At 63.7% G+C, this 57096-nt stretch carries 50 protein-coding genes and 1 pseudogene; 23 read left to right on the plus strand and 28 right to left on the minus strand.

The annotated features are described in order from the left end of the window. Both RTP54_RS22155 and RTP54_RS22160 read left to right on the plus strand, forming a co-directional pair. Nucleotides 1-354 (plus strand): annotated as a pseudogene (locus RTP54_RS22155) (hypothetical protein); the annotation flags it as partial. A gap of 144 nt (nucleotides 355-498) precedes the next feature. After that, nucleotides 499-981: a pyridoxamine 5'-phosphate oxidase family protein gene (locus tag RTP54_RS22160; RefSeq protein WP_112810719.1), complete on the plus strand. Its 483-nt coding sequence runs from the start codon at nucleotides 499-501 to the stop codon at nucleotides 979-981. 109 nt (nucleotides 982-1090) lie between these two features. Here the strand turns inward: RTP54_RS22160 and RTP54_RS22165 are convergent, their stop codons facing one another. After that, complete coding sequence (locus RTP54_RS22165; protein ID WP_112810720.1) at nucleotides 1091-1453, minus strand: hypothetical protein; 363 nt, start codon at nucleotides 1451-1453, stop codon at nucleotides 1091-1093. 166 nt (nucleotides 1454-1619) lie between these two features. Beyond that, a complete protein-coding gene (locus RTP54_RS22170; RefSeq protein WP_312365807.1) occupies nucleotides 1620-2639 on the minus strand; it encodes a Gfo/Idh/MocA family oxidoreductase in 1020 nt (339 codons plus the stop codon). 341 nt (nucleotides 2640-2980) lie between these two features. On the opposite strand from RTP54_RS22170, the gene RTP54_RS22175 reads away from it, so the two are divergent. The 5 genes from RTP54_RS22175 (at nucleotide 2981) to RTP54_RS22195 (ending at nucleotide 8650) form a co-directional block, all read left to right on the plus strand. Further along, on the plus strand, nucleotides 2981-3931 hold the full coding sequence (locus tag RTP54_RS22175; RefSeq protein WP_312365808.1) for a diguanylate cyclase: 951 nt from the start codon (nucleotides 2981-2983) through the stop codon (nucleotides 3929-3931). 200 nt (nucleotides 3932-4131) lie between these two features. After that, nucleotides 4132-4419 carry a hypothetical protein gene (locus RTP54_RS22180; protein ID WP_112810723.1) on the plus strand — a complete coding sequence of 96 codons (288 nt, stop codon included), beginning with the start codon at nucleotides 4132-4134 and terminating at the stop codon, nucleotides 4417-4419. 199 nt (nucleotides 4420-4618) lie between these two features. Beyond that, the gene (locus RTP54_RS22185) at nucleotides 4619-5140 is read left to right on the plus strand and encodes an RNA polymerase sigma factor (protein ID WP_312365809.1); all 522 of its coding nucleotides are present in this window, start codon (nucleotides 4619-4621) and stop codon (nucleotides 5138-5140) included. Between the two features lie 149 nt (nucleotides 5141-5289). Then, complete coding sequence (locus RTP54_RS22190; RefSeq protein ID WP_312365810.1) at nucleotides 5290-6228, plus strand: FecR domain-containing protein; 939 nt, start codon at nucleotides 5290-5292, stop codon at nucleotides 6226-6228. A gap of 106 nt (nucleotides 6229-6334) precedes the next feature. Continuing rightward, nucleotides 6335-8650: a TonB-dependent receptor gene (locus RTP54_RS22195; RefSeq protein WP_312365811.1), complete on the plus strand. Its 2316-nt coding sequence runs from the start codon at nucleotides 6335-6337 to the stop codon at nucleotides 8648-8650. A 120-nt stretch (nucleotides 8651-8770) separates the two neighbouring features. Here RTP54_RS22195 and RTP54_RS22200 read toward each other — a convergent pair whose 3' ends face one another. From RTP54_RS22200 to RTP54_RS22210, 3 genes are all read right to left on the minus strand, one after another. After that, nucleotides 8771-9067: a DUF6894 family protein gene (locus RTP54_RS22200; protein WP_162703598.1), complete on the minus strand. Its 297-nt coding sequence runs from the start codon at nucleotides 9065-9067 to the stop codon at nucleotides 8771-8773. 156 nt (nucleotides 9068-9223) lie between these two features. Then, complete coding sequence (locus RTP54_RS22205) at nucleotides 9224-9532, minus strand: putative quinol monooxygenase (RefSeq protein ID WP_112815163.1); 309 nt, start codon at nucleotides 9530-9532, stop codon at nucleotides 9224-9226. 206 nt (nucleotides 9533-9738) lie between these two features. Next, nucleotides 9739-10752 carry a zinc-binding alcohol dehydrogenase family protein gene (locus tag RTP54_RS22210; protein WP_112832401.1) on the minus strand — a complete coding sequence of 338 codons (1014 nt, stop codon included), beginning with the start codon at nucleotides 10750-10752 and terminating at the stop codon, nucleotides 9739-9741. Between the two features lie 100 nt (nucleotides 10753-10852). Between RTP54_RS22210 and RTP54_RS22215 the strand changes: the two genes are divergently transcribed. After that, the gene (locus RTP54_RS22215; RefSeq protein ID WP_312365812.1) at nucleotides 10853-11206 is read left to right on the plus strand and encodes a winged helix-turn-helix transcriptional regulator; all 354 of its coding nucleotides are present in this window, start codon (nucleotides 10853-10855) and stop codon (nucleotides 11204-11206) included. Nucleotides 11207-11217: 11 nt separating this feature from the next. On the opposite strand, the gene chrA is transcribed toward RTP54_RS22215, so the two are convergent. The 9 genes from chrA to RTP54_RS22260 all read right to left on the minus strand — a co-directional run bounded on the left by chrA (nucleotide 11218) and on the right by RTP54_RS22260 (nucleotide 23905). Further along, the gene (chrA, locus tag RTP54_RS22220; protein ID WP_112832402.1) at nucleotides 11218-12624 is read right to left on the minus strand and encodes a chromate efflux transporter; all 1407 of its coding nucleotides are present in this window, start codon (nucleotides 12622-12624) and stop codon (nucleotides 11218-11220) included. Nucleotide 12625: 1 nt separating this feature from the next. Then, nucleotides 12626-13447: a sulfurtransferase/chromate resistance protein gene (locus RTP54_RS22225; RefSeq protein WP_312365813.1), complete on the minus strand. Its 822-nt coding sequence runs from the start codon at nucleotides 13445-13447 to the stop codon at nucleotides 12626-12628. Between the two features lie 208 nt (nucleotides 13448-13655). Next, on the minus strand, nucleotides 13656-16889 hold the full coding sequence (locus RTP54_RS22230; RefSeq protein WP_312365814.1) for a multidrug efflux RND transporter permease subunit: 3234 nt from the start codon (nucleotides 16887-16889) through the stop codon (nucleotides 13656-13658). A gap of 2 nt (nucleotides 16890-16891) precedes the next feature. Further along, nucleotides 16892-17998: an efflux RND transporter periplasmic adaptor subunit gene (locus RTP54_RS22235; protein ID WP_112810733.1), complete on the minus strand. Its 1107-nt coding sequence runs from the start codon at nucleotides 17996-17998 to the stop codon at nucleotides 16892-16894. 136 nt (nucleotides 17999-18134) lie between these two features. Continuing rightward, nucleotides 18135-20018 (minus strand): TIM barrel protein, encoded by a 1884-nt coding sequence (locus RTP54_RS22240; protein WP_312365815.1) that lies wholly within the window; start codon nucleotides 20016-20018, stop codon nucleotides 18135-18137. Between the two features lie 25 nt (nucleotides 20019-20043). After that, complete coding sequence (locus RTP54_RS22245) at nucleotides 20044-20904, minus strand: shikimate dehydrogenase (protein ID WP_312365816.1); 861 nt, start codon at nucleotides 20902-20904, stop codon at nucleotides 20044-20046. A 62-nt stretch (nucleotides 20905-20966) separates the two neighbouring features. Beyond that, complete coding sequence (locus RTP54_RS22250; RefSeq protein ID WP_312365817.1) at nucleotides 20967-21983, minus strand: TRAP transporter substrate-binding protein; 1017 nt, start codon at nucleotides 21981-21983, stop codon at nucleotides 20967-20969. Between the two features lie 67 nt (nucleotides 21984-22050). After that, nucleotides 22051-23331, minus strand: coding sequence for a TRAP transporter large permease subunit (locus tag RTP54_RS22255; protein WP_112810737.1), 1281 nt, complete (start codon nucleotides 23329-23331; stop codon nucleotides 22051-22053). A gap of 10 nt (nucleotides 23332-23341) precedes the next feature. Beyond that, entirely contained in the window at nucleotides 23342-23905 is a 564-nt protein-coding gene (locus RTP54_RS22260; RefSeq protein WP_312365818.1) for a TRAP transporter small permease, read from the minus strand. A 279-nt stretch (nucleotides 23906-24184) separates the two neighbouring features. Here RTP54_RS22260 and RTP54_RS22265 point away from each other — a divergent pair, with 279 nt between their 5' ends. Next, nucleotides 24185-24823 carry a TetR/AcrR family transcriptional regulator gene (locus RTP54_RS22265; protein WP_112810739.1) on the plus strand — a complete coding sequence of 213 codons (639 nt, stop codon included), beginning with the start codon at nucleotides 24185-24187 and terminating at the stop codon, nucleotides 24821-24823. A gap of 22 nt (nucleotides 24824-24845) precedes the next feature. Here the strand turns inward: RTP54_RS22265 and RTP54_RS22270 are convergent, their stop codons facing one another. Beyond that, nucleotides 24846-25337: an Lrp/AsnC family transcriptional regulator gene (locus RTP54_RS22270; protein WP_112810740.1), complete on the minus strand. Its 492-nt coding sequence runs from the start codon at nucleotides 25335-25337 to the stop codon at nucleotides 24846-24848. A 123-nt stretch (nucleotides 25338-25460) separates the two neighbouring features. On the opposite strand from RTP54_RS22270, the gene RTP54_RS22275 reads away from it, so the two are divergent. Continuing rightward, nucleotides 25461-27860 carry a transketolase-like TK C-terminal-containing protein gene (locus RTP54_RS22275; RefSeq protein ID WP_312365819.1) on the plus strand — a complete coding sequence of 800 codons (2400 nt, stop codon included), beginning with the start codon at nucleotides 25461-25463 and terminating at the stop codon, nucleotides 27858-27860. 150 nt (nucleotides 27861-28010) lie between these two features. After that, nucleotides 28011-29783 (plus strand): caspase family protein, encoded by a 1773-nt coding sequence (locus RTP54_RS22280; RefSeq protein ID WP_312365820.1) that lies wholly within the window; start codon nucleotides 28011-28013, stop codon nucleotides 29781-29783. Nucleotides 29784-29790: 7 nt separating this feature from the next. On the opposite strand, the gene RTP54_RS22285 is transcribed toward RTP54_RS22280, so the two are convergent. The 7 genes from RTP54_RS22285 to RTP54_RS22315 form a co-directional block, all read right to left on the minus strand. Then, entirely contained in the window at nucleotides 29791-31752 is a 1962-nt protein-coding gene (locus RTP54_RS22285; RefSeq protein WP_312365821.1) for a glycosyltransferase family 2 protein, read from the minus strand. An 8-nt stretch (nucleotides 31753-31760) separates the two neighbouring features. Next, on the minus strand, nucleotides 31761-33005 hold the full coding sequence (locus RTP54_RS22290) for a hypothetical protein (RefSeq protein WP_312365822.1): 1245 nt from the start codon (nucleotides 33003-33005) through the stop codon (nucleotides 31761-31763). Nucleotides 33006-33026: 21 nt separating this feature from the next. Continuing rightward, nucleotides 33027-34364 carry an HlyD family efflux transporter periplasmic adaptor subunit gene (locus RTP54_RS22295; RefSeq protein WP_312365823.1) on the minus strand — a complete coding sequence of 446 codons (1338 nt, stop codon included), beginning with the start codon at nucleotides 34362-34364 and terminating at the stop codon, nucleotides 33027-33029. A gap of 381 nt (nucleotides 34365-34745) precedes the next feature. Then, nucleotides 34746-35870 carry a P1 family peptidase gene (locus RTP54_RS22300; protein ID WP_312365824.1) on the minus strand — a complete coding sequence of 375 codons (1125 nt, stop codon included), beginning with the start codon at nucleotides 35868-35870 and terminating at the stop codon, nucleotides 34746-34748. Nucleotides 35871-35872: 2 nt separating this feature from the next. Further along, a complete protein-coding gene (locus RTP54_RS22305; RefSeq protein WP_312365825.1) occupies nucleotides 35873-36703 on the minus strand; it encodes an ABC transporter permease in 831 nt (276 codons plus the stop codon). A gap of 9 nt (nucleotides 36704-36712) precedes the next feature. Then, nucleotides 36713-37612, minus strand: a complete 900-nt coding sequence (locus RTP54_RS22310; RefSeq protein ID WP_312365826.1) for an ABC transporter permease — start codon at nucleotides 37610-37612, stop codon at nucleotides 36713-36715. A gap of 1 nt (nucleotide 37613) precedes the next feature. After that, a complete protein-coding gene (locus RTP54_RS22315; protein ID WP_112815149.1) occupies nucleotides 37614-38705 on the minus strand; it encodes an ABC transporter ATP-binding protein in 1092 nt (363 codons plus the stop codon). Between the two features lie 165 nt (nucleotides 38706-38870). Between RTP54_RS22315 and RTP54_RS22320 the strand changes: the two genes are divergently transcribed. Further along, the gene (locus RTP54_RS22320) at nucleotides 38871-39950 is read left to right on the plus strand and encodes a spermidine/putrescine ABC transporter substrate-binding protein (protein ID WP_312365827.1); all 1080 of its coding nucleotides are present in this window, start codon (nucleotides 38871-38873) and stop codon (nucleotides 39948-39950) included. Nucleotides 39951-40051: 101 nt separating this feature from the next. Further along, on the plus strand, nucleotides 40052-40906 hold the full coding sequence (locus RTP54_RS22325) for a MurR/RpiR family transcriptional regulator (protein ID WP_312365828.1): 855 nt from the start codon (nucleotides 40052-40054) through the stop codon (nucleotides 40904-40906). 111 nt (nucleotides 40907-41017) lie between these two features. On the opposite strand, the gene RTP54_RS22330 is transcribed toward RTP54_RS22325, so the two are convergent. The 3 genes from RTP54_RS22330 to RTP54_RS22340 all read right to left on the minus strand — a co-directional run bounded on the left by RTP54_RS22330 (nucleotide 41018) and on the right by RTP54_RS22340 (nucleotide 44143). Then, nucleotides 41018-42541, minus strand: coding sequence for a tripartite tricarboxylate transporter permease (locus tag RTP54_RS22330; RefSeq protein ID WP_112815147.1), 1524 nt, complete (start codon nucleotides 42539-42541; stop codon nucleotides 41018-41020). Nucleotides 42542-42565: 24 nt separating this feature from the next. Then, nucleotides 42566-43024, minus strand: coding sequence for a tripartite tricarboxylate transporter TctB family protein (locus RTP54_RS22335; RefSeq protein ID WP_312365829.1), 459 nt, complete (start codon nucleotides 43022-43024; stop codon nucleotides 42566-42568). A 147-nt stretch (nucleotides 43025-43171) separates the two neighbouring features. Continuing rightward, nucleotides 43172-44143, minus strand: coding sequence for a Bug family tripartite tricarboxylate transporter substrate binding protein (locus tag RTP54_RS22340; protein ID WP_112810752.1), 972 nt, complete (start codon nucleotides 44141-44143; stop codon nucleotides 43172-43174). 254 nt (nucleotides 44144-44397) lie between these two features. Between RTP54_RS22340 and RTP54_RS22345 the strand changes: the two genes are divergently transcribed. From RTP54_RS22345 to RTP54_RS22380, 8 genes are all read left to right on the plus strand, one after another. Next, complete coding sequence (locus RTP54_RS22345; protein ID WP_312365830.1) at nucleotides 44398-45072, plus strand: response regulator transcription factor; 675 nt, start codon at nucleotides 44398-44400, stop codon at nucleotides 45070-45072. Continuing rightward, nucleotides 45062-46447, plus strand: coding sequence for a sensor histidine kinase (locus tag RTP54_RS22350; protein WP_112810754.1), 1386 nt, complete (start codon nucleotides 45062-45064; stop codon nucleotides 46445-46447). The genes RTP54_RS22345 and RTP54_RS22350 overlap by 11 nt, the downstream gene beginning before the upstream one ends. Next, the gene (locus tag RTP54_RS22355) at nucleotides 46444-47544 is read left to right on the plus strand and encodes an ABC transporter substrate-binding protein (RefSeq protein WP_312365831.1); all 1101 of its coding nucleotides are present in this window, start codon (nucleotides 46444-46446) and stop codon (nucleotides 47542-47544) included. Before RTP54_RS22350 ends, RTP54_RS22355 begins: the two co-directional genes overlap by 4 nt. 299 nt (nucleotides 47545-47843) lie before the next feature. Beyond that, on the plus strand, nucleotides 47844-48680 hold the full coding sequence (locus RTP54_RS22360) for a MurR/RpiR family transcriptional regulator (protein WP_312365832.1): 837 nt from the start codon (nucleotides 47844-47846) through the stop codon (nucleotides 48678-48680). Nucleotides 48681-48708: 28 nt separating this feature from the next. After that, nucleotides 48709-49827 (plus strand): extracellular solute-binding protein, encoded by a 1119-nt coding sequence (locus RTP54_RS22365; RefSeq protein ID WP_409517192.1) that lies wholly within the window; start codon nucleotides 48709-48711, stop codon nucleotides 49825-49827. Between the two features lie 117 nt (nucleotides 49828-49944). Further along, the gene (locus RTP54_RS22370; RefSeq protein ID WP_112810778.1) at nucleotides 49945-51630 is read left to right on the plus strand and encodes an ABC transporter permease; all 1686 of its coding nucleotides are present in this window, start codon (nucleotides 49945-49947) and stop codon (nucleotides 51628-51630) included. Continuing rightward, nucleotides 51627-52727 carry an ABC transporter ATP-binding protein gene (locus RTP54_RS22375; RefSeq protein ID WP_312365834.1) on the plus strand — a complete coding sequence of 367 codons (1101 nt, stop codon included), beginning with the start codon at nucleotides 51627-51629 and terminating at the stop codon, nucleotides 52725-52727. The genes RTP54_RS22370 and RTP54_RS22375 overlap by 4 nt, the downstream gene beginning before the upstream one ends. Next, nucleotides 52724-53329: a histidine phosphatase family protein gene (locus RTP54_RS22380; protein ID WP_112810758.1), complete on the plus strand. Its 606-nt coding sequence runs from the start codon at nucleotides 52724-52726 to the stop codon at nucleotides 53327-53329. Before RTP54_RS22375 ends, RTP54_RS22380 begins: the two co-directional genes overlap by 4 nt. Nucleotides 53330-53409: 80 nt before the next feature. On the opposite strand, the gene RTP54_RS22385 is transcribed toward RTP54_RS22380, so the two are convergent. Continuing rightward, on the minus strand, nucleotides 53410-54024 hold the full coding sequence (locus RTP54_RS22385) for a DUF6506 family protein (protein WP_312365835.1): 615 nt from the start codon (nucleotides 54022-54024) through the stop codon (nucleotides 53410-53412). Between the two features lie 236 nt (nucleotides 54025-54260). Continuing rightward, the gene (locus tag RTP54_RS22390; RefSeq protein ID WP_112815140.1) at nucleotides 54261-54512 is read right to left on the minus strand and encodes a hypothetical protein; all 252 of its coding nucleotides are present in this window, start codon (nucleotides 54510-54512) and stop codon (nucleotides 54261-54263) included. Between the two features lie 363 nt (nucleotides 54513-54875). Between RTP54_RS22390 and RTP54_RS22395 the strand changes: the two genes are divergently transcribed. Continuing rightward, entirely contained in the window at nucleotides 54876-55298 is a 423-nt protein-coding gene (locus RTP54_RS22395; protein WP_312365836.1) for a RidA family protein, read from the plus strand. Between the two features lie 43 nt (nucleotides 55299-55341). On the opposite strand, the gene RTP54_RS22400 is transcribed toward RTP54_RS22395, so the two are convergent. Continuing rightward, nucleotides 55342-56355 (minus strand): helix-turn-helix domain-containing protein, encoded by a 1014-nt coding sequence (locus tag RTP54_RS22400; protein ID WP_312365837.1) that lies wholly within the window; start codon nucleotides 56353-56355, stop codon nucleotides 55342-55344. Between the two features lie 118 nt (nucleotides 56356-56473). Between RTP54_RS22400 and RTP54_RS22405 the strand changes: the two genes are divergently transcribed. Next, nucleotides 56474-56950, plus strand: coding sequence for an SRPBCC domain-containing protein (locus RTP54_RS22405; RefSeq protein WP_312365838.1), 477 nt, complete (start codon nucleotides 56474-56476; stop codon nucleotides 56948-56950). Nucleotides 56951-57096 lie beyond the last annotated feature (146 nt).

Raw genomic sequence — 57096 nt, forward strand, 5'->3', positions numbered from 1 at the left:
CCGGTCGTGGCGGCCGGCTGGCTGGCAGCGACCGCCGCAGGTGCGGCCGCGGGCGCGGTGGCCGGCGGCGCGGTCGGTGGCATTATCGGCGCGCTGACCGATTCCGGCGTGTCGGAAGAAGACGCGCATGTCTACGCCGAGGGCGTTCGCCGCGGCGGAACGCTGGTGACGGCGCGGGTCGCCGACAGCGACGTCGCGCAGGCCGAGGCCATCCTGCAGCGTTCCAACTGGGTCGATCTCGAAGATCGTCGCTCCGCCTACCACAAGGAAGGCTGGAGCAGGTTCGACGAGACACTCGATCCCTACAGCCCGACCCAGATCGAGGAGCAGCGGTCGCGCTACGTCAACCGCTAGCCGCACGTCGATCAGGACATGCCAGGTGGCCGAACGTGATGTCGGCCCCTGGTCTCTGATTTCACCGGCCCGCGCGTCCGACCGCTTACGTCGCAGTTGGATGTGAGCCACGTCGGCGCGCGCGATCGTCAAGGAGATAGGACATTGGCAAGCCCCGAAGAGCTCAAGAGCAAATTCTGGAAGACATTGAAATCCGACATGACCGTGATGCTCGGCCTGGCGGACGCAGAGCATGGTCACACGCGCCCGATGACGGCACAGGTGGAGGACGAGCACGGCCCGATCTGGTTCTTCACGGTGCGGACGGCCGTCGTCGCGCAGAAAGCGAGCGCAGACACGCCGGCCATGTTCGCCTTCGCATCGAAGGATCACGAATTGTTCGCAACGGTCCACGGCACAATTCGCCTCGACAACGATCGCGCAGTGATCGAGCGGTTGTGGAACCAGTACATCGCGGCCTGGTACGAGGGTGGAAAGGACGATCCACAACTCGCTCTTCTGCGTTTCGAGCCGAGCGAGGCGGAAATCTGGTTGAACGAGACCAGCCTGTTTGCTGGCATCAAGCTGCTTCTCGGCAGCGACCCGAAGGAAGCCTACAAGGAAAAGACCGCCAAGGTGGCGCTCTAGGCCTGCTTTCCTCGAAGCCACACCCGCAACGGCAGGTCGCCGTTACAGGTGTTGCTTGGCCAAGTGACCGCGCGGCGATGCCCGCCGCTCGGTCGCGGCTTGGCGACGGCTATTTCGCTTCAGTGAGTGTCTCGGTGCCGCTGCCATCCTTGCCGGTGATCGTCCAGGTGCCCTCCAGCGAACCGTCGCCGTTGACCTTGTAGACGATGAGGCCAAGGGCATCGCCGAGCACGTAGGCTGCGGCAAAGGCATCGCCGTTGAGCATGCACACACCGGTCGACTTCACGCCGGCGGTATCCCATTCGATGACGCAGGTCGTTTCGCTGGCCAGCGTGATTTCCGCCGTGCCGGAATAGCTGGATCCGTCGAGGTTCGTGCCTTCTACGGTGTATTTTCCGGCATTGACGGTCTGGGCATGTCCGACTGCGGCTGCGCCGAGAAACAGCGCAGCGGTGAGCAACAATCTCTTCATAATTCCCCCAAGAAAGCCGCGCGCCCCTCGCGCGGTGTTCCAGTGTTACGCACAAACCGCACGGTTTGGAACGTTGTCCTACGCCGCGCCGACAATCATTTTTGGTGACCCGGTTCGCCGGCTGCCGCATGGCCGCAAACGGGCGGCCTCCGCCACGCGAGGTCGATCAGCCGGAGCGCCCGGAGACGCTTGCGCCGACGGACAATCGCGCCTGCTGATCCCAGGCCGACAGCAGCGACATGATTTCGAGCGAATCGGCGAGCCGCGGCGCCGGGCGCGGCGCTTCCTTCCGGCCGGCCTTCAGGCACGTCTCCACGAGCCGCACCTGATGGCCGAAGGCGTCGTGATCGGAAAGAACGACGATCTCCTCGGGCGCCTCGCCATAAGCGGAGATCTCCAGCCGGTTTTCGCCCGCGATCGGCAGCCACGGGTTGCTCACGAACCGCAGCGATCCGCGTTCCCCGTGGACGGAAAAGGCATGCGCCATGCCGAAGCTGTCGGTCGATTGCAGCGTGGCGAGTACGCCGTTGTCGAAGCGAACCGAAAGGCTTGCATCGCAGATATTGCCGTCATGCGTCGAGGGGTTTCCAAACGCACTGACGGTGCGTTTGGCAAAGGCGTCCGGGCCGCAGCCGGTCTGGATCACGAAATGCAGCAGCGAGGCGGGGTAACAGCCGAGATTGAAGATCGTACCGCCGCCGTGCGGATTGACGAACTTCCAGATATCGGCGGCGTAGAGGCCCGAGACCGAACGGATCGCGCCGAGCCGGCCGGAGCGCAGGATGTCACCGACCTTGGCCATCAGCGGATGGCAGAGATACATCAGGCCCTCGAGAAAGAAGATGTCGTTGTCGCGCACTGCCTGGGCCAGGGCGTCTGCATCGGCCATCGTCGTCGTCAGCGATTTCTCCGACAGAATCGCCTTGCCCTTTTCCGCTGCCCGGATGACCGCCTGATGGTGCATGTTGTTGGGCAGGCCGACATAGACGACATCGATCTCAGGGTCGTCGAGCAGCGCGTCGAAACCGGAGTAGTGCTTGGCAACGCCGTATCTCGCCGCGAAACCCGACAGGCGCTGCGGATCGCGCCCGGCGACTGCTTCGATGCGCGAACCATCGCTTCCGACAATGGCTTCGGCCATGGTGTCGGAGATGAAGCTCGTCCCAAGAATTCCCCAGCGTAGCATGTGTCGGTTCCCTCCGCAGTGCAGTTCGCGTTCGTCAGCGCCACCGTCGATGTCGCCGCGCGCGCCTGCCCATCGGGATCTACGGATTCGACCGGATTGCCAAGTGCCCCCGACCCTATGGTTCGCTGTCCTTGCCGGCGAACGTGAATATTGGTTCGATCAGGCACGTTTTCTGGTGTCGCCTGGGTCGACTGTTGCCGGCGGGGCGGTTAACTTAGAAATATTGAATATTTGGAAGGGTTTTTGCGACAGCATCACCTCGAGTGAATTGGATGCCGTTTCTCCCTCAGTCCCGCGTCGGCGAGACGGAAGGACGACGGAAATGCCTGGATGCCATCGTCATGAGCGTATTGCCTAGTCCTGTCTGCGCAGATCCACCATCGATGAACGAGGCGCGCTTCTCACGCGCTCAGCTTAGTCTCATCCTCGCAGCGCTGCCCGACCCAGCTTTCATTTTGACGCGCAGCGGACGCTATGCGGCGCTGTTCGGTGGGTCCGATCACCGCTACTACCACGACGGCAGCAATCTGGTCGGCCAGAACGTCTTTGACGTGCTTGCGCAGGACAAGGCGCAATGGTTCGTCCGCGAGATCGGGAAGGCGCTCTCTTCAGGCGCGCTTCACATTGTCGAGTACAGCCTCGCCGGCAGCGATGTCAAAGGCCTGGAAAAGACGGGCCCCGACCACCCGATCTGGTTCGAAGGGCGGGTGCAGGCGCTCGACTTTCCGGTCGACGACGAAGACGCCGTCGTCTGGGTCGCCAGCAATATCACCGAAAAGAATGCCATCGAACATCAACTGCGCCTTCAAAGCGAGACCGACCCGCTAACCGGGATCTACAACCGGCGAAAGCTGCTCGACGTGCTTGCGGTCGAGTTCGGCCTTTCGGCTGGCAGCCGCGTTCCAACGTCCCTGCTGATGTTCGACGTCGACAACTTCAAGGCAGCCAATGACGAATTCGGACACTCCGTCGGTGATGAACTGCTGGCGACGATTGCCAGCGTGTGCCGGCGCGCACTGCGCTCTGGCGACGTTCTGGCGCGTCTCGGCGGCGACGAATTCGTCGTGCTGATGCCCGGAACGACCCGTTTGGAAGGCGAAGGAATCGCAAACCGGCTCCGCCAGAAGATCACAGCGGAGCTGCGGAGAACCTTGGCGTTTGCCGCGACGATCAGCGGCGGTCTGACTGAAATCCTGCATTCGGATACGTCGATTGGTGACGTGCTGCGCCGTGCGGATGATGGCCTTTATCAATCCAAGCGCACGGGCCGCGACCGGATCACCCTGGTGTGACGCGACGACCCTTACGGCGGCACCGCGCAATGAGCAGTGTCGCCCGCTCCAGGGATCAGTAAGGCGAACCGGCTCCCGAGCGACCGATGTTTCGCGGTGCGGGTGTCGGCTCTGCCTGATGGGCTGTTGTGGGGCGGGAGCCGATCCTGCCATGTGCGAGCGTGTGGGGGGCGTATATGTGCGAAGCGTGGCAGCGATCGTTGATCGAAGAAGACGAGCGCGTGAAAATGGCGGCGACGACAGTTCCAAAGCTGCTCGGGCATCCGGCCATGACCCTCGATCAGGCGTCGCGACTGCACGTCAACATCGCCGCTTGCGTCGAACGGCTGGACGCGCTGATCGCCGCCCTCGAGTTGAATGGCGTCGATCGGGCCTGGGTGCAGATGGCGACGACGATCAGAAACCATTGGGCGGCGTTGGCGGAAGACGCAGCCAGGAAAGTCCTCCTCGTCAGCGGCGATACCCTCAAGACGGCGCTGCGGAGCTGATCGTTCGCCGTTCGAACGGATAACACCGGCATTTCCGGCTCTTAATTACTGGCGGCGCGCGGGACACACTCGCGGCTTCAATGGGAAAAGTTGGCATCGGGCTGAATTTTAAACTTGACTATTATAGGCATGTTTTCAATTTTACGGCCGTCCGCGCAAAGCAATGCGCGTGGACGAACCCGCTCCCGGCCAGGATCCCATGACGACCGAGACCCAATCCGAAACGCGCGTCGATATCTTTATTGCCCACCGTCCGGCGCTTGTTGCCTATGCGGTGCGCCTGCTCGGGTCCCGCGACGCGGCCGAAGACATCGTCCAGGATGCTTTCGTCCGTTTTCTGCCCTCAAGCACCCGATCGATCACGAAGGGGCAACTCCTTGCCTACCTCTATCGGACCGTGAGGAACCTGTCGCTCGACGTCTTGCGGCGGCGGAAGGTCACGGCGGTCGGTCACCAGGACGATGTCCCGTTCTGGTCGGTGCCGGCCGACACGCCGACCCCTGAACAGCAGACGTTGCTGTGCGATGACGTTCGCCGGATCTCGCAGATCCTCTCCGAACTGCCGGTCGAGGCGCGTGTCGCGGTCGAAATGCACCGCTTCGGTGGGTACACGCTCGAGGAAGTGGCATCGCACCTGAACATCTCGACGGCCAGCGCACATCGTTACGTTGCGGCGGCGATGACGAAGATTGCTACGGCGCTTCTGGTCAATCCGACCTAAGTCGTTGCGCGCTGAAAAAAAACGGCGCGCTAATCGTCTTTGTCAAAAGAGGGATTGTTCGGGTAGAAGTGCCTCGCAAGAGGCCAGACCGGCGTAGGAAGTCATTGACCCAAGATCAGGAAATCGCAACCGCTACCCTGGAAGATGCCATGGCCTGGTTTCTGCGGCTGAAGGCTGAACCCAGCTGTCCCGAGCTTGCCGCCGACTTCGAGCGCTGGTTGCGTCAGTCCGGCGACCACCGGCGGGCCTGGCAATACGCGCTGCGCACCTGGCAGCTCATGGGCGAAACGGTGCCCGCCTATGAGCATCTGTGGGCCGACGCGCCACGTGGCAATGTCGTTGCCATCCGCAGGCGGAGCTGGCGTCGCCCGGCCATGGCCGCCGTCGCCGCGATGGCCGCAACCCTGCTTCTCTTTCTGGCCGGTCCCTCGCTCCTGATCCGCCTTCAGGCGGATCACATCACCGCGGCGGGCCAGAATGCGAGGGTAGCGCTGGACGATGGAACGGTTATCGAACTGGGTGGCGACAGCGCGATCAAGACCGAGATGACGGCGTCGGGGCGGCACGTCACCCTGCTCTCCGGTGAAGCGTTCTTCGATGTCGCACACGATGCTGCGCGCCCGTTCACCGTCGAGGCGGGCGGTGTCAGGGTGGTTGTCGTCGGCACGGCCTTCGATATCAGGCTTGCGCATGAGGAAACCACCGTCGAGCTGGAAAGAGGCGTTGTCCAGGTATCGGTCGGCGAGGCAAGGCGCACGCCGGATTTCAGGCTGCTGCCCGGCGAGATGGCGGTGGTGAATACGAACGATGGTGGCGTGATCCGCAACACCATCCAGCCGGATCAGGTCGCGGCCTGGCGCAGCGGGCGGATCTTCGTCAAGGACGCCTCGATCGGCACGGTCGCCGAACAACTCCAGCGCTATCATTCGGCATGGATCGCAGTTCCGGATCGCAAGCTCGCCGGCCTGAAGGTCACCGGCCTCTACGATCTCACCGATCCAGACAATGCATTGAAAGCCCTGGTCGAGCCCTACGGTGGTCGCGTCAGGGAGTTTTCAACCTACGGGCGTATTCTTTCGCAATACTGAAAAGCCCGGGAATTATATTCAATATTTCTGAGAAAAAATATCGAGACCCTCGTCTTTGTTGAAAAGCGCTCGGCAACGGAGTGCTGTTCAAGGAGACGAGAATACAATGTGCATATCGCAGGGCCGCAAGGAATTTCGTCGTTTGAAATGGGACAGCGACGGCGGGCGTCCGGCAAGGCGGCTGATGGCAACGACGGCAATGACGATCTGCCTCGCATCGACGGTGCATTGGCCGAGCCCGGCACTGGCGCAGGCCACGGCCTCCAAGGCGAGCGCCGCGCGCAGCTTCAACGTGCCGGCCCAACCGCTGGCCGACGCGCTCAATCTCTTCGGGCGTCAATCGGGCCTGCAGGTGACGCTGGCCGCGTCCGCCTCGCGCGGGGTCATGTCCAGGGCCGTCGTCGGCACCTACGCGCCGGAAGAGGCGCTGGCGCGGATGCTTGCGGGGACGGGCATCGACTACCGTATCATCGGCGGCCGCACGGCGGTGATCGGGGCTGCGGGCGGCGGCGCGGCCGTCACGCCGGCGGACGGCTCCACGTCGCTCGATCCGATATCGGTCTTCGGCGATGCGCTGGGTGTCGGGGAAATCGTCATTGGCGAGAAGGAGCTTCAACAGCGAAACCCCGCCAACATCGCCGACGTCTTTCGCGGCGAGCCGGGCATCGCGGTCGGCAGCTCGCTGCCGATGTCGCAGAAGGTCTATGTCCACGGCATCGAAGAGAACAATCTCGCCGTGACCATGGATGGCGGTCGGCAGAACAACAAGGTCTTCCATCACAACGCGACCAACCTGATCGATCCGAGCCTGCTCAAGGCCGTGCGCGTCGATGCGGGCATTGCGCCTGCCGATGCGGGGCCTGGCGCGCTCGGCGGCGCCATTGCCTACCAGACCAAGGATGCCCGCGACCTGCTCGACGGCGATGGTTATGGCGGCTTCGTCAGCTCCAACTACAATTTCAACAGCAAGACGTTCCAGACCGGCCTTTCCGCCTATGGCATGCAAGAAGGGTTCGAATTTCTCGGCTACTTCAACTTCGCCAAGGGTGACGAGTTCAAGTCGGGAACCGGCAGCATCGTCGAAGGCACGCGAACCGACCTTTTGAGCGGGCTCGGCAAGGTGGCATACGAATTCGAGAGCGGCGACCGTTTCGAGCTCAGCCATGAGCGTGTCTACGACGACGCTCCCCGGCCGTTCCGCGCCAATACCGGCTTCATCAGCGGCCGTCCGCCGTGGGAGCCGCGCGTGCGCGACTACACGCTCGACCGGCAGAACACGGTGTTTTCCTACACCGACAGCACGCCCGAGGGCTGGTGGGATCCGACCGTGGTTCTGGCTTACAGCTCGACGCGGCTCGAAATCCCGATCTTCCCGCGACCTGTGGCGCCGAGCACGGTATCGGTTCCCTATCCCGGTGCCGGCGAGACCGGCAGCTTCAACGGCAAGGTCGAGAACAAGTTCAGCTTCGACATCGGCAGCATCACCGCCGGTTTCGACTTCTACAACGACAAGGCCGAGCTTGAAGATCCATACGATGCCTCGACGGAGCGGGCGCGCAACGTCGGCATCTATGCGCAGGCGCGGCTCGATCCATGGGAGCGCACGCGTCTATCCTTCGGCGTGCGCGGCGACCAGCAATGGTTTACCGGGACCAGAAACGAGAAGTGGGACAATGCCGGCTTCAGCGGCAACGTCTCGGGCGAATATGACCTGATCGAGGACCTGTTGATCGCCAAAGCCGGCTATTCCCGTGTCTGGGCCGGTGTGCCGCTGGCCGAAAACTTCATCATGAACCCGAACTGGAACTACGGAACGGGTCCGGAGCCGGTCACGGCGGACAATTACGCCTTCGGCCTTGTCGCCAAACACGATGGCTTCACGCTCGAAGGCAGTCTCTTCCGCACCGATATCGACGATGCGCGAACCGCCAAATACGCGGCCGCGAGGGCGACCGAGAACCATGACGTCCGCTCGAAAGGCTTCGAAGTCGGTGCCGGATATGAATGGGGCGATGGCTACTTCAAGGCCAAATATGCCAATGTCGACGTGTCGATCGACGGGAAGCCGGCTGACTCCGATACCGGCATCTATCTTGCGGCCCCTGCCGGCCAGTTCATCACGCTGCTGGCCGCCCACACATTTATGGATTGGGGTGTGACTGTCGGCGGCGACGTGGAGATTGCGCTCGACAATGATGATGTCGCGGCCGGGACGCCGACGCTCGAAGGCTACAAGGTGTTCAACACCTTCGTCGAGTACCAGCCGCCGAGCCACAGCAATCTGACGCTGCGCGCGGAGATCAAGAACATCTTCGACGAGACCTATTCGGCGCGCGCCACCTATGGTCAGGAATTTGGCACCGTCACGCCGCTCTATGAGCCGGGCCGTGCCTTCATCCTGAGTGCAAAGGCGACCTTCTGACAGAACGACAAGACAAGACTGACAAAATAACAGAGGAAGAGGCATCGCCGATGCCTCTTCCTCTGGGGCAGGCTGATCGCCCGGCCGGATGCTCAAAGTGTTCGTACTGAAAAATTCAGATTACAATTTACTGAAATCAATTCTCATTTCTGCCCAGGCATGCTCGAACTTCGATGTCGCGATCAGCCAGGGCGGCATGGTCCTGGAAGCCGTCAGCCTTGCCAGCAGACGGCCATCGGCGTTTTCCACCGCGACGATAACGCCGCGATAGTCGTCGTCTTCGGCGATTTCGTCGGCAACCAGACGGCCATGTTCGACCGCCTGGTTATCGCTGGCCAGCAGCGTGCCGATCTTGTCGCGGCTTGTGCTGCCTGCCAGTTGGATGTGAAAAAGATATCGTTGCATGATCTTACTCAAACCCTGCGGCGATTGACGAAAAACCCTCGGGCCGCTGCGAGTGGAGTGTACGTAACATACCTGTGCTCGCTTTGCGCGTGACGGAGGCGTGACATGCCCGGGCGCGCGATTGAGTTCACCGGGCACGACCCGGCGAAAGGCAGGCTCGATCCGTGCTCAGGATGAAATCTGGTCGAGGAAGACCAGTTGCAACGGACGGGCGAGCAGATCATCCACGGTCGCGGCAAAAGCCTGGAAATGCGGCGTCTGAAAGTGCGCGTCGAGGGCGGCCCGGCTGGTGAAGGCCTCGCGCATGTAGAAGGTTCCGGGCTCGTCCTTCATCTCGAACAGGACGTAGTCCAGGCAACCGGGCTCGTTGCGGGTCGGCTCGATCAGGGCCATCAGCCCGTCACGCAGGGCATCGCGTTTACCCGGCCGGGCGGCAAGGATCGCCAGTGAGATCAGCTTTTCGGATGGATGTGTCATCACGGTATCTTTCGGTCGACGTGAAATGGGGGAGACGTGAGTGGCATGCCGGCATCGGCCAGAGCCGTGGTCGTTACGACCGCGTCCGTGCCTCGGTTTTCATTGGAATGCCTGGCAGATGCCGGCCGCTGCCGACCCGGTGGAACGGTGCGGCGGCAGGCTTGGTGGGTGCAGGAGGGGAGGGGGCGGAAGCGCCCCCTGCCTGTCTAGAAGCCTGAAAGGACGATCTTGCCCTTGGCCCTGCCCGATTCGATTAGCGCGTGCGCGCGCTTGAGGTTTTCCGCATTGATCGTCCCGAAGTCGTCGTTGAGGGTGGACCTGATCTTGCCGGCATCGACCAGCTCCGACACGCTGTTGAGCAAGGCGTGCTGTTTCTCGATGTCTGCCGTCGCAAACAGCGAGCGGGTGAACATCAGCTCCCAATGGAGCGAGAGGCTCTTGCGCTTGAGCGGCAGAGCATCGAGCTGCTTGGGGTCGTCGATCAGGCCGAAACGGCCCTGGGGCGCCAACAGCTCGACGATCTCGCCGATATGATCGTCGGTGTTGGTGGTGGAAAAGACGAAGCCGGGCTGGCCAATTGCAAGCGCCTCGATCTGTTCGGCGAGCGGCTGGCGGTGGTCGATGACATGGTGGGCGCCGAGCGACTTCACCCATTCGACGGTTTCAGGACGTGAGGCGGTCGCGATCACGGTGAGGTCCGTCAGCGCACGCGCGATCTGGATGGCGATCGAGCCGACGCCGCCGGCGCCACCGATGATGACGATGGCGTTGGCGGCGCCCGGAACCGGCCTGTTGACGTCAAGCCGATCGAACAGCATTTCCCACGCGGTGATCGATGTCAGCGGCAGGGCCGCCGCGGCGGAAAAATCCAGCGACTTTGGCTTGCTGCCGACGATCCGCTCGTCGACCAGATGAAATTCGGCGTTGGTGCCCTGGCGGTTGATCGCGCCGGCATAAAAGACCGCGTCGCCCGGTTTGAAGATCGTGGCCTCGGGTCCAACGGCGCTGACAATGCCGGCGGCATCCCAGCCGAGAACCTTCCACTGTCCGGCTTCGGGCTTTGCGCCACGGCGGATCTTGGTGTCGACCGGGTTGACCGAGATCGCCTTGACCTCGACGAGAATGTCCCGGCCGGTCGGCTCTGGGCGCGGCAAGTCGACATCGACCAGCGACATCTCGGCTTCGATCGGTTGGGGGACCTGGTAGGCTACGGCTCGCATTGAATTCTCCATCGGTTGAACACAACCAAGATGCGCACTATGATAGGATATCGCAAGAACGCACATTTAATGCCCATAGTGTCGAAAAGGATACCATTGGATGGGACGCACGCGCCGCGACCGTTTCGATTGCAGCCCGGGATGCGCCGTGGAGGCGACCCTCAGCCTGATCGACGGCAAGTGGAAGGGCGTGGTGCTCTACCACCTGATGTCCGGCACCCTGCGCTTCAACGAAATCCGCCGGAAACTTCCGAACGTGACGCAGCGCATGCTGACGAACCAGTTGCGCGAGCTCGAGGCCGACGGCCTGATCACGCGCACGGTTTTTGCCCAGGTCCCGCCGAGGGTCGACTACGATCTCTCGGAGCGAGGCCGTACGCTCGAGCCGGTCATCCTTGCGCTGAAGAACTGGGGCGACGTCAACATGCCCTCTGCCGGCAGTTTTGCCGCCTGATCATTGCAATCCTACGCGCCGATCAGCCTCCACGCCATTCCAGCCAGCGCCGAGGCGAGCAGCGTCGCGATCACCGAGGTCTTGAAGCGGAAGATCGCCATTGCAGCCGCAAGTGTGAGCAGCAGTGACGGCCAGACCAGCGAGCCGGGAACGGGCATATCGAGCGTCATGCCGCCGACATCCCACGCAACGACCTGCGAGAACAGGGTGTGAAGGCCGAACCAGACCGCAAGGTTGAGGATGACCCCGACGACGGCGGCTGTGATGGCCGACATGGCGCCGGTCAGTGCGACATTGCCCCGGAGCCTTTCGATGAAGGGCGCTCCGAGAAAGATCCAGAGAAAGCAGGGCACGAAGGTCACCCAGGTCGTCAGCAACGCTGCAAGCGTCGCCGCCGTCATGGGCGAGAGCAGACCTGGATCGCGATAGGCGCCCATGAACCCGACGAACTGCACGACCATGATCAAGGGGCCAGGCGTCGTTTCCGCCATGCCGAGGCCGTCGAGCATTTCGCCGGGCCTTAGCCAGCCGTAATGCTGCACGGCTTCCTGAGCGACATAGGCGAGCACCGCATAGGCGCCACCGAAGGTGACGACAGCCATTTTGCTGAAGAACCAGCCGATCTCGGTAAACACATTCCCCGATCCGAGCAGCGTGAACAGCAGTGCGAGTGGCGCGAGCCAGAGAGCGAGAAATGCCGCAGAAACCTTGAGCGACCAGGCGAGGTTGGGACGGGCATGCGCCGGTGTTTCCTCCCCGAGCGCCGATTCCGCGTCGTCGAGCACGGCTCCGCTGGCCTTGCCATGTCCGCCGCCGATGCGAAAGAGCGGCGAGCCCAGGCGTCCGCCGATATAGCCGACAATGCCAGCCGCAAGGATGATCAGCGGGAAGGGAACGCGCAAGAAGAAGATCGCGACGAAGGCTGCGGCCGCAATGCCGATCATCAGCCTGTTCTTGAGCGCCCGGCTGCCGATCCGGAAAACCGCCTGGATCACGACGGCAAGCACGGCCGCCTTCAGCCCGAAGAACAGCCCCTCGATCAGGGCGACGTCGCCGAAGGCGACATAGACGTAGCTCAAGCCCAGGATGGCGACAAAACCTGGCAGCACGAACAGGATGCCGGCAACCAGCCCGCCCGCGGTGCGATGCAGCAGCCAGCCGATATAGATCGCCAACTGTTGCGCCTCGGGGCCTGGCAACAGCATGCAATAGTTGAGCGCATGCAGAAACCGGTGCTCGCCGATCCAGCGCTTTTCGTCGACGAGGACGCGGTGCATCACCGCGATCTGGCCCGCCGGGCCGCCGAAGCTCAAGGCGGCGATCCGCATCCACACCAGTAGCGCTTCCGCAAAAGGAATGCCGTGATCGTGGGGTGCCGACGCCCTGCCGGCGTCGGGCGTGTGGACGACGTCAGTCATGTCATGCCCCCTTTTTTGCCGAGGGCCAGTTGTGCGTTTCGCCGGTGGCATCGCGGCACCAGCGATAGAAGGCGTCATAGAGCAGCATGCCCGCCTGCAACTGCTCGTGGTCGTCCGCATACATTCGCGATAGCCCGAGCGAAGCCGCGAGCAGTCCAGCGACTTCGGGGGCAAGGTCGGGGCGCGCCGTGTCTGCGCCGCGCACGATGGTCGCCAGCTGCAGCATCGGCCCGGTTTCAAGCCCGAAGTCCTCGACCATCACATCGAAGGTGCAGCGCTCGCCGCGATGGCTCCAGCGGATCGGGGCGTCGACGTCGAAAGGCGTCGCGTCGAAGCGGTCGGCCACCGCTTCGACTTCGGACGGAGCCACGAACAGGAAGACCGCATCGGGATCGACGAAGCGCCTGATGAGCCAGGGGCAGGCGATCCGGTCGATTTTCGGGCGCGCACGCGTGACCCAGAGCGTGTGTCCGTTCGGCTGGCGCTTCGGCAGGGCGGAGGCGGGAACCGTTGAAAGCCCGGCTTCCGCCCAGGCCTCGAAGCCGCCCTCGAGCACATCGGCGGGAATGCGCGCGTGGCGCAGCCAGGCAGCGACCCCGTGGCTCAGCTTCCGGCCGCGCTGGCAAATGACGACGGCGGACCGCCCGGCAAATTCGCCGGTCCAGTCCTCGACAAGCCTATGGTCGCGTCTGAGAGATCCCGGGATAAACCGCGGATCCGCATCGAAATCCTCGTCGGTCCTGACGTCGATCAGCGAAGGGCATTTCGGCGTACCGATGAGGCGCACTAGCTTTTCAGGGGAAATTTCGAGAGGTGACGGCATCACGCGTCCTCCGTCTGAGCGGTTGATTGGACGCGATACTTCGGCTGTCGCCTCGTGGGGTGATCGCGACCCCATGCCGGAACTTTGCCGCCGTTTCGCACTGGCTGTCAAGTTGCGGTCTGGCGCCTGCGGAACTGCAGGCGCCGTGCCACAGATGGGCAAACCGCATAGCGGCCTTTCTTGAAGCGCGTGTGACAGCGGGCCCGCGTCAGGGACCGCTTGGTTCGACGGCGGGGCGCCGGGCCTCCTCTTGACTATCGGCGGCAACATGCGCTTCGGCATCAACCTTCGCGGCCGATGGGTGAACGCCGCCCGTGGTCGAAAGTCCGGCGAGCTTGTGGCCGCGCTCGCGCAGCCACTGGAAGACGACATAGAGCGCCGGGATGATGAAGATGCCGATGAGCGAAGCGGCAAGCATGCCGCCCGCCACGCCGGTGCCGACGGCACGACGGCTCAGCATGCCGGCCCCTTGCGCCGTCACCAGCGGAACGAGGCCAACGATGAAGGCGAAGCTCGTCATCATCACGGCACGGAAGCGGGCGCGGGCGCCTTCCATCGCCGCCTCGACGATGCCTGCACCCTTCTCCCGGTGGAACTTGGCGAATTCGACGATCAGGATCGCATTCTTGGAGGCGAGCGCGATCAGCACGACGAGGCCGATCTGGGCGTAGATGTCGAAGGAGAGGCCCGCGATCAGGACCGAGACGAGGGCGCCTGCGACGCCGACCGCCACCGACAACAGCACGGGAACCGGGATCGTCCAGCTTTCATAGAGTGCGACGAGGAACAGGTAGGCAAACAGCACCGCGAGCGCGAGGATCACCGTTGTCTGCCCGGCAGCTTCAAGCTCCTGCAAAGCGGTGCCCGTCCATTCGTAGCTGTAGCCGGGCGGTAGCGTGGTGGCCGACAGCGCTTCCATCGCGGCCAGCGCCTCGCCGGACGACACGCCGGCTGCGGGCTGACCGTTGAGCGTGATCGAGCGATAATTGTTGTAGCGGACGATCGATTGCGGCCCGATGACATATTCGACGCGGGCGACGGAGGCGACCGGCACCATGCCGCCGGAGGCGTTGCGCACGTGCAGCCGGGAAATGTCGTCGACCGAGGCGCGGTCGGCCTGTGCCGCCTGCATGTTGACCTTCCAGCTGCGTCCGAACAGGTTGAAGTCGTTGACGTAGAACGACCCGAGCGTGCCCTGGAGCGTGGTGAAGAGGTCGCTAACCGAGACGCCGAGTGCCTGCAGGCGGTCCCGGTCGAGATCGAGATAAAGCTGCGGCGCGCTCGCGGAATAGGTGGTGAAGGTCGGCCCGAGCAGCGGGTTCTGGTTGGCTGCGACGATCAGGCCCCCGGCCGTTGCCGCAAGGTCCGCCGGCGATCGGCCCTGAAGATCGAGCAACTGGTACTCGAAGCCGGAACCGGTGCCGAGACCCATGATCGGCGGCAGGTTGAAGGCGAAGATCTGTGCGCCGCGCACGGTGGCGCCCTTGGCCATGGTCGTGGCAACCGCGGCATCGACGGAGCTCGCCTTGCCGGGCCGCTCGGCGAACGGCTTCATGGTGACGATGGCAAAGGCGCTGTTCGATTTGGAAAGGCCATCGAGGAAGCTGTAGCCGGTGACGGTAATGACGTCGGCTACGCCATCGATGCCTGCGAGCATCTTTTCGACGTCGCGCACGACCGCGTCGGTGCGGTTGTAGGACGCTCCCTCCGGCAATCTGATTTCGGTGAAGTAGGCGCCCTGGTCTTCGCTCGGCAGAAAGCCTGTTGGGACGATACGGAAGAGCCAGCCGCTCGCCGCGATCGCAACGGCCAGAAGCACGAGCCCGAGAACCGCACGGCGGGCGATATGCCCGGCCACATGGACATAACCGTCGCGGCCGTTGTCGATCCGCCGCGAGATCCAGCCGAGGATGCCGCGTTTGGGTCCGTGATGCGGCTTCAGCAGGATCGAGCAGAGCGCCGGGCTTAAAGTGAGCGCGTTGATCGCCGAGATCACCATCGACACGGACACCGCGACGGCGAACTGCTGGAACAGTTGCCCGCTCAATCCGGGAATGAATGCGACCGGCACGAACACCGACAGCAGCACCAGCGTGATGGCGACGATCGCCCCGGTGATCTCGCCCATGGCAAGCCGGGCTGCCTCGGGAGCCAGCATGCCGGGGTTTTCCTCCATCACCCGCTCGATGTTTTCGACGACGACGATCGCGTCGTCGACGACGATGCCGATCGCCAGAACCATCGCCAGCAGCGAGATGGTGTTCAGCGAGAAGCCCATGGCCAGGATGACCGCGAAGGTACCGATCAGCGCGACCGGCACGGCGATCAGAGGGATCAACGTCGCCCTGACATTGCCCAGGAACAGAAAGACGACGATGATGACCAGAACGAAGGCTTCGAGCAGCGTATGCACGACGTTGTCGACGCTCGCCTCGACGAACTGAGTGGTGTCATAGGAGATGGAGTAGGTCAGGCCGTCGGGAAACGACCGGGACAATCGCTCCAGAGCCTGATTGACGCCCTCGGCGGCGGCAAGCGCGTTGGCGCCCGGTGCCTGGTAGGTGCCGATCATCGCCACCGGTTTACCATTGAAGCGGGCGTTGCTGTCGGAACTCGCGGCCCCCAGTTCGACCCGGGCGATATCGCGGATGCGCACGAACGAGCCGTCCGGCTCAGCCCTCAACACCACGTCTTCGAATTGTGCGGGATCGGTGAGGCGGCCCTGGGTCTGCAGGTTGAGCTGAAACAGCGGGTCGTCGGTCATCGGCTGCGCGCCGATCCGGCCGATCGCCGCCTGAACGTTCTGCGCTTTCAGTGCGTTGATCACATCGGTCGGCGTCAGGCCCAGATTGGTCAGCCTGTCGATGTCGAGAACGATGCGCATGGCGTAGTCCTGCGCGCCGAACAGCGAGGCATCGCCGACACCCGGCGTCCGCTTGACCGTGTCGAGCAGGTTGATCGTCGCGTAGTTCGACAGGAACAACGAATCGAAGTCGCTGCCTTCCTTGCCGTAGATGGTGATCACCTGCATCAGCGCCGACGATTTCTTGCGCACGCTGACGCCGGTCTGCTTGACCTCCGCCGGCAGCCCCGCCTCGGCCAGCGACACGCGGTTCTGCACGTTGACGGTGGCGATGTCGGGGTCGGTGCCGACCGCGAAGGTCACGGTCAATGTGTAGGAGCCGTCGGCGCCGCTCGTCGATTTCATGTAGAGCATGTCGTCGACGCCGACGATCTTGCTCTCGATCGGCTGGGCGACGGTGGTTTCGACCACCTCGGCGCCAGCGCCGGGATAGCTCGCGGTGACGCTTACCTGCGGCGGAACGATGTCGGGAAACTGGGCGATCGGCAGCCGGGTCAGCGCGATCAGGCCGGCGAGCGTCAGAACGATCGAGATGACGGCGGCAAAGCGCGGGCGATCGATGAAGATTTCAGAGATCATGTTCAGCCACCCGCAGCCGGTGCCGCGTCAACCGTGATGCCCGGCCTCACCTTGCCGACACCTTCGGTGATGACGTTCTCGCCCTCCTTCAGCCCTTTGCTGACGACTGACAGGCCGCGAGCAGAACGGTCGACGTCGATACGACGCAGTTCGACCTTGGACGCGGCATCGACAACCATGACGAAGGCGCCCTGCTGGTCGCGCTGCACCGCCTGCTGCGGAACGGCCAACACGTCCTGCTTGTCGGATTGTTCAAGCATGACCCGCACCAGCGTCCCGTCGAGCAGAAGCGCGTTCGGGTTGTCGAACACGGCGCGCACGGTGACCGTGTCCGTCCCTTGCGCGACCGTGCTGGAGATGAAATCGATCGTGCCTTTCAGCGGATATTCCGTTCCGTTCGGCAAGGTCAGGCCGACATTCGCGCCACCATGCGTCACGCCCTTCTGCACGCGCTCACGGTAGGTCAGGAGCAGTGCGGTCGAGACGGGAAACTCCACATAGATCGGGTCGAGTTTCGTCAAGGTGACGAGCGGGCCGGCATCCGGGCCGACCAGCGCGCCGACATCGGCAGAGGTCAGGCCCAGCACGCCTTCGAAGGGTGCGATGATCTTGGTGTAGGAGAGGTTGAGGTCGGCACTCTCCTTGCTGCCCTTCAACCTGACGAGCTCGGCCTCAGCCTTCTTGACTTCGGCATTGGCGGTATCGACCTTGGCCTGCGAGATCGTATTGGTCGCGATCAGCTGTTTGGCACGCTCCTGCTCGAGCACTGCCAGATCCCGCTGCGCCTCGGCGGCTTCGATCGAACCGACGATCTCCTGCACCGCCGCGCGGTAGGCGCCGTCCTCGACCTGATAGAGCTGGGTGCCTGCCGTTACCTTCTGCCCTTCCTTGAAGTTGACCGCCTCGAGGAAGCCGGCAACGCGGGCGCGGATGTCGACTTTCTGGGTGGCCGCCACCCGGCCGGTCAGGTCGACGCTTTCGCGCAGATCGACGATCTTTGCTGGCGCCACGACCACGGCCGGCGCCTGTTGCGCGCCGGCATTCGAGACGCTGAGCGCGACCGCCACAAGAAACGAAAAGGCAGAGAAAGCGGCTTTCGGCACGGTCATGCGACACCCTTTCAGCAACAAGGCCAGGTTCAGTCCCACGGAGTCTGCTTAAGGGCACAGTAGTCACGAATACTCTGTCTTAGAAGAGTAAATCTCCTTTTCGTAACTGTTACGTCCGGCGCGTGGCGATCGATGCTCAGGCGCGGGGCATGCCCGCCGGCTCGAGCAACTTGCGAAGGGCCGCGATCCGGAAGATGGCGTTGGCCGCGCCATAACCGCGATAGCCGCGGCGCTCGACGATCTCGAAGAAGAAGCCGCCGGAAAAGGTCGGACTGTAGAGCTGGAAATATTCGCCGTGATCGTCCCGGTCGTAGAGGATGTTCTTCGCCTTCAATCGCTCGGTGAAATCAGGATCGAGCCCGAAGCGGGCTTCCAGATCATCGTAATAGTTCGGCGAGATCGCCAGCGAGACAAAGCCACCGGCGGCAAGCTGGTCGGCCGTTTTGAAGATGTCGTCGGTGTTGAAGGCGAGATGCTGGATGCCGGAGCCGAAGGTTTCGGCGATGAAGCGCCCGGCGAGCGTGTTGCGGTTCTCGGCCCCGTTCATGGTGATGCGCAGCGATCCGGATGCGTTTTCCACTACCTGGCTGCGAACGATGCCCGATGGGTCGATGATATCGACGACTGGCGTCTTATGCGCCTTGAGCAGGGAGGTGTAGAACAGGAGCCACGTCAACAGTTCGTCATAGTGCATTGTCTGGGCGATGTGGTCGATCGCCGAGAGGCCCGCCGCGGTCACCGGGTCGTGCACCGGTTCGAATTCGACGTCCCATATCCTGCCGAGATCGCTGTCGCGATCGAGGAAGTAGACGATGCCGCCGCCGACGCCGTGCACCGCTGGCATTTCGATCTCTCCCTCGTCGAGCGGCTGGGAAAATCCCTCGGCGCCGAGCGCCAGCGCGCGGCGGTGTGTCGCCCGGGCATCGTCGACCAGAAGCCCCATCGCATAGGCCGAAGCGCCGTGCACGAGGTAGGAGGAATTGGCAAAGCCGCGGCTTTCGGTGTTGATCACCAGACGAATGTCGCCTTGCTGGAAGACCGTGACGCTCTTGCTCCTGTGGCGTGCGGCGCGGCGAAAGCCGAGTGTGCCGAAGAGCGCTTCGAGTGGCGCCGCTTCCTCGGCGTCGATGGTGAACTCGATGAAGGCGATGCCGTCGACGTCGGAGCGGTCGGGCATGTCAGGCACGCGCTGCGCGGTATCGGGCTCGGCACGCTGCACCCGGTCGGCGAGATAGACCAGCGAGCGCTGGCCGTCGACGGAGATGGCCGTCGCCGAGCCGCCGCGAAACTGGTCGTTGAAGATTTCCAGCGACAGATAATCGTCGTAGCCGGTTGCGGCCACTGCCCGCATGAAGTCGAGTATCGGCAGGTCGCCTTCACCGGGCATGTTGCGGAAATGCCGGCTCCAGTAGAGCAGGTCCATATCGATCAGCGGCGCGTCGGCCAGCTGGATGATGAAGATCTTCTCCTTCGGTATCGAGCGGATGGAATTGACGTCGATCTTGCGCGCCAGCGTGTGAAAGCTGTCGAGGATCAGGCCGACATTCTCGTGGTCTGCGCGGCGCACCACTTCCCAGGCATCGCGGTGGTCGTTGATATGGCGTCCCCAGGCGAGCGCCTCGTATCCGACCCTGAGGCCGCGCCTGGCGGCGCGCTCGCCTAACTCGCGGAAATCGGCCGCCGCCCGGTCGAGCCCGCCGAGCGCGGCGGGCGACACGTTGGAACAGACGAGCACCAGGTCGGTGCCCATTTCCTGCATCAGGTCGAACTTGCGCTCCGCCCGGTCGAATGTCCGGGCCCTCAGCGGTTCCGGCATGCCCTCGAAATCGCGAAATGGCTGGAAGAGCGAGATCGCAAGGCCATGGTCGCGCACGATCCGGCCGACCTCGCGCGGGCTCTCGTCGAACACCAGAAAGTCGTTCTCGAAGATCTCGACACCGTCGAAGCCGGCCTTTGCGATCGCCTCCAGCTTGCTGCGCAGGTCGCCGCTCAAGGAGACGGTGGCAATCGAGGTTTTCATGCGTGTCTCCTTCGTTGCGCAGTCGTCAGGCGGTCAGGGCCTTGAAATGGGCAAGCATCCGGGCGGCATCCGGTTCGCGGCCGGTGAAATGACGAAACGCGCCGACGGCCTGAAACACCGCCATGCCGCCACCGTCGAGCGTTCTGCAGCCACGCCGGCGGGCCTCTGTCAGAAGCGCGGTCTGCAACGGGAAATAGACGACTTCGGCCACCCAGTGGCGCGCCTCGAGCAGATCGGCCGGCAGCGGCAGCCCCGGATATTTCGCCATGCCGGTCGGTGTCGCGTGGATGAGCCCGTCGGCCACGTGCATCGCCCGGGCAAGGTCGGTGCCGGCGACGATGGTTGCCTGCGGAAACAGTGCCGACATGCCGGCCGCCAGCGTTTCGGCACGCTCTGCTTCGCGGTCGAAGACCGTCAGCGCGATCAGCCCCATCGAAAGCAGCGCGTAGGCGGTGGCAACGCCCGCGCCTCCGGCGCCAAGCTGTACCGCGTGCGACAGGCCGGCATCGGGCAGCCCGCGCCGAAAGCTCTCGGCAAAGCCCCACCAGTCGGTGTTGTGGCCGATCCGCCGGCCCGCTTTGAGCACCACCGTGTTGACCGCGCCGAGCGCTCGCGCCTCGTCCGACAGTTCGTCGAGGAACGGCATGACCAGTTGCTTGCACGGATGGGTGATGTTCAACCCGCAAAGGCCCCGCCGTTCGGCTTCGCCAAGCAAGTGCGGCAGGCCTTCGGGGCCGATGCCGCGCTGGTTGAGGTCGATCAGCTCGTATTCATAGGCAAGCCCCTGTGCCGCACCTTCGCGCATATGCATGGCCGGCGTGAGCGAGGCCTGGATGCCGGCGCCGATCAATCCGGCTTTCAACGGTTTGAGAAGGGTCTCGGTCATCTCGACGGCTTTCCTGATGGGAAGGGGTGCCGGCCCACGCCGATCGCGGGCCGGCGGCAGGCTTACTGGCCGCGAAGGGCCTGGAGCTCCTTGAACAGCGCCCCGACCGTGTCGGGACCGATCTCGGCGCTGAACTTTTCGATCATCGGCTTGACGGCGTCGCGCAGCTTCTGGGTTTCTTCCGGCGACAGTTCGCTGACCTCCATGCCGGTCGCCTTGATGTCGGCGATCGCCTTGGCGTCGAACTCGCGCGAGACCTGGCGCTGGTAATCACGGGCTTCGGTCGCAGATGTCTGGAGCACCGCCTTTTCCTCGTCGTTGAGGCCGTCCCAGAACTTCTTGCTGATGAGCACGATCTGCGGGTTGTACTGGTGACGGGTCACCGTCATGTACTTCTGCACTTCATAGAACTTGGCGTTGAGAATGTTTGCGGCCGGGTTTTCCTGCCCGTCGACCGTGCCGGTTTCGAGCGCGGTGTAGAGCTCGGTATAGGGCAGCGGTACGGCATTGGCGCCGAGATTGTTGAACAGCTCGATCGGGATCGGCGACTGGATGGTGCGGATCTTCAGCCCCTTGATGTCCTCGAGCTTGGTGACCGGATGGCGGTTGTTGGTGAGATTGCGGAAACCCAGCTCCCAATAGCCAAGCCCGACGAGCCCGGTCGCGGGCAGCAGTTCGGAAAGGCCGGTGCCGAAGGGGCCGTCCATGACCTTGTCGGCCTCTTCGCCGTTGTTGAACAGGAAGGGCAGGTCGACGGCGCCGAACTGCTTGACGTTGCCGGCGAGGATGCCGGCGTTCAACACGGTCATTTCGATGACGCCGCCCTGCAGCGCCGAGACGGTCTGGACGTCGCCGCCGAGCACGCCGCCCGGAAACAGCTTGACCTCGATCTTGCCGCCGCTCTTCTCCTTCACCAACTCGGCGAATTTCTCCATGCCCATCACCTGGGGATGGCCCTTGTTGTTGGCGGCGGCGAATTTGAGTTGCTGCTCGCGGATCTCTGCGAGCGCCGGGCTCGCCGCCATCAGCGCCACCGGCAACGCAACGCCGAGTGCCATTTTCATCAGTCTGTCGAACATAATTCCCTCCCAGGTTTGGCCGGTTTCTCCCTCCAGCCGGTTGAATGTTGCACGCGTCTTTCAGCGCCTATCGCGCAAACCAGGTGACCGGCACGGTCACCAGTTGCGGAAACAGCACGAGCAGGAAAAGCACGATCAGCTCGGCGATCAGGAAGGGCATGACGCCCTTCATCAGCTCTTCCATCTTGAGCTTGGAAACGCCGCAGATGACGTTGAGCACCGTGCCGACAGGCGGGGTGATCAAGCCGATCGAGTTGTTGATGATGAACAGCACGCCGAAATAGACCGGATCGATACCCGCCTGCTTGATGATCGGCATCAGCACCGGCGTCATGATCAGGATGGTCGGCGTCATGTCCATGGCGGTGCCGACGACGACGACGAGCGCCATGATTGCCAGCAGCAGCAGCGTCTGGTTGTCCATCAGCGGTTCGAGAAGGGCGACGAGATCGCCGGGCACGTCGGCGACGGTGATCAGCCAGGCCGAAACGGCGGCACAGGCGACGAGGAACATCACGATCGACGTGATCTTCGCAGCCGCGACGAAGACGTGGAACAGCTTGGCCGGCGGCAGCTCACGGTAGATCACCATCGACACGAACAGCGAATAGACGGCGGCAACCACGCCGGCTTCCGTCGGCGTGAACACGCCGAACTTGAGGCCGACGATGATGATGACAGGCAGGAACAGCGCCCAGAGGCTGTCGATGAAGGCCTTCATCCTGACGGTGCCGCTTTGGCGCGGCGGCAGCTGGTGCTGCTCCTTGCGCGACACGATCATCCAGGTGACGCAGAGGGCGGCAGCAATCATCAGGCCGGGGAAGATGCCGGCCAGGAACAGCTTGGTGATCGAGACGCCACCGACGACGCCATAGAGGATGAAGCCGATCGAAGGCGGAATGATCGGGCCGATGATCGAGGCGGAGGCAAGAAGGCCGCCGGCGCGGGCCGGGTCGTGGCCGGATTTCAGCATCATCGGCAGCAGAAGCGCGCCGAGCGCCGCCGCGTCGGCGACGGCCGAGCCGGAGAGGCTCGCCATGATGCAGGCGGCGAAGATGGCGACGAAGCCGAGCCCGCCGCGGATATGGCCGACCATCGCCATGGCGAGGTTGACGATGCGCCGCGACAGGCCGCCGGTGTTCATCACCTCGCCGGCAAGCATGAAGAAGGGCACGGCCATCAGCGGAAAGCTGTCGGCGCCGTTCAGCACGTTCTGGGCGACGATCTGGGCATCGTAGAGGCCGAGATACATCATCAGCGCGACGCCGGTGATGATGAGCGCGAAGGCGATCGGCACGCCAAGTGCCATCGGACCAAGCAGGGCGCCGAGGAAAATCGTGACGGTCATCTGTCTCTCCTCAGGGCTTGGCGACGGGGTGGGCGAGCGATGGCGTCGGATGGTCGTCAAGGACGGCCTGGTCCTCGCTGTCACGCACCAATTCCGCGGTCGTGACATCGATGCGGCCGGTGACAATGGCGAACATGTCCCAGAGGATGATCAGGAAGGCGGGAATGCCGAAGGCGAGGCCCGCGCCGTAGAAGAAGCCCATGGAAATGCCGGTCGCGGGTGCGGCCACATGCAGGTTGATCATTGTCTGTGACCAGCTGCCGCTGATCATCAGCCAGGTCGCGCCCAGCATCAGCGCCTGGCCCGAGAGGATCGCCACCTTCGCGGCGTTCGGCGGCAGCCGGCGTAGAAGCGAATCAACGCCGAGATGGGCATGTTCGCGCATGGCGACGACGGCGCCGAGGAAGGTCAGCCAGATGAAGAAGATGCGCGACAGCTCTTCGGAATAGGTAATGCCGGTGTTGAAAGCATAGCGCAGCACCACATTGCCGAAGACCAGCACCACCATGCCTGCAAGCAGAAGTGCTATGGCGACCTTCAGCAGCAGGAAGCAGAATTCGATTATCCTCAACATTTCGCTCCTCCCAGGCGATCAACCGCGCCTTGCGGTTCCAGACATCCGTCATCGGTCAGGACATCCAAGTTCGCAAGGCTGGCATGCCGATCTCTCCTCCAAGCGACCGAATGCCATTTCAAAATGTACTAACTAGTTCGAATGTCAAGCGGCATGTCTTGAAAGAACCGGGCAAGCCCAATAAGAGTTGGGGAAGGGGTGCGGAGTGGAGCCGCGGCCAAGGCGCGGCGGCTACGGGCATTTCGCGTTGATAATCAAGGGCGGAGGAAGCGACGGGGCATGGCGGCGCGAGCAGAGAACGGACGCAAGAACGATCCACAGCGCACGAGGGAGGACATCCTCATCGTCGCGACGGACGAGTTCGCGACCCATGGTCTCGCCGGCGCCCGGGTCGATGCGATCGCCGAGAAGACCCGAACCTCCAAGCGGATGATCTACTACTATTTCGAGAGCAAGGAGGGGCTCTATCTCTCGGTGCTTGAGCGGTCCTATCGCAAGATCCGCACTTTGGAAGCCGATTTGCAGCTGTCGAGCCTTGCCCCCGAGGCGGCGCTGCGAACTCTCATTTCGACCACGTTCGATCACGACGAGGCCAATCCGGAATTCGTGCGCCTGGTCAGCATCGAGAACATCCACCATGCCGCACACATGATGCGCTCGGAGGCGATCCGCGATCTCAACGTCTCAGTCATCGAGACCATCGCCGGCATTCTGGAGCGCGGCACCGCCGAGGGCGTCTTCCGGCGCAAGGCGGATGCGATCGACGTGCACATGCTGATCAGCGCCTTCTGCTTCTTCCGCGTCTCCAACCGCTATACCTTCGGCACGATCTTTCGCCGCGACTTGTCGGAGCCCGACACGATGCAGCGGCACAAGGGCATGATCGCGGACGCCGTGGTGAGCTATCTCAAGGGCTAGAAAGCAGCCTGCAACACCATGTTCAGCCGTTGCGAAGATGCTCGGTCGGCAGCGCGGTCGTATATTTGATCTGGCTGAGCGCGAAGCTCGAGCGGATGCTGGAGACGCCCGGGATCGTCGTCAGGAAGTCCACGACCAGCGCCTGGTACTTCATCAGGTCCTCGACGACGACGCGCAGCATGTAGTCCGATTCTCCCGTCATCAGGTAGCATTCGACGATCTCGGGCTTGGTCCTGATCGCGGCGCTGAAGACATCGAGCGAGGCCCGGTCCTGCTGCTTCAGCGACACGTGCACGAAGACGTTGACGGCAAGGCCAAGGGCGAAGGCGTCGACGAGCGCGACCGAGCCCTTGATGACGCCCGTCTCCTTCAACTCGTTGACGCGCCGCCAGCAGGGAGAGGCCGATAGCCCCGTCGCCTCGGCAAGGTCTGCCGTGCTGATCTCGGCATTCTGCTGCAGGAGGTCGAGAATGCGGATGGTCGCGGCATCAAAGCTCGGCTGCTTCTTCGGCATGATATTTCCTGAAATGGCATCTCGGCGGTCAGTATTGCCGGAAATGGCAAAATTGCCAACGAAGATAGACCGGATATTTCGCGGCGTCGGGTGTAGCGTTTCCCTGTTCTGGGAGGAGCCGACATGGACGAGCCGTTACTTTCGACCGCCGCGCTGAAATGCCTGAAGGATCTGGAGCGTCAGGTGCTGTGGCACGCGTGCTGGATGATCCACAACGCCAACCACATCCGGGAAAAGGGCGAGGTGAAGGTCGGCGGGCACCAGGCGTCGTCCGCCTCGATTACGTCGATCATGACGGCGCTCTATTTTCATATCCTGCGGCCGCAGGATCGGGTCGCGGTCAAGCCGCATGCAGCGCCGGTGTTCCATGCGATCCAGTATCTGATGGGCAACCAGACGCGCGAGAAGCTGCAGAATTTTCGCGGCTTCGGCGGCGCGCAATCCTATCCGAGCCGAACCAAGGATATCGACGACGTGGATTTTTCGACCGGTTCGGTCGGGCTCGGCGTCGGCATCACCGCCTTCGCCTCGATCATCCAGGATTACATCGCGTCGAAACCCTGGGCGCAGAAGAAGAGCGACGGCCGCATGATCGCGCTCGTCGGCGACGCCGAGCTCGACGAAGGCAATATCTACGAGTGCCTGCAGGAGGGCTGGAAACACGATCTGCGCAACACCTGGTGGGTGATCGACTACAACCGCCAGAGCCTTGACGGCGTCGTGCGCGAAGGTCTTTGGCAGCGGATCGAGGCGATCTTCACCGCTTTCGGGTGGGACGTGAAGGTCGTCAAATATGGAGCCTTGCAGGAGGCGGCGTTCAAGGAGCGCGGCGGCGCTGCCCTGCGCGCCTGGATCGACCGCTGCCCGAACCAGCTCTATTCGGCGCTGACCTTCCAGGGCGGCGCTGCCTGGCGCAAACGGCTTCAGGACGAGATCGGCGATCAGGGCGATGTCAGCAGGCTGTTGGCATCGCGCGACGACGACGAACTATCGGAGCTTATGAGCAATCTCGGCGGCCATTGCATAAAGACGCTGGCCGACACCTTTGCCAGTATCGACCATGATCGCCCGACGGTCTTTCTCGCCTATACGATCAAGGGCTGGGGAACGCCGCTTGCCGGCCACAAGGACAACCATGCCGGCCTGATGACCAAGGCGCAGATGCAGGATTTCCAGCAGAAGACCGGCGTTCGCGCCGGGGAGGAATGGGAGGAGTTCGCGGCGGTCGCCGACGCCCAGGCGGCCAAGGAATTCCTGAAGGGCGTGCCGTTCTTTGCCGAGGGCACAAGGCGCTTCCAATCGCAGCCCGTGAAATCGGCAGGCCCGGTCCTGCTCGACGATCGCGAGCTTTCCACCCAGGCGGGCTTCGGCAAGATCCTCGATGCGCTGGCGCAGCGCGACGATGCGTTCGCCGCCCGTATCGTGACCATGGCGCCCGACGTCACCGTCTCGACCAATCTCGGCCCCTGGGTCAACCGGCGTGGGCTCTTTGCCCGCGAGATGCAGGCCGACACGTTCCGCGACGAGAAGGTGCCTTCGGCGCAAAAATGGGCCTTCGGCCCCGGCGGGCAGCATATCGAGCTGGGGATCGCCGAGATGAACCTGTTCCTGCTCCTGGGCGCTGCCGGGCTTTCGCACTCCGTTTTCGGCGAACGGCTGCTGCCGATCGGCACGGTTTATGATCCTTTCGTGGCGCGCGGCCTCGATGCGCTGAATTACGCCTGCTACCAGGATGCCCGCTTCATGATCGTCGGCACACCCTCGGGCGTGACGCTGGCGCCGGAGGGCGGGGCGCATCAGTCGATCGGCTCGCAGCTGATCGGCATGAGCCAGGACGGCCTTGCCAGTTTCGAGCCCGCCTATCTCGATGAACTCTCCGTCATCATGGACTGGGCGTTCGACTACATGCAGCGCGACGGCGATGCGGTGCACGACGAACGCACATGGCTGCGCGATATGACCGGCGGCTCCGTCTATCTGCGGCTGACGACCCGTCCGCTCGAGCAGACGCAGCGCCGCGAGGATGCGGCTTTCCGCCAGGGGGTGATCGACGGCGCCTACTGGCTGCGCGAGCCACGCCCCAACACGCAGCTCGTGCTGGCCTATCAGGGCTGTGTGGCGCCCGAAGTGCTGATGGCGGCCGGGCGGCTGGCCGAGCGTCACCGCGATGTCGCGGTGCTGGCGGTCACCTCTGCCGATCGGCTGAATGCCGGCTGGGCGGCAGCCCAGCGGGCGCGCAGGCACGGCCATCATACGGCGGAAAGCCACGTCGAAGCGTTGCTGGCGCCGCTCTCCGATGCCTGCGACATCATCACCGTGACCGATGGCCATCCGGCCACGCTCGGTTGGTTCGGCTCCGTCCATGGCCACCGCACCGTTTCGCTCGGCGTCGAGCATTTCGGCCAGACCGGCACGATCGCCGACCTCTACGCCCATTTCGGTATCGATACGGAATCGATCATCGAAGCGGCAGAAGCGATTGCCCTTGGTCGCAACCGCCGCCGGTTCCGCCAGGCGGGATAGGGCCGCCCTGTCAGCGGAGGCCTGACCCGTCCTTTTGGGTATGTTGTCGCGTTGTTTAACTCGACCTAATATTCTTCTCCGGGTGGGGCGAGGTCCGAATAGGCAGCGATGCCAAACCGTCTTAGTCCTGAAGCCTCGGAGGACAGGGTCATGCGATGGCGGGCAATGGTGCGCTTCATGCTTCCGGCAATGCTGGCCGCCATGCTTGCAACCATGCCGGCGCTTGCCGAAGAGAGCGGAAAGCGGCTGGCGCTGATCGTCGGCATGAGCGACTACATCGTCGCCGGCGCCTTGCCGAACGCGGCGCGCGACGCCATCGCGTTCAATGGTTTCCTGAAGAAGCAGGGTTTCGAGGCCGATCTCGTGCTGAACGCGGATCGGCGCGGTCTTGCCGAGGCGCTTGCGAAGTTCTCGCGCAAGGTCGGTGCCGACGACGTGGCGCTGTTCTATTATGCCGGCCACGGCATGCAGCTTCATGGTGAAAACTATCTGGTCGGCACCGATGCGAGGCTCGCAAGCGAATTCGATATCCCGGCCGAGACGGTGCCCTTGTCGGAGATCGTCAACGCCCTTGAGAAGCGGGCGCGCATATCGCTGATCTTTCTCGACGCCTGCCGCGACAACCCGCTCGCCAATCGGCTGAACGTCGAGGTCGAGGGCGCGAGCCGCGGCGGCGCGACACGCGGGCTGGCGCCGATCGAAACCCATGGCGCCGGCACCATGGTCGCCTTCGCCGCGGCGCCGGGACAGGTGGCGGCCGACGGCACCGACGGCCATTCGCCCTTCACCCGGGCGCTGATCGCCAACCTGTCGGGTGCGGGCCTTGAGGTCGGCACCGCCTTCAAGCGCGTCGTGCGCGACGTGCGCAAGGAGACGGGCGGCAGGCAATCGCCGCAACTGCTGTCGTCGCTGGCGCTCGAGTTCTATTTCGGAAGTGAGGGCGCCCGTCCGGTCGAGGAGAAGGCGGATCCAGCGGATGCTCGCACCGCCGTGGACCTCGTCGCGCTCGATTTCGGCAAGGCGATGCGGCTCGATACGCCGAGAGGCTGGAAGTGGTTTCTCGGCAAACACGGCGACAGCGCCTATGCCGAGGCCGCGCGGCAGTCGATCGGCCGTCTCGTCGCCCGTGAGGAGCTGCGCTCGCCCTTGGCCGCGATGGCGCAGGAGCAGCGGGACTTCGCCGACCGGCAGCGCCGGGCCGCGGCCCAGGCGTCATTGATCGGCGCCGGTTTCGACACCGGTACGGTCGACGGCAATTTCGGCAGCCAGACCCGCGTGGCGATCACATCCTTCCAGCGCGCCCGCGGCCTGGCGCAGACCGGCTTCGTCAATCAGGAGACGGCGGCAGCGCTTGGCATGGCGACCACGGCGCCAAACCAGGAGATCCTTTCGCTTGCGACGGCGCGCCGATATGATGCCGACGATCTTGATGGTCTGGAAGACGCGCGCGTGGTGGACATGGTGCGCTGCCTTTCGGCTTTCCCCCTGACCTATGGCCGCTTCGACGGCCACCTTTATGCCGCGGCCGCCGGGGTCGTCGCCTGGCAGGAGGCTTCCGCCGCGGCCGCGCGCTGCGGTGGCCATCTGGCGACGATCGGCTCGGCCGAAGAAAACGCCTTCGTCGCATCGCTCGTCAACGGCGACGGGCACTTCTTCGACAGCGCGTTCGAGCGTGGCGAGCACCGGCGCGTCGGTCCGTGGCTGGGGCTGGTCGCGGATGGCGCTTCGGGCGCCTGGCGATGGGGGAGCGGTGCGCCGCTTAGCTACACCAGATGGTTTCGACAGGTCCCGAAGGCCGGTGGCGCCGGAATTCTCTATGTCGCCTACCGCGCAAACCAGGTGCCGCAGGCGGAAACGATCGAGACATGGGGCGCGCGCGATCCGACACTGACGACGCCAGGCTTCATCGTCGAGTTCGACTAGGGCAAACTCAGCCGACGAAGGCACGCCGCAGGAGACCGGTCATTGACGAGCGCAGGCGGCCGCGATCGGCGATCTGGGTGGGCGCGACGCCAAACAGCAGCCGCAGAATACCATTGCGCTGTTCCATGCTCGGCAGGATCGCCATGCCTTTGCCGGTTGCATCGGAGCCGGCAATGCGGACCCAGCCGACGTCGGGCAGACAGACCGCCTGGTCTTCCGTGCTCGCCGGTACCAGGCCGGGGATACGGACACAATCCGCCGAGAGCCCACAGATGACCACATCGGTCGTCTGCCCGGCCCGCCGGTACTGGCCGTGGAGAGTCACGTCGATCACCTCTTCCTGTCCGTATCGCGGCAGTTCAATGCACACGAGCAGGCTGACGAAGGCAATCGTCATGGAGACGAGCGACCAGACGAGATTGAGGATCTCCCGTTCGGAGAAATCCGTGGGCGCGCTCCAGGCAAGCACGGTCTGCAGGACCGAAAGTGCCGAGAGCACGGTCACCAGGCCGAAGAACAGCGCGGTCGGCACGTGGACGCGCATGCGGGAGCGGTCGCCGCCTTTTTCCGTCACCTTGAACGGCCGGCCGAAGGGGCTGCGGATCGCCTGCAACAGCGTCAACGTCGCCGGCAGCGCCGTCAGCGCGTGGGTCACCTCCGTAAACAGCGGCAAGGTCCGCTTGCCCGAGATCCAGGATCCGTAGATCCAGAACACCAGCAGCGACGAGATGCCGTATTTCATGAACAGAAGCTCGTCGGCCTGAAGCGCGGAGACATCGAACAGCCAGTAGATCGACGGCGCAAAGAGCAGGCAGAGAATGAAGGGCTTCGACAGCCAGCACAGGAGACCGTGCAGGTAATGGAAGCGTTGCCGCAGGCTGAACCGGCCGCGCCACAAGGGGCCATCCTTCAGCAGGCCGATCTGGATCGTGCCGAGGCACCAGCGCGTTCGCTGGGTGATGTATTCGGGAATGCCCTCGGCCGACAGGCCGACGCTGAGCTTCTCGTTCAGCCATCGGGTTATGTATCCGCGTTCCATCAGCCGGTAGCTGAGCAGCATGTCCTCCGACAGGGCCTCATGCGGGAAGCCGCCGATCTCGTTGACCGTGGACCGGCGCACCACGAAGCTCGTGCCGACGCAAAACGCGCACTCGACGGCGTCCTTGGCCGGTTGGAACGTGTCGAAAAACACCCGCTGATCGTCGACGAAGCTTGAAGCGATATGCAGGTTGTGCTGGATCGGATCGGCGTTGAAGTAGAATTGCGGCGTCTGGACGACGCCGATGCGCGGGTTTCGAAAAAGGCCGACGACGCGTTTGAGGAAGTTGGCCTGCGGCGCGAAATCAGCGTCGAGCACCATGATCAGGTCGGATGGCCGCTCGCTGTTCGTCAACTGGAGCGCGTTGTTGAGGTTGCCGGCCTTGGCGTGCCGGTTGTCCGGACGGGTGATGTAGTTGACGCCGATCGTTTCGCAATATGCGCGCACGTCCGCACGGCGCGTGTCGTCGCAGACGTAGACCTGGAAATCCGGGTAATCCATCGCCCTGGCACAGACGGCGGATTTTTCAAGGATGTGGATCGGCTCGTTGTAGGTGCAGATGAAGACGGCGACCGAAGGGTAGCAGCCGCTTTCTTCAAGCTCGCTTTCCGCCGCGTCCGCTTCAGTGGTCCAGTCCGTGGTGCGGCAGAGAATGAGTATCGAGGCGATCGCATAGACGATCGAGATCGCCTCGAAGGAGAAGTAGACATAGGGCCAAAGGCTCTCGGCGGTCGGTTCCAGTTCAGGCAAGGTGTCGAGCACCCGCCAGCCGAGATAGAGCGCAAGCGAGGCTGCCGCCACGATGCTGAAGGCGATCCGTTCCAGCGGGTTGCGCGGGTCGGTGAGGGCCGCCAACGCCAGGAAGGCAAGCCCGACGCCGAGGTCGAACAGAAGCACGCTCGTGAGGTCTGTATCGAGGCGGAAGAACATGGATGCTCTCAATTGGGTTGGAAGGGATTGAAGCCGGTTGCGGCAAGAACGGCCCAGGCAGTGGCACCCAGATGCGGCCGTCGGTAGTAGCGGAATTCTCCGCCCGCCCCGGCGGCGTCGATCGTGAGGCCGGTCGATATTTCCTTTTCGCGTGTGGCAAACAGCCAGCCGGACACCGCGTCGCGATTTTCGAGCACGCTTCCCATCAGGCTTCCGGCGCGCTTGCCGTCGCCTTCCAGGCGAAACATCAAGGCGGCCTGAGCGGTGCCTTCGACCCACAGTCCATCGCGATCGCCGTTGAAATCGTAGCCGCCGGGTACAGCCAGGGTGGCGTCGATGCGCGCTGCCGCCCCGTTCCACGCCGCAGGCCGTTCGCCCGCAGGCACGACCATCAGCGGCCAGATCTGGGCATCGAGAACCATGACGCCGTTGCGCACCGGCCTGCCCAAGGGGTCGGTGCCGATCAGGAAACCCTGTTTTTCGTCGAGCATGGTTCCAAGGAACAGCATCGTCGAGCGGGCGAGGCGATCCCACTGCCCATCCTCGGTCTCGGATTTGAGCCAGCGCGCGACGGCCAGCGCATCGATATTGTGCTCGGTGGATTTCCAGGGGATGGGTTTTGCAACCGGATCGAAACCGTAATATCCGCCGGTCAGGCCCGGGCTGTCGTTTCGCAGGCTGCTCCCAAGCCACAGGCCGAGATCGACGGCGCCCTGGAGATAGGCAGGCTCGTGCGTGCGGGCGTGAAGCTGGAGCAGGGCGAGGGCTGCCCAGGCGACGTTGCCTGCGGCGGTTGAGACCTGGTACTCATCTTCAGCCCAGAAGCCGCCAGCGCCATCCCACCATCCAGGAAGGGCTGCCGGCTCGACAAGTCCGCCGGTTCGGTACGCATTGCGCAACCGCCCGTCGCGAAAGCTCCGATCCGATTTCGACACGGCGAGCAGGGCTTCGCCGATCGACCGGGCCGCTGAAACCCTGCCGCAAGCAAGGAACGCCATGGCGGCGAGCGCATTGTCGTAGGTAAACGCAGCCGTCGCCAGCGGCGGCGGCAGGGATGTTTCATCCGGTCCGGGACGATAGCTTGGCATGAACCCGGCGGTGGGGGGCGGCCCGACTGCGGCGCGCTGGACGGTCTCCAGCGCATCGCAAAGGGCCTGCGCTTCGTCCTGGGCGGCGAGCGCCGGCGAGGTCGCGAGCGCAAGGTAGGTCAGCACGATCGCCTGCCAAGCCAGCGCAAGAGGGGAGCGGAACACGGGCTGGATCCTCGCGAGGGTTCAGAGCGCGTTGTCGCTGATCTCGATGATGTCGGGTGTCGCTGCCGCAGCGAGCGTCGTCCCGGCGGGCAGGCGGCCACTGCGTGGAGAGGTCCGCGCGACGGCGGGTGGCGTGGTCGACACGGCAACGGGTGCGCCAGCCAGTCCCTCCAGTTGCTGTTGAAGGTGACCGGCATAGGTCGCAAGCGCGCTCGACGTGGTGTCGAGCTGCCGGCGCGTCCAGATCACCCAGGTCTTCGGCATGCTGACGGTCACCCAGGTGCCGACGCTGCAGAACTTGTCCGTGGTCGCCTGGTCCGGATGCACTGTATCCGGCGCGATGAAAGCGTAAAGCTCGCGCCGCTCGGTCGGCGGGAATGGCACGGCGTAGTCGAGATCGACCCGGTCCGTCGTTCTCGGCACCAGCCGTTCGATGCGGCCGGCAACCGGGCCGTCCCAGCCATCGGCCTCGACGGCCACCGGCGATCCTATCGACAGGCTTTGCGCCTGCCGCTCCGAGAAGATGGCGACGACGAAGGCATCGGCGCAACTGACGGATTCGGCCAACGTGTCGCCGCCGCTGACCTGTTTTCCCACCTGGGCCACGGTCTTGAAGAGCTTGGCCTGGCCGGAAATCGCCACGTCGGCACGGACCAGCTTGGCGACGCGCTCTTCCTCCATGTCCATCAGGGCTTTCAACTGGTCGATACGAACCTTTATCGTCGCAGCCTGGATGGCGACCTGAGAGCGGTCCGCCTTCACGTTGCGGATTTCGCGTTGCAGGTCCTGCAGCGATTGCTGATCGCCGCCCACGAACACGCCGGACCGGGCGTTGCCGAGATCGGCGCTGAGCATCTCGACCCGCAATCGGGCCGCGACGATCTTGGTGTCCTCGAGCTTCAGCGTATTGGCAAGATCATCCCTGTTGCCGGCCAGGACGCCCTTTTCGACCAGGCCGAGTTTCCGCGCGGCGGCGTTCTTCTCGTTGGCCGATGACAGGCTGACGATTTCGAGATGGGTCTCGGCATTGCGCAGGTCGTTGTCGGACTTGATCACGATCGCGGCCTGCTGGCGGTTCAGGTCCTGTTCGAGATCGGCGATCCGGCGAATGTAGTCTTCGAGAATGGATTGCTTGAGTGACAGATCGTTCTGGAGCGTGGTCAGTTCGATCGTCAGGCCGATCAGTGTCGAGCGGTCGACACGGTCGTTTTCGATAGTCGCCAACTGGAGGCCGCCATCGGCATTGCCGTTGACCGTGACCACCCGTCCGCCGATTGGCGACGTGATCGGGATGACCGGGGCATTGGTGACCGCGCGTGTCGTCGATGAGGAAAAGACGGGTGGTGCGATCGTCGTCATGAATGTCGAGCCGACAACACCGAGAACACCCAGGGATAGAATTCTGACTGACGTAGTATGATCTTTAGAAATTGCTTTGGTTGTATTGGAAGTCATAGCGTTAATCTCCAAAGGTGATTTTTATGCTACGCGTCCTCCCATGTTTTTAAGGGTTACATGCGACCTGCATCGCGTCAATATAAAATATTAATGATTTATTGATTAATACATACTCATACAATGCATCAATAGGCGGCATCTGTCCTGGCGTTGATCAGCTGCCCAAGAATTAGGCCACAGCCGAACTGGCCAGCCGCGCCGCCATTTTCGGCAGGCGCGGCCACCAGCAGGGCCAACTGAGGCACACAGACGGTTGAGGTGAGCGATCGCGACGCCGCCGCATCACCGAGCGTAGCGACGCATGACATCGAGAAGCGGGCCATGCCTGATGGCTTCGATCTTGAACCGGTCATGCTCCGTGCCGCCTGCATCTTCCGCGGCAAGCATGGCGTTGACCACCGCCTCCTCGACGCTGTCCACCGTTGCCAGATAGACCGGATCGAGCATCTCGTCGTTGACGATTTCGAGCGTCAGGCGCGGCGGTGCGCGGTGCGCCATCGGCTGCGGGTTCGCGGTCGAAAACGCCAAGAAGATGTCGCCGGAATTGTTGCCGCCGGGCGTGCCGTTGCGGCCTATGCCGATTGCTGCGCGCCGGGCAAGACGCTGCAACTGGTGCGGGGCCATCGGCAGGTCGGTGGCGATGACGACGATGATCGAGCCGCGCTCCTGCATCTGGCTCTGTGGCGTGCCGTCGCGCATGTGCTGGCCGACCGGTACGCCGCAGATCGTCAGCCAGTCACGCTGGCCGTGGTTGGCCTGCACTAGCGTGCCGATCGTGTAGTCGCGTCCACCGAACGCGACCACCCGCGATGAGGTGCCGGTGCCGCCCTTGAAGCCATAGGCGATCATGCCCGTGCCGCCGCCGCAATTGCCTTCCTCGACCGCGCCGCCTTTCGCCGCGTCGAGCGCCGCCTCGACCTCGGCCTCGCCGATCGGCTGGCCGTTGATGTCGTTGAGCACACCGTCATAGGTTTCGGCGACCACCGGCATGATCCAGAGGAAATCGTCGCTGTCATAGGTGGAGGCATAACGCTCCAGCATCCACTTGATCGTGGCGTGGTGGGTCATGCCCACGGCATGGGTGTTGGTGATCATGACCGGGCCGAGGAAATAACCGCCATCCTCGATCCAGTGCGTTCCGGTCATTTCGCCATTGCCGTTGAAACGGTGCACGCCGGCATAGACCGGCACCGGCACGGCCGAGCCCGCATGCGGCAGGATGGCGGTAACCCCGGTTCTGACGGGGCGCTTGCGGCCCGGGCGCGGCACGTCCTCAGAGATGGTGTGAAAGCCGACGGCGATGCCTTCGACATCGGTGATGGCATTGAAGGGACCGGTGCGGCCGGTAAATGGCAGGCCGAGGTCGCGGGCGCGGGCTTTGGTGGCGGGCGTATTCTTGTTGTCCATGATCATTTCTGCCGGGAGCGGAGGTAGAGGCCAAGCGAGGCGACGACGAAGGAGAAGGTCAGCATCATCACCGCGATCGCATTGATCTCCGGCTTGATGCCGCGCCGAAGCATGGCGAAGATGAACATCGGCAGCGTCGTCACGTCGACGCCGGCGATGAAGTAGGTGATGACGAGATCGTCCATCGAGATGATGAAGGCGAGCAGGGCGCCGCCGACGATGCCGGGCAGGAGCTGCGGCAACACCACGCGACGAAAGGTCGTCCATTCGTCGGCGCCCAGGTCGGCGGAGGCATTTTCGAGCGTGCGGTCCATGCCGGCAAGCCGCGCCGAGACGACGATGAACACATAGGAAATCAGGAAGGTACACTGGCCGATGATGATCGTCGTCAGGCCGAGGTGGATGCCCGAATTGACGAAGAAGATCAAAAGCGCAATGCCGAGCACGATATCGGGCATCAGCATCGGCATGAACATGATCACCCGATAGAAGCGCTGGCCGAGAAAGTCGAAGCGGTAAAGGCCGATCGCGATCGCCGTGCCGAAGACGGTGGCGATCAGCGTCGTCGAGGTGGCGATGATAAGGCTGTTCCACACGGCCTGGAGAAGCTGTCCGGTCGATTCGATATAGAGCGCGTTCTCGGACACCGTGGTCTTGAAGCCCAGCACCTGGGCGTACCATTCGGTGGTGAAGCCGGTCCAGGTCATCATGTTGACCGGGTTGGAATTGAATGAATAGATGGCGATCACCACCAGCGGAATGTAGATGAAGGCGAAGAAGAGGCTGGTATAGGCGACAAGGCCGCCGCGGAAGAGGGTTTGAGCGATCTTCATGGGACGACCTCAGCGATTGAGCGCGGCGTCGGCGCCGCGGCGGCTCGACGCAAACACGTAGACGAGAAGCAGCACCAGCATCACGCTCATGACCATCATCGCCAGCGCCGAGCCGAACGGCCAGTTGCGGGCGGCAAGGAACTGCTGCTCGATGAGATTGCCGAGCATCATCACCTTGGCGCCGCCGAGGATGGCCGGAACGACGAAGTTGCCGAGTGCCGGGATGAAGACGATGATCGCGCCACCGATGATGCCGGGGGCGGTCAGCGGCAGGATGATGCGCCAGAAGGTGCGGATTGGCCCCGCGCCGAGATCGAGCGAGGCGCGCACCAGCGTCCAGTCCAGCTTCTCGACGCTGGCATAGACGGGCATGAACATGAACGGAATGAAGACATAGACCATGCCGAGAATGATGGCGCCGTCCGTATAGATGAGGTCGAGCGGCCGGGCGATCATGCCCGTCGACAGCAGCATCTCGTTGACGAGACCGGTCTGGCGCAGGATCAGCACCCAGACGAACAGGCGCACGATCAGGCTGGTGAAAAAGGGCAGCGTGATGAGGAACAGGCAGAAGTTCTTCCACCGCTCAGACAGCCGCGCGATGCAGAAGGCTGCGGGATAACAGACGAGCAAGGCGGCCAGAACGGTGAGTGCGGCGATCTTCACCGAGCGCAGGAAAATCGCGATGTAGACGGGATCGAAATCCTCGAACATCGGATCGGCAAAGCCGAGGATGCGACCGAAGTTGTGAGGGTAGAAGGTCCACTCGACGCCGCCATAGAGCCCCGGCGCCAGGAAGCTCGTGACCATCATGATGGCGAGCGGGCCAAGGAAGAACACGGCAAGGAACAGGGAAACGGGACCGAGCAGGACGGCGAGCTGGACGCGGCGGCGAAGGGCGATCGACATGTTACGCCTCCGCGCAGGGGTGAATGAGGTGAACGGCGGCGGGATCGTAGGCGAGCCTGGCGCGGCGGGTGCGCTCGATGTCGCCGATCAGGCTGCGCCGGCCGGCGGGGATCTCGGCGATGACCTTTTTGCCGGCCTGCGTGCGGCCGAACAGTTCGAATGTCGAGCCGACGAAGACGATCGCCTCGAGATCGACATCAAGGGTCGGGAAAGGTTCCCCTTCACCAGCGAGGAAGAATTGCTCGGGCCGGATCAGCGCCGTCGCCGCGCCCGCTGCCGTGTTCGGCGTGGGACGGTGGTGGATCTGCGTCCCGTCGCCGGTCATCAGCCTGTCACCATCGATCCGGCCGTCGAAGAGATTGCTGGCGCCGATGAAGGTGGCAACGAAGCTGTTGACCGGATGGTCGTAGATCGCCCGCGGCGTGTCGAGCTGCTGGATGCGCCCGCCGGACAGGACGGCGACGCGATCCGACATGGTCAGCGCCTCCTGTTGGTCGTGGGTGACGAAGATGAAGGAGATGCCGAGTTCGTGCTGCAGCGTCTTAAGCTCGATCTGCATCGCCTGGCGCAGGTTCTTGTCCAGCGCCGACAGTGGTTCGTCGAGCAAGAGCAGTTTCGGGCGGGCGATGATGGCACGGGCAAGGGCGACGCGCTGTTGCTGGCCGCCGGAAAGCTGGCGCGGGCGCCGGCCCTCCATGCCCGCAAGGCCGACCATTTTCAGCGCTGCTGCCACCTGCTCGCGCCGCTTCGCCTTGGCGACACCGGCGACCTCGAGTGCATAGGCGGTGTTATCGCCGACGGTCATGTGCGGAAACAGCGCGTAGTTCTGAAACACGGTGTTGACGGGACGGCGATAGGGCGGCCGGTCGGTCATGTCCTCGCCGTCGATCAGGATGCGCCCGCCGTCGAGCTCGACGAAGCCGCTGATCGCCTGCAGCAAGGTGGTCTTGCCGCAGCCTGACGGCCCGAGCAGCGTCAGAAACTCGTTGCGCCGCACCTGAAGATCGATGGCGTCGAGCGCGGTCACGCTTCCGCCTTCCGGGGTGGCGAAGGCTTTGCTCGCCCCCTCCAGCCGGACAATGGAATCCTGCATCTGTCATTCCCCAAAATGTTATTTAAATAACGCTTGTGCGTTTTCGATATATGGATACCATTTGTTCATCGGTGTCAACGGCCGCAGAAGCCGGAACCGGCAAGGACCAGGGAACGGTCCGATCCTGGGGTGCCATGCCCCATGAACCATCAGAGGAGACTATCTATGACAAAAGCAAGCCGCGTCGTCCGGGCGACCAGGGCCAAACTCTTCGGCTCCGCACGGGTCGCCGCTTTCTCGCTGTCCGCCTTGGTTTGCAGCACGGCTCTCGCCCACGCAGCCGAACTCAACATCTACAATTGGGGCGAATACATCAATCCGGCGGTGCTCAAGAAGTTCGAAGACGAGACGAAGATCAAGGTGAACCTTTCCACCTATTCCTCCAATGAGGAGATGCTGGCGAAGATCCAGGGCGGCGCGACCGGCTATGACGTCGTTTTCCCGTCGGTGCACATGCAGGACATCATGTCGAAGCTCGATCTTCTCGAGAAGACCGACATCAATGCCTATGAAGGTTTCAAGAATATCGATCCGGCGTTCCTCAGGGCAAAGAGCGACCCCAAGGGCGAATATTGCCTGCCCTACGCCTTCGGCACCGTCGGCATCGTCTACAATCGAAAAGTGCTCGGCAAGGACGTCGTCGGGTGGAAGGACCTGATCGCCACGGTCAAGGAAAAGGGCTTGAAATTCACCCTGCTCGACGACATGCGCGAGGTCCTGGCGGTCGGGCTGATCCTCAACGGCCACAAGGTCAACTCGACCGACCCGGCCGAGCTGCAGCAGGCGGCCGATACGATCATCGCGATGAAGCCTGACGTTGCCGCCTTCACCTACGATACCCGACCGATGGTGCAGTCCGGCGACGTGGCGGCCGGCCATTTCTTCGTCGGCGCGATGGTCGATGTCTTCGCCAACCAGAAGGACCTCGGCTACGTGATCCCGGAGGAGGGCGCGACCATGTATCAGGAAGACATGTGCGTCCTGAAGACGGCGCCGAACAAGGACAGCGCCATGAAATTCATGGAGTTCTACACCCGTCCGGAGGTCGCAGCCCTAAACGTCTCCCAGCAGACCAACGGCACCGCCAACGTGCCGGCGCGGCAATTGACCCCCGACCAGATCAAGAATAGCAAGGAGATCAATCCGACGCCCGAGACGATGCAACGGCTCCAGATCTTCGAGGACCTGGGCTCCGGCGTGCGCCAGCTCGATCGTGTCTGGACCAAGGTGAAGACGGCGCAGTAACGGCGACGGCGAACGACAATTCCGCCCGCGAACACATGTCTTGCGCGTCATGGCTGACGCGCGGCACTGCAGGCGGGCGGAAGGACCTCCGGGGAGGGGACGTGGCACAACGAATCCTGAAGCTCGTGCAGAGCGATGAACTCAGGCGGTCGAAATCCGACAGGCTGATCGCCCATTACATCGAGCGCAATCTGGCCGAGATCCCGTTCGAAACGGCGAAATCGATTGCAACGCGTCTCGAGCTGTCGCCGATGACCGTCGGGCGTTACCTCCGGCGCATGGGGTTCGACGGGCTAGACCAGCTGAAGCACGAGCTGCGGCGCGGCAGCTCCAACCCCGCCTGGCAGGTCAAGGGACCGGTCGACCGGCTGCGCGAAGACATTCGCGAGGGCAAGCTGCTCGCCGGCCTGATCCAGGAGCAGATCAACAATCTCGGGCTGGTCTACGAGCTGACGACGTCGCCGGAATGGCAGCAGGCGATCGAGGCGCTGATCGGCGCCAGCGAGGTCTATGTCGCCGCCTACCAGAACGTGCGCGGCATCGCCCAGTATTTTGCCAGCCAGCTCTCCTATACCCGGTCGCGGGTGCAGTTTGTCGACGGCCTGAACGGCACCTATTCTGAACTGCTCGATGGCTCAGTCGAGGGGCGCGTGCTTTTCCTGCACGATGTCAGGCGTTTTGCCGCCAAGGCCAGGCCACTGGCGATGGAAGCGCGCCGGGCGGGCGTCAAGGTCATTCTCTACACCGACGAATATTGCCCCTGGGCTGCGGAGGTGTCTGACATCTGCCTCGTCGTTCCGGGCTCCCATGGTCCCCTCTGGGACGGCGCTGCGACGACGATCGCCGTCATGGACCTGATGCTCAGCAACATCATCGTTGTGTTGGGGGACGAAGTCAGCGAACGGGTCGGCATGCTGACGCGGCTGCAGGACGTGTTCGGCGACTTCGAGGCCTGAGCGGCGGTAAGGGGCGCTTGGTTTGCGTTGGCGTCGCGGGAGGCCCGTCGCCTGCTTCCGAGAAAGCCATCACACTGGCCGCCGCTGGGGCGGCCAGTGTTCGTCGTCCGTCTACACAGATGTCGGTGAAGCTTCAGCCTTTGCAAGTGCTTTCGCCTTTGACCGGCGGCCCGCCACAAGCGGCATCACTGCCATGGCGATTGCGAGAACCCAGAGAATGATCGAGATCTTGCTCTGGAACAGGATGGCGATATCGCCGCCGCTGATGGCAAGCGCGTTGCGCAGGTTCACTTCCATGACGTGCCCCAGCACGAAGCCGAGGATGATCGGCGCCATGTCGAAACCGGCTTTTCGCAACAGCCAGCCGCACATGCCGATCGAAAGCATCAGCAAGATCGAGAACACCGAAGCGTGGGTGGAATAGACGCCGACGATCGACAAGACGAGGATGCCCGGAACGAGCAGCCAATTAGGCACGGTCAGCACGCGGGCGAAGATGTTGACGAACGGCAGGTTCAAGAGCAGCAGCAGGATGTTGCCGATGAACAGCGAGGCGACGAGGCCGCCGACGACCTCCGGTCGCTCGGTGATCAGCATCGGCCCCGGCTGGATGTTGTAGAGCATCAACGCGCCGAGCATGACGGCGGTCGTTCCCGAACCGGGCACGCCGAGGGTCAGCATCGGCACGAAGGCGCCGCAGGCAGTAGCGTTGTTGGCGGCTTCCGGGGCGGCCAGGCCGCGCACGTCGCCCTTGCCGAAAGTGCCTTCGGTATCGGAGATGCGCTTTTCCGTTGTGTAGGAAACCGCGCTCGACACCGATGCGCCGGTGCCCGGCAGAACGCCGACGACGAAGCCGATGGCGGAGCCGCGGAGCGTCGCGCCGACCGATTTCCTGATGTCGTCGAGCCGCGCGGTCATGCGGCCGAGCTTGCGGATGACGGTGACGCCGACGGCCTGGTGCTCCAGCATCAACAACGCTTCGGACACCGAGAACAGCCCGATGACCAGCACCACGAAGTCGATCCCGTCGCCGAGTTCGGGCTCGTTGAAGGTGAAGCGATAGGCGCCGGAGGTGGCGTCGAGGCCGACGGTCGCCAGCATCAGACCGAGCGTGCAGCCGATCAGCGTCTTGACCGGCTGGCTGCCGACCATCGAGCCGAGCGTGGCGAAGGCAAACACCATCAACACGAAATATTCCGCCGGTCCGAAACCGATCGCCAGGCCCGAAAGCAGCGGGGCAAACAGCGCAAGTCCGAGCGCGCCCAGCATGCCGCCGACGAAGGACGAAAGGCCAGAGAGCATCAGCGCCTCGCCGGCGCGGCCCTGTTTGGCCATGGGATAGCCGTCGAGCGCGGTCATGACGGCGCCGGCGTCGCCGGGCACGTTGAGGAGGATGGAGGAAATGCGCCCGCCATATTCAGCGCCGCAATAGACGGCGGCAAGCAGGATCATCGTGCTTTCCGCCGGTAAGCCCATCGTATAGGCGATCGGCATCAGGAGCGCGATGCCGTTGATCGGCCCGATGGCCGGAAGGGCGCCGACGAGGGTGCCGATGAAGCAACCGGCAAGACCGATCAAGAGGTTCTGCATCGTGAGGGCGACGGAAAAGCCGTGCCAGAGATAATCGAGGTTCATGAGAAAGTCTCCTTCGCCGGAGGCTCAGCCGAACAGGCGGCCGGCGGGCAGATAGACGTCGAGAAGGTAGGCAAAGACCAGCCACCACAGTAACGCCTGGCCAACGCCGCCGATGAGAGCCAGCCGAAGCGGCGCGCCGAAGATCCAGCCGACGCCGACGGTCATCACGAAAATCGAGATCGCGAACCCGGCGGGCTCGAGCAGCAGCACGGATGTGACGAGCAGCATCGGCACCGCCAGGATGCGAGCAAGCAAGCGGCCTCTCGGGAACCGCTCCGACGTGCCGGGACGGACGAGGTAGATCAGGCACAGACCGGCGAGAAGCACCGCCAGCAGCACTGGCATGACCCGTGGCCCGAGCGGGTCCGAGGCGAAGGCGTATTCGATCTGGCTGCCGCCGATGCCGTAGGCGATGGCGAGCACAAGCAGGCAGACGCCGCCGATGCGGCCCACCCACGCGGATGAAGACGTACCGTCAGACATGGTGAAACTCCAATGGTTCTATGGCGCTGAGGAGCCGCACGCCTGCGCGCAGGCGGTGATCCCAAACGGACCTGTCAGGTGGTTGCCAGCCGGTGCTGTGAAAGGTTTTGGGGCGGGCCGAAGGCGCCGCCCCATGGGAGGTGTCGGCTACATTCCCGCCTCTTTGGCGAGGATCTTGAAGCGTGCGACATCGGCCTTGACCTGACCGTCGAAGGCGTCGCCGATCAGCGTGTATTCATAAAGGCCGCGGGCCTCGCGCTCCTTGGTGAATTCCGGTGAAGCCGCAAGCTTTGTGAAGGCGTCGACCCACCATTTGTAGTCGTCATCCGACACGTCCTTGCCGACGTAATAGCCGCGCCAGACGGGCCACTCGATGTCGATGCCCTGCTCCTTGGCGGTCGGCACTTCGGCGAGATCGCCTGGCAGTCGCGAAGGCGACATCACCGCCAGCACACGCACCTTGCCGGCAACGTGATGCTTGGCCATTTCGGCCGCATCGCCGGCGCCGACCTTGACGTGGCCGCCCTCGAGCGCCGTCAGCACGGCGCCGCCGCCTTCGAGCGCGACGTAACGCATCTGCTTGGGTTCCTGCTCGGCGGCCTTGGCCAAAAGCGAGCTCTTCATCCAGTCCTGCGAGCCGACGGCGCCGCCGCCGGCAACCGCGAAGTCCGAGGGGTTGGCCTTGTAGGCCGCGATCAGTTCGGCAAGGCTCTTGTAGGGCGAATCCGCCGCAACGACGAGAACGCCGTAGTCGGCGCCGAGCGCCCCGAGCCAGCGCACGGCGCTTTCGTCGTACTGCCCGAATTTTCCTTGCGCGAGCAGTAGCGCTGAGCCTGATGAGGCGGCGGTGATCAGGTTGCCGTCCTTGCTGCGCTTGCCGATGACGTGATTGTAGGCGACGGCGCCGACGCCGCCCTCCATGTAGGTCACGGCCATCGGCTTGCCAATCACCTTGGCCTCAAGCAGCGAATTGGCCGCCAGCCGGCAGGTGAGGTCAAAGCCGCCGCCGGGTTTTGCGCCGGCAAGGCATTCCGGCTTTGTCGGTTCGGCGTCGGCCGGAAACGCGATCGCAGCGAAACAGCCGGCCGCAAGGATCGTCTTCAAGATGCTGTTGCTCATGGTCTCTCTCCCATCCTCCATGAATGCGCCTGTCTCCTGCGGGCAGGACCGGAAGGGCACGGCGCGGCCATGGCGGGCAGCCTTCTGCGCCCACCGTGACAACCCGCGAAATTGCTTGTCCTCCAGGCCCGGTCCGCTCCTCCGTTTGGCGGGCAGGCTCATCTTCTTCCGCCGCGAACCTGTCACCACCCTGTCACGGTTTCGGCCAGATCCGCCGGGTTGATCACCGGATTTTTCCATGTCACTGCTTGGTCATGCGCATCCTATTGGTGGAAGATACAAGGGATGTCGGGGAGGCGATCAGCCGGCGTTTGGAGAAGGTCGGGCACACGATCGATTGGCAAACGGACGGGCAGGCAGCCGCCGACATACTCGATTTTATCGACTATGATCTCGTGATCCTCGACGTGATGTTGCCGGGGCTCGACGGGTTCGAGATCCTGCGGCATCTGCGCACCAACCGTAAGACGACCCCGGTTCTGGTGCTGACGGCGCGCTCGGAGATCGAGGATCGCGTCGGCGCGCTCGATCTCGGCGCCGACGACTATCTGGTCAAGCCGTTCGACTTTCGCGAACTGGAGGCGCGCGTGCGCGTGCTTTTGCGCCGAAGGGCAGGGGATCCCACCAATCTCATCGAATGCGGCGACCTCGTGCTCGACCGCAACAGCCGCTCGGTCAGGGTCGGCAACCGCGAGGTGCAGTTGAAGCGGCGGGAAATCACCCTGCTCGAGGTGCTGGCGACACGGCCGGGCCGCGTGTTCGGCAAGGATGAACTGCTCGATCATCTCTTCGGCTTCGACGACGGCGCCAACCAGAACGCGATCGAGCTTTACATCGGCCGCCTTCGCAAGAAGATCGAAGGGTCGAGCGTGCGCATCGTGACGATAAGGGGCCTCGGTTATCAGCTGGTGGCCGACGATGCGGCGTGAGCCATCGCTGTTTTCGCGGCTGGTCGTGCGTGTCGCCCTGGTGCTTTGCGGTGGCGCGACGTTGCTTGCCGTTGCCGCCTGGTATTACGCGCGTGCCGCCGCCGACGATGCCTATGACCGGCTGTTGCTCGGTGCCGCCATCCAGATCACCGCCAACATGACGGTCGACAACGGCAACCTGGCCATCGCGCTTCCGACCTCCGCCTTCGAACTGCTGGGGCTTGCCGCCCGCGACCGCATTTTCTATCGGGTGATCGGGCCTGATATGAAAACCCTGACGGGCTACGAGGATCTGCAGACGGATTTCGACCTGGCTTCGGCCCGCGCAGCGCCGGTTTTCCTCTCAGTGCGATATCGCGACGTGCCGGTGCGGGTGGTCGTGGCCGCCAGGGCGCTTTCCGATCCATCGTTTTCCGGCTGGTCCTATGTCGTGCTGGCGCAGACCACCGAGGCGCGGCGGGCATTGGCCGGCGAATTGACGTCGCGCGCCATGATCCTCGTCGGCATCATGAGCGCGCTGGCGCTTGCCGGCACCGTGCTTGCCATCCGCTATTCGCTGCTGCCCGTCAGCGCGCTGGGTGCTGCCCTTCGCGCCCGCGATCCGCAGGACCTGACGCCCGTTGACGTCGACGTGCCGCGCGAATTGCGGCCCTTCATGGCCTCGATCAACCACTTCATGGGGCGTCTGGATGAGCGCGTGACGCTGCTGCAGCGCTTTATCGCCGATGCCGCCCATCAGATCCGGACGCCGCTCACCGCCCTGTCGGCACAGGTCGACATGCTCGAAGAAGACGAGATGGACGAGGTTGGAAAGCGGCATCTGGGCCGGGTGCGCAAGCGGGTCGGGCAGTTGGCGCGGCTGACCAATCAGCTGCTCAGCCACGCCATGGTCATCCACCGGTCCGATTCCGTGCGGTTCAAGCCGGTGGATCTGTCCGACATCGCGCGCAAGGCGTTCCGCGCAGCCGTGCCGATTACGGTCGATCCCGATATCGTCATTTCCTTCGAGGCGCCACCCGGGCCGATCGTCGTGCTCGGCGATGCCGTCAGCCTGCGCGAGGCGATCGCCAACATCATCGACAATTCGCTGCGGCACGGCACCGTCTCGCATCTCGCCGTGCGTGTCGTTGCAAGCGACGGTCGCGCCCGCGTCGAGGTCGAGGACGACGGCTCCGGCATTCCGCGGAGCGAATGGGAGAGCGTGACCGCACGCTTCGTTACCTCGAAGACAGGAGAAGGCAGCATGGGTCTCGGTTTTGCCATCGCCGCCGAGGTGGCGTCTGCCCACAGGGGAACGATTGGGTTTCAAGAGAAGGGCGAGCGCGGCTTTACCGTCGTTTTCGATCTGCCTGTCTCTGCCGAGGGCGCGCCATGAGCCTCGCTAAACGCGCGACGCTCACTGCCGCGATTGTTCTCTTCGCGGCGACATCGGCCATGGCGGTCGAAGGTGCACGCGGCTTCTTTCCGGCGGTTGAGCAGGAGCGCGGCCGCCTCGTTGTCCATGGAGCGACAGACATCGAGGCGATGGAGCCGCTCATCCGGGATTTCCAGCAGGTGGCGACCGATGTCGCCGTCGACTACACCGACTACGTGACCAACGATCTCTATCGCGACGCCGATGCCGCTTGCCGCAACCAGCAGAACTTCGGCGACATCCTGCTATCGTCCTCGGTCGACCAACTCGTCAAGCTTGCCAATGACGGTTGCGCTGTGGCCCATAGTTCGGCCGAAACGCAGGATGTGCCGGACTGGGCGAACTGGCGCGAAGAGGTCTATGGCTTCACGTTCGAGCCGTCGGTGATGGTCTACCACAAAGACTTCGTCCCGCCGGAGGATGTTCCCCACAGTCACGGTGAGCTCACGGACCTCCTGCGCTTCAAGCCGGATTATTACCGTGGCCGTATCGGCACCTATGATCTGCGTCAGTCCGGCATCGGCTACCTGCTCGCCTTTCTTGACGCCCAGCAGGCTTCGACGACCTATGGCCGGTTGCTCGAAAGCCTGAGCCGTGTCGAGGCCGTGCTACGTTGCTGCAACAACGCCGTGCTATCGGAAATCGACAGCGGCAACGTCTTCATCGGCTACAACATCCTCGGTTCCTATGCCCATGCGGCGGCGCTGCGCAATCCGAAGCTGCGTATCGTGCTCCCGCGTGACTATACGCTGATCCTCAGCAGGGGCGTGCTGATCCCCAGGGCCGCGAAGCGGCCCGACCTGGCGGGCCGTTTCCTCGACTATCTGCTGTCGGAGCGCGGACAGGACGTCGCAACACGCAAGGCCTTCTTCTTTTCGCGAACGGGCCCCCTTCCGGCCAATGTCGATGGGCCGCCGAAGCTGATCGAATCCGGTATCGGCCGGCCGATCCGGATCGGTCCGGCTTTGCTGGCCGCTCAGGACCAGCTGCAACGATCGAGCTTTATCGACGACTGGACCCGCCTCCTGCGCGGCACCGCAGGCGGCAAGACGCCTTAGGCAGGTTCGTTCGTCGGCGGTGCCGGGTGTGCCAGAACCGACCGATGGCGGCGTCCCGTCCTTTGCGGCGCCTTGCAAAGATTTTTGTCGGCAAAGTGCTCGCCTGTCGCAAGCGCCAGTTTTTCGACGTTTTTGACGCCATTTTCACCCGCCGCGCATGAAAAACCCGCGAAATTTGAAGGATTTTTGAGGGCGCTGCGTATCCTTGCAGAGACTTGCAAGGATTCTTGCGGGTGTCGCCTTGACTGCAAGTTCGTTTGCTTGAACGATGCCTCATGCAAAGAAACTTGTAGAGCGCCATGACACTTCTCGATCGCATCAAGGCACAATCGAAACGGCTGACCGACGCGGATCAGAAGCTGATCGCGACGATGCTCGAGAACCGGGCCGAGGCCGCCTTCCTGTCAGGCCCGCAACTGTCGCAACGTGCCAGCGTCCATGAGGCGACGGTGACGCGCCTGGCGCAGAAACTGGGATACCGGGGCTTTCCCGATCTGCGGGCGCAGCTGCAGCGCGAGGTGCTCGACGATCAGGACGCCGCCACCCGCATGCGTCGCTCGGTCGCCAAGGTCGAGCATGGCGACTATCTGACCGACCTGATTGCCGCGGAGATTTCGGCGCTGGAGACGCTGGCGCGATCGGTGCCGCAAGGCGACGTGGATCTGGCCGCCGACATGATCTTCGAGGGGCGTCGTGTCTTCGTGTTCGGCCAGGGCCATGCCCAATCCGTCGCCGGCTTCCTGCAGCGCCGCCTCGACCGTTTCGGCATGACGACGATCGCGCTCACCGGCCGCGGCCGCGATATCGCAGAGCGCATGGTCAGCATGGATGCAAACGACGTCGTCATCGCGCTCGCCTTTCGCAAGCAGCCGCAAAGCTATGCGCCGCTGGTGCAGCACGCCCGTCGCGTTGGCGCGCGATCGATCCTGATATCGGACCTGGCCGGCTCGCTGATGGAGCCGGTTGCCGATCTGATGCTCGCAGCCCCCCGAGGGAGGTCGGGAAGCGAGTTTCAGACGCCGACCATCCCTTTTGCCATCGTCAACGGCATCGTGCTGACGATCGCCGGACGGCATGAGTGCGAGGTCATGGGTCGGCTTGAGAAACTGTCGGAGCTGTTCAACGACTTCGATTGACTGGGGAAAAATGGAGGAGGAAACCATGTTGAAGCGACTGATGAAGTCCGCGCTTGCGGCCTGCGTCGTGCTGCCCACGGCGGCAATGGCGACAGATCTGGATAGCATGACGCCCGAGCAGTTGCTGCCGCTCGCGCAGAAGGAAGGCAGTGTCACCGTCTTTTCATTGTCGAGCCGTATCGCCAAGGTCGAAAAGGCCTTTGAGGCAGCCTATCCCGGCGTCGATCTGATCGGCCTCGACATGAGCTCAACGAAGCAGATCGCGCGCCTGGAGGCCGAGCAACAGGCCGGCGTGCATGCAGTCGACGTGCTCTATATCGCCGATACGCCGGTGGTCTTCACCAAGCTTCTTGAAGCCAAGCGCATCGTCAACTACGTGCCGCCGCGCGTGGCGGGGCAAATCGACGATCGCTACAAGGGACCGCTTCTCACCCAGCGTCTGTCGACCAAGGTGCTGATGTATAACGAGAAGGCCTATCCCGGCGGCTCGCCGGTGACGAACCTTTGGCAACTGACCCAGCCGGAGTGGCAGGGCAAGGTGCTGATGGTCGATCCGAGCCAGCGCGGCGAACTGCTTGACCTCCTGACCGAGATCGCGCTCCACCCAGACGAGATGGCTTCGGCCTACAAGGCGCAGTTCGGCAAGGACATCGTCGTCGATGCCGATCTTCAGGGCGCCGGCGAGCAGTTCATCAAGGATCTCTTCGCCAACGATCTGATCCTCGTGCCGAACAGCGATGTGCTCAACAAGTCGGTGGGCGACGCCACGGCCAAGAACCCGCCGGTCGGCTTCGGCACCTATTCGGACCGCCGCGACAACGAGAAGGAAGGCTGGGCGCTGCAGATCGCCAACAATGTCGAGCCGGCCAACGGCATCCTGTTTCCGGCCGTGCTGACGATTGCCGACAAGGCGCCCAATCCGGCCGCCGCCCGATTGCTGATCGACTTCATGTTCGGCGACGACACGCCGACGGGAGGGGCCGGCTTCGAGCCCTTCAATGTTCCCGGCGACTATGCCACGCGCACGACCATTGCCCACCATCCGGACTCGGTCAAACTCGATGCGCTGAAAGCCTGGACCATCGATCCGGCCAAGACCGCCGCTGCCCGCGGACGCGTCTCCGATCTCATCATCACGCTTCAGTAACGGGTCATTTGCCGGCGCGGCACGTGCCACGCCGGCAAATGACGGGGTTCGCCAATGACATTCCTATCGACCTTCGCGCCATCGGGCGGTCGCCGACTGTTCCGATCCGGCTTCATCATGCCAGCCGTCCTCATTGCCATCGTCGCCATTCTGGTGGTGGCACCGCTTGTCCGCATCCTGCTGTCGACACTGACGCCTGAAGGCATCGCCGCCTGGCAGGCGGTGCTCGCGAGCCCCCTGTCGTTCAATCTCTGGTGGAGGCCGCTGTTCAACACCATGATCCTCGGCTTCGGGGTCGCAAGCGGCTGTCTCGTTATCGGCGGGTTTCTGGCCTGGCTGGTGGTCCTGACAGATGTGCCGGGTCGCCGCCTGCTCGGTCTGATGGCGACGTTGCCCTATATGATCCCGAGCTTTGCCGCCGCACTCGCCTGGGGAACGCTGTTTCGAAACTCAAGGCTCGGCGGCTCCGCCGGCTTCTTCGAAACCAATGGCCTTGCCATTCCCGACTGGCTCGCCTGGGGGCTGGTGCCGACGGCCATCGTGCTGATCGCCCACTATTATTCGCTTGCCTATACGATTATCGCCGCTGCCTTGAGCTCGGTCGGCGCAGATCTCGTCGAAGCCGGCCAGATGGCCGGTGCCAAACGACCGCGCATCTTCTTCGGCATCATCCTGCCCGTGGTCACGCCGGCGCTGATCGCGGCCGCCTCGCTCACCTTCGCCGGTGCTGTCGCCAATTTTGCAGCACCTGCGCTTCTCGGCCTGCCGGTGCGTATGCAGACGCTGTCGACCCGCCTCTTCGGCATGATCGAAACCGGCCAGAACGAACGCGGCTTCGTGCTCGCTTTGCTCCTGATCGCGGTCTCGGCGCTGTTTCTCTGGATGTCGGACCGTATCGTCTCCGGCCGCAAGGCGTTCATCACGGTCACCGGCAAAGGTGGCCGCACGAAACGCTTCCCGCTCGGCGCCTGGCGCTGGCCGCTCTTCGCCATCGCGGTGATCATAGGTCTCCTGACCACGGTGATGCCGGTTCTGGTGCTGGCCGCCTCCAGCCTTGCGCCGCAGAGCGGCGCCCTGTTTTCCAACTGGACGCTGCATTTCTGGATCGGCGAAGGCGGTGGCGAAATCGCCCAGGGTCAGGCAGGCATCTTCCGCAACCCCGTACTGATCGATGCACTCTGGAACACGATCCGCCTCGGCCTCGTCGTCGCGCTGACGACTATGCTGCTCGGGCTGGCGCTCGCCTACACCATCGTCCAGCGCCGCGGGAGCCTGCTTGCGACGATCCTGTCCCAGCTTGCGTTCGTACCGCTTCTGGTGCCGAGCATTGCCTTTGCCGCGGCCTATATCGCGCTCTTCGGCGCGCCGATCGGCCCGCTGCCATCGCTCTACGGCACCTTCGCGCTGCTGGTGATCGCCGCATCCGCCCACAATCTGCCCTTCGCCGTGCAGTCGGGCCGATCGGTGCTCGGCCAGATCTCCGCCGATATCGAGGAAAGCGCGCGGCTGACCGGGGCGGGCCTTATTCGCCGGCTGTTTGCGATCATCTTCCCGCTGGCGATCCGCGGCCTGTTTGCAGGTGCGATCCTCGTCTTCGTCAAGATGGTGCGCGATCTCTCGCTGGTGGTGCTCCTGTTCACGGCGACCTCGCCGGTGCTCAGCATGGTCGCCTATCGTTACGCCGCCGAGGGCTTCATGCAGTTTGCCAACGCCATCACCCTCGTCATCCTCGTCGTCTGCCTTGCGGCTTCGCTTGTCGCCCACGGCCTCCAGAACCGCGTGCAGAAATGGAAAGAAACATGAACGCACTTGCAACCGGTGCCGCGGATGCGATCGAAATCCGCAACCTCGTCAAACGCTTTGGCGCCTTCACGGCGGTCAAGGATGTCAACATCTCGGTGCCCGCAGGCTCCTTCCTGGTGCTTGTCGGCCCGTCCGGCTGCGGCAAGTCGACCCTGCTGCGCATGCTGGCGGGTCTGGAAGGCCCGAGCGAAGGCGAGATCGCCTTTGTCGGGCAGACCGTTTCGAGCGGTGCCGGCGGTGTCATCGCCGATGCCGGTCGCCGCAATGCCGGCCTCGTCTTCCAGAGTTATGCCCTCTGGCCGCACATGACAGTCGCCGGCAACATCGCCTGGCCCTTGAAGGTGGCGCGCTGGCCGCGCGAAAAACGCGACCGCCGGGTCAAGGAGGTGCTCGCCCTGCTCGGCATCGGCGCCCTTGCCGAGCGTTACCCCGCGGAAATCTCCGGCGGCCAGCAACAGCGCGTGGCCATCGCCCGCACGATCGCGCCGGAGCCGAGCATCCTGTTGTTCGACGAACCGCTGTCGAACCTCGACGCCAAGCTGCGCATCGAGATGCGCAGCGAGTTGATGCGCATCCACAGGGCGACCGGCGCCACCTCTGTCTATGTCACCCACGATCAGGTAGAAGCCATGACCATGGCGACGCATGTCGCCGTGCTCAACAATGGTCGCGTCGAGCAGTTCGGCAAGCCGATCGAGCTCTTGCGCAACCCGGCGACCACGTTCGTTGCCACCTTCCTTGGCACGCCGCCGGCCAATCTGTTGCCGGCGCGCCGGGTCGGGGACATGTTCGTCTTCAACGACACGCCACTCGTCTCGGGCGCGGTCGCGCCCGGCCATGCTGAGGTGCAGCTTCTCTATCGCGCCGAGGACGTCGCCGTCGGTGCGGTGCCGGATAAGCCCTCGGTCATGGCACGCTTTGCTGAAGCTGCCCCGATTGCGGGACGCACCATGGTCACGGCCATGCTCGGCGATCTGCGCATCACCGGCATGGCGGAAGGATACTTCAGCGCCATGCCCGGCGATGCCGTCGCACTGTCATTCATAAAGAGCCCTGACGCCGTCTTTGCCGTCAGCGGAGAAAGGATAAATCAATGAGGCTGATCCTCATGCGCCATGGCGAGACCGAGTGGAACGCCGAGCAACGCCTCCAGGGCCAGGACAACTCGCTGCTGTCAGAACGCGGCGTGGCCCAGGTGCGGCGGTTCCGCCCCTATGCCAGGGCGCTGCAGCCGGCCCGCATCATCGCATCTGATCTCGGCCGCACGCGCCAGACCGTGGCGCTGATCGGCCATCCCGACGCGCCCTCAGACGAGCGTTTCCGCGAACTCGACATGGGCGAATGGACGGGGCGGCGCAAGCCGGAGCTGATCGCCGAGCGTCCGGAGGACTATACCGCCTGGCGGGCCGGCACGTTCACGCCCGCCAATGCCGAGACCTGGATCGCTTTTCGCCACCGCGTCGCCGACGGGGTGCGAGACTGGATGTCGCGGACCGACGGTGACCTCCTGGTGGTCGCCCATGGCGGGGTCATCCGCGCCGCTTGCCACGAGTTTCTGGACCTGCCGCCGTCACGGGTCGTGCCGGTGACACCGGGTACGGCCACCATCCTGAATTTCCCGACGCCGGACCGGGCGTCGGCCCAGCTCGAAGGCTACAATATCGGCTCCGTCGCGCCCGATATCTCCGTTGCCGACTAGAGAAATTCAGGAGAGGCGCAAAAAGGGACACGGAGTGTTGCTCGCTTCGGACCGGATGGATGTGGATCCTTCCGTCGGCGTTAGCCAACCAGATGCGCCGAGTTCGAGACACGCTTGAAGGCGTCGACGGCAAGGCTGCCGACGCCGACGGGGGCCCGTCCGTTGACGGCAGCGATCACGTCGGATGCCCCTTTGGTGGTGAAATCGCCGTAGAGTTCGATCAGGCCGAAACCGCTGGCTGCAAACTCGGCGGCGGCTGCCGCAGCCGATGCCTCGTCCGGCACGAAAGCGAATGTCGTCTGTTGCGGTGGGAAATTGTGAACCAGGCGATCGGCGCCCGGATCGTCGCCGTCATGCAGAATGATGAAGGCTTCGCGCGGAGGATGGCCGTCGTTGAATGCCGCGTTGAAAGCGGCGGCGGGAACGATCGATTCAATCCCGAACAGGACGGCGCTGATCTGTACTCGATTGCCGATGGCGCCTTGCAACGCGGAGCGCACGTGCATCGGTATGCCGCCGCAAAGCTCGATCCGGTCGACGCCCTGATCTGCGAGCGCCGTGGCGACCGCAAGGATCTGCGCATGATCGGATACGGGAACGATCGTCAGGGTGCCGCCCGGGCTCTCTCGGATCGTGCGATTTTTCCGCGGATCGGCGCCGATGGCGTCATGGATGATCGCCCTGTGGAATGCCATGGTGTCTCTCCGGTTTTTGTCGCAGCCGATGCCGGACTGCAGGGGGACCATGGTTAGGTGTAGCGCAAATTTCTTCCCGATATAATTGCCGATATCGCGGTTTTTTGATGCCTTCGGCGCTCGCTGCATATTGAAGGCGGACGAGCGGCTCGTCGCCCCTATCGGCGGCGAGGGATGAGCAGGGCCGAAGGGAAGGCGCAGCGCCTCAACCGATAGGCGTGTCTCGGCGGGTGGTATCAGTGCAGCGCCGAGGGCATGACGAACACTGACATACCGTCCTCCTCGACGGCGCTCAGGAATTCCGCGAGCGCTGCCGCATCCGTCGGGAACAGGTCTTCCCAGCGTGTCGCCATGCCCTGGGCATCGGTGACTTCGAGCGCCCACTCCTTGCCGTCTTCGATCCGGGAGATTTCGACCGTGACGGTGATGCCGTCGCGGGAGAACTCCTGCGAGAGCGGGGACAGGACGATTTTCGGTTCTTCGTTCATGGGGCACCTTTTGCCGTGAAGCAGGGTCGGTTGGACAGGCGCGCCGAACCGACAGCTCTAGCTACGCCATTGCCGCGGCGGCAATCAAGACCGACAGCCTGCAATCCAGGGCCTATCTGCACCCGACGCGCCGAGCGCCGGTTGATCGTCGTCGCAAGAACGCATTCGCGTCACTTGTTGCGTTCACCTCGGTTCTCGCGCGCGGAAAAATACCTTTCGACACGCGTCACAACACGAGAGGTCCGATCGTCAAAAGGGAACGAGGCCCGGAAACGCCGGCGCAGCTGACCGGTCCACGGCACCACCGAAGCTGCGAAAGACGCATTCCGCGGCTTCCACCCGCAACCAACAGAAAGAATGACAATGACGTCGATATCCTCGCCATCGCCTGTTCGCCTCGTCAATCCCGCTGGCCTCTATGATGCGTCGGCCAATGGCTACTCCCATCTAGGCCTGGTCTCGGCCGGTGTGCGCCTCATCTTCATCGCCGGCCAGGGCGGCGAGGACGAGCGCGGCAACCTCGACCCGGATTTCCGGCTGCAGGTCCGCCAGGCTCTCGCCAATCTCGGCACTGCGCTCGCTGCGGCCGGCGCTGGCCCTGCCGACATCGTCAAACTGACTGTGCTGATAGTCGACCACAGCGAAGAACGGCTGCATGTCTTCGGCGCCGAAATGCAGGCGGCGTTCGGGCAGGGGGTAAAACCCACCTGCACGCTGATCCCGGTGCCACGGCTGGCCCTCGACGGCATGCTGTTCGAGATCGAAGCGCTTGCCGCCGTCGCATAACCAGACCTGCGCGATCGGCGCCGGACGCATCGGCCCGGTCGCGCTATCGCGTGCTAAACCGTTGCCGATACTGCGCCGGGCTGATGCCCGTCATGCGCTTGAACAGCCGCCGGAAGAAGGTCGGGTCCTCATAGCCGACCTCGGCGGCGACATCGTCGATGCCGAGGTCGCCGGTCTCCAGGGTCTGCTTGGCCTCCTCGATGCGGATGGCCTGGACGTAATCGACGGGAGCATAGCCGGTCGCCTGCTTGAAGCGGCGCTTGAAGGTACGCTCCGGCAGGCCGGATTGCTCGACCATGCGCGTGACCGGATTGCTCGTGGTGTAGTGATCCGCGATCCATGCCTGGCTGCCGGCAATGACGGCATCTTCGTGCCGGCGCGGCTGCGCCATCGCCGCGAAGGGCAATTGCCCGTCGCGGCGATCCCCGATCAAGAAGAGCTTGGCGATCCGTGCGGCCTCCGCCGGGCCGCAGAAACGGCCAATCAGGTAGAGCACCAGTTCCTGCCAGGCCGAAGCGCCGCCGCTGGTCATCAGCCGGCCGTCATAACCGCTTTCGCACAGGATGCGTTCGGGCCGGAAACGGACGGCTGGGTAGAGGTCGCGGAAAAGACCTGCCGCTGTCCAGTGCGAGGCAGCCTCCCTGCCGTCGAGCAGGCCGGATTCGGCCAAAAGCAGCGAGCCGCTGCAGGTCGAGCAGACCGTGGCGCCGCGCTGCAACTGGCCTTTGACCCACGCGATTTCCTGAGGCCAGCGCCCAGTGGGAACCTCGTTCGACCCCAGCTCGAGATCACAGATGATGATGACGTCGGCATCGGCCTCAGGGCCGATCGTCGCCTGCGGCGCGATGGATACGCCGATGGCGGAAGGGAATGGCTCCGTTTGCCGCGCGAGTATGCGTGGGCGCAGCCGGCGAACAGGGGGCCGCCTCGCCCCCACATCGAACCGGCCGACATGGCTCATGACTTCATAGAGGCCATAGACCGCCATCGGGCCGGTTTCAGGCAGGACCAGAATGCCGACGCTGAGATCGGCGCCATCGGTTTTCTTCGGAAACATGCCGCGAGCTTGGCATGAATGCCCCGTTCCTGTCTATATCGCCTCTAACGGCAATGCGGCCGGTGGCCTAGCCTTTCTGCATGCTGTCAATCCCGACCGGCACCGAAGGAGAAAAGCCATGAACATGTCGAAAGCCGAACACGCCACCATCGTGATCGAACGCACCTACGAAGCCTTGCCCGATCAGGTTTTTGCGGCCTGGTCGAGCCGCGAGGCGCTCGCCACCTGGAGCGCGCCGGGCGACGGCTGGGAGTTGGCCTGGCGCGCCTTCGATTTCAAGGTCGGGCACACGGATGTCTGCACTTTCGGCGCAATCGACGCGGAGCCCTATGTCAATACCACGCGTTACGAAGAGATCGTGCCAAACCAGCGCATCGTCTATGCCAGCACGATATCCTACCTCGGCGAGCTTATCTTCGCCGGCGTCGTCACCGTTGAAATCCTGAACATCGGCGATGCGACGCGCCTGGTGATGACGGAGAACGGCGTCTATCTCGACGGAAGCGACAGCCCGCTCGGCCACGAGGACGGCTGGGCCATGATGCTCGACAGTCTCGGCGACTACCTGAAGCGGCGCCTGCGGCTTGCGGCCTGACGCCGCAATTTCCCCGACAAGCATTTTCTGCCCGACCGGCCGGATGTCCACCTCGCGACGGCGAGTTAGGGGATGTCCGACCGGCAGCGCAGGTGGATCGTGACGGGTTTTCCCGGGGTAAATCCGGCCCTCCCGTCATAGGCTGT

It is taken from the genome of Ensifer sp. (assembly GCF_031989085.1).
Lineage (GTDB): Bacteria > Pseudomonadota > Alphaproteobacteria > Rhizobiales > Rhizobiaceae > Ensifer.

Excerpts from the sequence above, each read along its gene's own strand:
- RTP54_RS22270 (WP_112810740.1), bottom strand. The coding sequence starts at position 25,337 with ATGCCGAAGAAGCAGCCGAGCTTTGATGCCGCGACCATCCGCATTCTC.
- RTP54_RS22255 (WP_112810737.1), bottom strand. The coding sequence starts at position 23,331 with ATGACCGTCACGATTTTCCTCGGCGCCCTGCTTGGTCCGATGGCACTT.
- RTP54_RS22205 (WP_112815163.1), bottom strand. The coding sequence starts at position 9,532 with ATGACACATCCATCCGAAAAGCTGATCTCACTGGCGATCCTTGCCGCC.
- RTP54_RS22250 (WP_312365817.1), bottom strand. The coding sequence starts at position 21,983 with ATGTTCGACAGACTGATGAAAATGGCACTCGGCGTTGCGTTGCCGGTG.
- RTP54_RS22165 (WP_112810720.1), bottom strand. The coding sequence starts at position 1,453 with ATGAAGAGATTGTTGCTCACCGCTGCGCTGTTTCTCGGCGCAGCCGCA.
- RTP54_RS22320 (WP_312365827.1), top strand. The coding sequence starts at position 38,871 with ATGACAAAAGCAAGCCGCGTCGTCCGGGCGACCAGGGCCAAACTCTTC.
- RTP54_RS22350 (WP_112810754.1), top strand. The coding sequence starts at position 45,062 with ATGCGGCGTGAGCCATCGCTGTTTTCGCGGCTGGTCGTGCGTGTCGCC.
- RTP54_RS22395 (WP_312365836.1), top strand. The coding sequence starts at position 54,876 with ATGACGTCGATATCCTCGCCATCGCCTGTTCGCCTCGTCAATCCCGCT.
- RTP54_RS22215 (WP_312365812.1), top strand. The coding sequence starts at position 10,853 with ATGGGACGCACGCGCCGCGACCGTTTCGATTGCAGCCCGGGATGCGCC.
- RTP54_RS22400 (WP_312365837.1), bottom strand. The coding sequence starts at position 56,355 with ATGTTTCCGAAGAAAACCGATGGCGCCGATCTCAGCGTCGGCATTCTG.
- RTP54_RS22185 (WP_312365809.1), top strand. The coding sequence starts at position 4,619 with ATGACGACCGAGACCCAATCCGAAACGCGCGTCGATATCTTTATTGCC.
- RTP54_RS22235 (WP_112810733.1), bottom strand. The coding sequence starts at position 17,998 with ATGACCGTGCCGAAAGCCGCTTTCTCTGCCTTTTCGTTTCTTGTGGCG.
- RTP54_RS22285 (WP_312365821.1), bottom strand. The coding sequence starts at position 31,752 with ATGTTCTTCCGCCTCGATACAGACCTCACGAGCGTGCTTCTGTTCGAC.
- RTP54_RS22260 (WP_312365818.1), bottom strand. The coding sequence starts at position 23,905 with ATGTTGAGGATAATCGAATTCTGCTTCCTGCTGCTGAAGGTCGCCATA.
- RTP54_RS22360 (WP_312365832.1), top strand. The coding sequence starts at position 47,844 with ATGACACTTCTCGATCGCATCAAGGCACAATCGAAACGGCTGACCGAC.
- RTP54_RS22340 (WP_112810752.1), bottom strand. The coding sequence starts at position 44,143 with ATGAGCAACAGCATCTTGAAGACGATCCTTGCGGCCGGCTGTTTCGCT.
- RTP54_RS22190 (WP_312365810.1), top strand. The coding sequence starts at position 5,290 with ATGGCCTGGTTTCTGCGGCTGAAGGCTGAACCCAGCTGTCCCGAGCTT.
- RTP54_RS22170 (WP_312365807.1), bottom strand. The coding sequence starts at position 2,639 with ATGCTACGCTGGGGAATTCTTGGGACGAGCTTCATCTCCGACACCATG.
- RTP54_RS22370 (WP_112810778.1), top strand. The coding sequence starts at position 49,945 with ATGCCAGCCGTCCTCATTGCCATCGTCGCCATTCTGGTGGTGGCACCG.
- RTP54_RS22210 (WP_112832401.1), bottom strand. The coding sequence starts at position 10,752 with ATGCGAGCCGTAGCCTACCAGGTCCCCCAACCGATCGAAGCCGAGATG.
- RTP54_RS22310 (WP_312365826.1), bottom strand. The coding sequence starts at position 37,612 with ATGTCGATCGCCCTTCGCCGCCGCGTCCAGCTCGCCGTCCTGCTCGGT.
- RTP54_RS22375 (WP_312365834.1), top strand. The coding sequence starts at position 51,627 with ATGAACGCACTTGCAACCGGTGCCGCGGATGCGATCGAAATCCGCAAC.
- RTP54_RS22245 (WP_312365816.1), bottom strand. The coding sequence starts at position 20,904 with ATGACCGAGACCCTTCTCAAACCGTTGAAAGCCGGATTGATCGGCGCC.
- RTP54_RS22175 (WP_312365808.1), top strand. The coding sequence starts at position 2,981 with ATGAGCGTATTGCCTAGTCCTGTCTGCGCAGATCCACCATCGATGAAC.
- RTP54_RS22300 (WP_312365824.1), bottom strand. The coding sequence starts at position 35,870 with ATGGACAACAAGAATACGCCCGCCACCAAAGCCCGCGCCCGCGACCTC.
- chrA (WP_112832402.1), bottom strand. The coding sequence starts at position 12,624 with ATGACTGACGTCGTCCACACGCCCGACGCCGGCAGGGCGTCGGCACCC.
- RTP54_RS22240 (WP_312365815.1), bottom strand. The coding sequence starts at position 20,018 with ATGAAAACCTCGATTGCCACCGTCTCCTTGAGCGGCGACCTGCGCAGC.
- RTP54_RS22385 (WP_312365835.1), bottom strand. The coding sequence starts at position 54,024 with ATGGCATTCCACAGGGCGATCATCCATGACGCCATCGGCGCCGATCCG.
- RTP54_RS22230 (WP_312365814.1), bottom strand. The coding sequence starts at position 16,889 with ATGATCTCTGAAATCTTCATCGATCGCCCGCGCTTTGCCGCCGTCATC.
- RTP54_RS22330 (WP_112815147.1), bottom strand. The coding sequence starts at position 42,541 with ATGAACCTCGATTATCTCTGGCACGGCTTTTCCGTCGCCCTCACGATG.
- RTP54_RS22390 (WP_112815140.1), bottom strand. The coding sequence starts at position 54,512 with ATGAACGAAGAACCGAAAATCGTCCTGTCCCCGCTCTCGCAGGAGTTC.
- RTP54_RS22305 (WP_312365825.1), bottom strand. The coding sequence starts at position 36,703 with ATGAAGATCGCTCAAACCCTCTTCCGCGGCGGCCTTGTCGCCTATACC.
- RTP54_RS22315 (WP_112815149.1), bottom strand. The coding sequence starts at position 38,705 with ATGCAGGATTCCATTGTCCGGCTGGAGGGGGCGAGCAAAGCCTTCGCC.
- RTP54_RS22335 (WP_312365829.1), bottom strand. The coding sequence starts at position 43,024 with ATGTCTGACGGTACGTCTTCATCCGCGTGGGTGGGCCGCATCGGCGGC.
- RTP54_RS22195 (WP_312365811.1), top strand. The coding sequence starts at position 6,335 with ATGTGCATATCGCAGGGCCGCAAGGAATTTCGTCGTTTGAAATGGGAC.
- RTP54_RS22355 (WP_312365831.1), top strand. The coding sequence starts at position 46,444 with ATGAGCCTCGCTAAACGCGCGACGCTCACTGCCGCGATTGTTCTCTTC.
- RTP54_RS22265 (WP_112810739.1), top strand. The coding sequence starts at position 24,185 with ATGGCGGCGCGAGCAGAGAACGGACGCAAGAACGATCCACAGCGCACG.
- RTP54_RS22225 (WP_312365813.1), bottom strand. The coding sequence starts at position 13,447 with ATGCCGTCACCTCTCGAAATTTCCCCTGAAAAGCTAGTGCGCCTCATC.
- RTP54_RS22345 (WP_312365830.1), top strand. The coding sequence starts at position 44,398 with ATGCGCATCCTATTGGTGGAAGATACAAGGGATGTCGGGGAGGCGATC.
- RTP54_RS22380 (WP_112810758.1), top strand. The coding sequence starts at position 52,724 with ATGAGGCTGATCCTCATGCGCCATGGCGAGACCGAGTGGAACGCCGAG.
- RTP54_RS22295 (WP_312365823.1), bottom strand. The coding sequence starts at position 34,364 with ATGACGACGATCGCACCACCCGTCTTTTCCTCATCGACGACACGCGCG.
- RTP54_RS22405 (WP_312365838.1), top strand. The coding sequence starts at position 56,474 with ATGAACATGTCGAAAGCCGAACACGCCACCATCGTGATCGAACGCACC.
- RTP54_RS22275 (WP_312365819.1), top strand. The coding sequence starts at position 25,461 with ATGGACGAGCCGTTACTTTCGACCGCCGCGCTGAAATGCCTGAAGGAT.
- RTP54_RS22280 (WP_312365820.1), top strand. The coding sequence starts at position 28,011 with ATGCGATGGCGGGCAATGGTGCGCTTCATGCTTCCGGCAATGCTGGCC.